This window comes from Nitrosomonas aestuarii, from assembly GCF_003046585.1.
Lineage (GTDB): Bacteria > Pseudomonadota > Gammaproteobacteria > Burkholderiales > Nitrosomonadaceae > Nitrosomonas > Nitrosomonas aestuarii.
Genome location: NZ_QAAE01000004.1, coordinates 1 through 57,671 on the forward strand (window position 1 = coordinate 1; position 57,671 = coordinate 57,671).

Below are 57,671 nucleotides of genomic sequence, written 5' to 3' on the forward strand. Positions count from 1 at the left end.
TAGCTTTTTGACTCTCCCCCAAATTTTGATGTCAGTATTGTAGTAATTGCCGCCGTCAGCGTGGTCTTACCATGATCCACATGCCCAATTGTACCTACATTCACATGCGGCTTTGAACGCTCAAACTTGCTTTTTGCCATGACCTGCTCCTTCTCAGCTTACTATTTTAATCCAATATGTTTACTAACTCTGGAGCCCATGGCCAGAATTGAACTGGCGACCTCTCCCTTACCAAGGGAGTGCTCTACCACTGAGCTACATGGGCAATCATTATCATCTAAGTTAAATACCCATAACCCCAATTGGAGCGGGTGAAGGGAATCGAACCCTCATCGTAAGCTTGGAAGGCTTCTGCTCTACCATTGAGCTACACCCGCACACATTCAAAAAGGAGCTAATTCTAGCCACTAAAAATGTAAATGGCATGCAACTCCACTCTGTTCACTATCGCTTTTATCCTGCTTTTGATTCCCATTTGGTGGAGGGGGAAGGATTCGAACCTTCGAAGGCTGAGCCGTCAGATTTACAGTCTGATCCCTTTGACCGCTCGGGAACCCCTCCAAACGAAACCGGTGATTATGAATATATCCTGGCAATAAGTCAAATACTTATTGTACACATTTAGCAGATTAAGCGCCGTGGTTTTGAAAATCACTTCGATGCCTAGATTTAATACACCTGATTAACTGAGACGTATCCGAGGATCAACCAAAGTGTATGAAATATCTGTCAAGATCAAACCCACTATATAGAGCAGTGACCCCAGAAAAACCATGGCTCTGACCACTGCAAAATCCTGCGAATTTATGGCATCAATCGTATAGCTTCCCAACCCTGGTATTCCAAAAAAGGATTCGACAATCAAGCTGCCCAAAAACAATAATGGAACAATAACAACTGCTCCCGTCAGTATCGGAATCAATGCATTCTTTAGCACATGTTTGAATAACACCAGATGTTCTGGCAATCCTTTTGCTCTTGCAGTACGCACGTATTCCTTTCCCATTTCTTCGAGAAAAATTGTTCGATACCATCGAGTATTTGCGCCCGCACTGCTAATAACACCAATAATCACTGGCAAAATCAGAAATTTGGTTGCATCGAGTCCGGTAGAAAACCCAGAAATTGGGACTAAATGCCACAATTTACTTACCAGGAACTGCCCCCCAATGATATAAAAAAGACCGGATATTGACATTAAGGCAACACACAGAACCACGCCCCAAAAATCGATATAAGTTGAACGAAAGAAAACCATTATCAAGGCAAAGATAATATATGTAAATAACCCCAAAACAAAGACGGGGAGAGCGATTGCAAAGCTTGGCAGCATACGCGATCTAATTTCGTAACCTATATCACGCCCCTCATCTGAAATTCCGAAATCAAAAGCAAACATCGCAATCGATTTTTCAAAGAATATTGTATGTGTAAGTTTATCTAATCCGTCCTGCGCTTGGTCAAATAACAAAGGCTTATGATAACCGCGCTCAACTTTCCATTTTTCAATTGCTTCCGGCGTTACATACTTAATACCAAGCTGCATGCGTGCCATATCATCAGGCGTATTCACCACAAAAAATAATGTGAATGTAAGTAGATTTACGCCAACAAGAATCGGTACAGCGTAGAGAATGCGGCGAAAGATATAACTCAGCATAAATGCAACTTAACTCGACTTTGGCTGTAACTTTTTAATGCCCATACTACTTTCATGACGACGATAAACTGCAACTGCAGGTATTAAATTTATCACGATGATAACAAACGCAAGCACGAGAGGCCATAAAACCGGTTCATTCCATTCCCGTCGCTTTTGCTCTCTTAGGTCCGAGTCAATGCGGTAGTACTTTACATTATTATTTGAAATTCGATTTGGTTTTACATTTTTATACCAGGCATGATAAAGCCCATATTCCTTTGGATGATAACCCCACAACCAGGGTGCATCGAAACGCAATATTTCCACCATACGGTCAATGATCTCCTGGCGTCCGGGGCCATTATCCATATTCTTCATTTGCTCAAACAGCTGATCGTATACCGGATTGTCATAGTTAGCTGCATTATTTGCAGCATTTCCACTACTATTTCCAACTTTTCTTTGTGGCCCATACAGTAAAAATAGAAAATTTTCTGGGTCTGGATAATCCGCATGCCATCCCCATTCAAAAATCTGCGCATTCCCTTTTCGAATTTTATCCTGAAAACGATTATAGTCTGTACTTCGTACAACCAATTGAATATTTAATTTCTGGAATTGTTTGCGCATCCAGTCAAGAAATGAACGATCTTCAGCACTGCGTGCAGTTACATCAAAATACAAAACAAGTGGCACACCTGTTTCCTGGTCAATCCCGTTCGGATAACCCGCTTCAGCAAGCAAATGACGAGCAACTTGTATCGACTTACGCTGCGGACCATTGTTGATCCAATCGTAGACAACCGGATTTATCCCTTCCCGACCATGGCGAAAACCCGGCATTCCCGGCGCTATTGGGCCATGTGCCGGCAACCCCCGTCCATTGGCAAAAATTGATATATATTCCTCATAATCAACAGCAATGGATATCGCCTGCCTGAGTTTACGCGCAGAAACGCGTGTTTTCTCAGACGTACCCCCTACAGTTGGGTCTAACATATTGAAGCCGATATAAAAAGTAGAAACTGCCACGGTTGTCTCAAGGCGTATACCTTGCTCCGCCATAGCTTCGGTTACCGTTGCCTCACCCTGCCCTACTAATTGTACCGCCTGATCAAAGCTGTCGGAACCGATTCCGGATGCATCATAATATCCTTGTAAAAATTTGTTCCATCTAGGTATGCCTTCTCTTTCACGCGTATATACAATTTTGTCTATAAAAGGGATGGACTTGCCTGCATCTCTCAGCAACCCATTTTCATAATCAGCAGGCATGCCGTCTTCAGGATAGAATTCCCCGTGAAAATTTGGATTTTTTTCCAGTACCATGCGCAAATTTGGATTATTTTCGGTCAGCATATATGGCCCTGTCCCGACAGGATACCAATCCAATGTAATATTTTTCTCAATTAAACCTTGTTGCGAATAAAATAAATCAGCTTCCCAAGGAATGGGAGCAAAAAAAGGCATCGCCAACCAATAAATAAATTGTGGATATTTTCCATTTATTTTTATTCGATACGTATAATCATCTACTACATCCACACCTTCAAGTGGATACTTATTAAGATTTAAAAAATCCCCGCTTTCCTTAAATCCGCTCTGCACATTCCTTAGAACATTTGAATAATCGCGCAACCCTACAATATAATCTGCCATTAGTCCGTAAATTGGTGAATGCAACTTAGGATGGGCCAGTCGCTTTATCTGATACGCATAATCATGCGCTGTTAATTCACGCGTTCCGGTTTCAGGAAAATCAGATAATCGGTAAACAGCCGCAAGCGCCTCTTCGTTCAACTGGTGATATAACCATCCACTTTGCACATGTGTTGCAAATGCCGGATGCGGTTGATAAAAAATTCCCGGTTTAATAGAGATTTCATATTGCGTATAGGCAATAGCATCCGCGTCTACATCGTCCGGCAATGGGCAATCATGATGATCATAATAAGTAATCACTGGCATTTCTACGGATGTATAAGGCATCAATGTAAAGGGTCGCTTTAAATAATGATATTGTAAGGGCGGTTGGTAGATCTGCGCCGTAAACTGTATTTCGTTTGCGCTATATGATTGCACCGGATCGAGATGCTTGGGGCGTTCCGTAAAAACGTTATAAAGAATATTCTTGCCCGTATCTGAAGTTCGATATGGATTATTCCAAACCATCTGACCACAAGCAGCCAACTGAATCAAAGCAGCAGATGTCAGGCAAAAAATTACTACCTTTATTTTGTTTTTACACAACTTCATCATGATAAAACTTTTTATTAAATGGTTTTCACGAAAATCAGAGTCCAAACAAACGAGAAAGAAGCAAATCACTTTTCATCTTTCATTCAGTGTATATAGTTTTCTGAAACCGAATCAATTTAAATTTTGAAATATTAAAATTCATTCGGCTCATTCAATTGGCTGATAGCTTCGGCTATAATTTACGATTACAAAAAAATTTACAAGGAATTTTATGGGATTTCTCAATAATAAACGCGTTCTCATTACCGGATTACTGAGCAATCGCTCAATTGCATATGGCATTGCCAAAGCCATGCAACGTGAAGGCGCAACATTGGCCTTCACTTACCAAGGTGAAGAAGTTCGCGACAGAATTGAAAAATTAGCAAATGAACTTGGCAGCAATTTATTGTTTCGATGTGATGTTACCAGTGACAGCGAAATCACAAAATGTTTTGATGATTTACAGAATCATTGGGATAGTCTGGATTCCATTATCCATTCCATCGCTTTTGCACCACGGGAAGCCCTCACAGGCGATTATCTGGAAAGTGTCAATCGCGAAGCTTTTCGTATCGCACATGATGTCAGTGCATATAGCTTTTCTGCGCTTGCAAAAGCAGGGTTACCCCTTATGCAAAATCGAAATGCTTCATTGCTGACACTCAGTTACTTGGGCGCAGTACGTGTCATGCCGAATTATAATGTCATGGGATTGGCAAAAGCTAGTCTTGAAGCCAATGTACGTTTTATGGCCTCGAGTTTGGGTCCCAAAGGAATTCGTGTTAATGCAATATCGGCAGGTCCCATCAAAACACTTGCAGCAGCCGGGATTGGAAATTTTGGTAAGTTATTAGGATACACCGAAAAAGTCTCACCTTTACGACGTAATGTCACAACCGAAGAAGTCGGCAACGTCGCGGCCTTCTTATGTAGCGATCTGGCAAGCGGAATTACAGGTGAAATAACTTATGTAGACGCCGGATTTAACACCGTGGCTTTTGATCTCAGTGATTAGAAAAAAACTTCATATAATTTTGCCACGTATCTTGGAAACGATACCTGGCAAAATATTTTCAGTAACTGTCGCGTTTAATGGTTACATCATAACGCTGTCTGATGCCACCCAGATAAGAAGACATTTCTTCTTGCGTGATCATTTGTTGTAACTGGTGACTAAAATTCATACGTTTTTCTTTGTCCGTCATTTCAGGTTCAATAACATCTGTTATACGTATCAGGCTATAGCCTCCCTGTGGATTTTTACCCCCCGTATAGGTCGGTAGCATATCGACGTCTGCTTGAAAAATTGTACGTATGACTTCTTGACTCAAGCCTTGAGGTTGCATATACGACACTTGTTTGGATTCACCCCAATCAATTGCAACATCCTCTCCCGCCAGTAAGCTTTCAAGCTTTGCCTGACCTTCTTCAATCGCCATGTCTGCAGCTTTCTGTTTTTTAAGGCGACCGACAATCTCATCACGAACAATGGACAACGATTGCGCTGTTGCTTCCCGATGCTCTAAAACTCGCGCGGACACCAGAGTATCAGGCATAACTTCGATAGCTTCGGTATTACGTTTATCGAAAAGTACATCGTCAGAAAAAATTGCGCTCAACAATTTTTCATTAGCCAAAATAGCGGGCTCTGTTGAATTTTTATCGACCCAGTCACTTTGTTGTATTGTCAATTCAAATTTTTCGGCTGCAGGCTGAAGACTGTCACTTTGTTCATAGACGGTATTGCTAAAATCTTCCGAAGCCTCGCCAAAAACACTGCTGACCATCTGCATCTTCAACTTTCTCTCAATCTGTTCACGCACCTCATTCAAGTCAGCAATTTTTGCCTTCTTAATTTCATCCAGTTGGATAATATGAAAACCAAAATCAGTCTCCACCAATCCACGAATCTCGTCTGGCTGCATTTGAAAAATCTCGTCTTCAAAAGCCTTGACCATCACACCTCGCCCGAAAAAACCTAAGTCACCGCCTCGGCTTGCAGAACCTGGATCATCTGAAAAATTTTCAGCAAACTCCGAAAACTGTTCAGGACGCTGCAAAACTTGCTCCAGAATACCTTCTGCTTTCCCACGCACTGCCTGTTTTTCATCATCCGGCGCTGTTGATGCAACAGCTAATAAAATGTGACTTGCTTTTCGCTCTTCAGGCTGGCCAAATTCCGCTTGGTGTTCATCGTAATAATTCTGAATAGCATCGCCACTTACGGGTTCGTTTTCAGCCAGCGATTCAAGTGATAGTACTAAATATTCAACCCGCACACGCTCAGGTAGAAAAAATTCGGACTGGCGTGCATCATAATAGTCTTTAATGTCGCTCTCGGCAGGCTCAATCTGCGACAGAAAATCCTCTGGCATGATCTGCGCTTGACTGATTTCTCTTTGCACTTCACTCAAATACATGACCTTGCTGACAGCCGTGTCCGAAATGAAAGTGTTTTCACTATATCCATCGAGAAGCTGCTGCAAAAGTAGCTCCTGGCGCACACGTGACTCAAAGGCAACCGGGTTCAGTCCTTCATTACGTAAAAAAGCTTCATATTGCTTTTTTGAAAATTTATTATCCAACTGAAATTCCGGGATCTGACTGATTTCGTTAACCAACTGCGAATCCAAGACAGTAAAGCCATTATTCACAGCTTCACGAAACAACAAACGTTGCTGAATCAAACGTTCGAGCACTGAATCTCTGAGTTCATAACTATCCAGCATTACATTATCAAAATTACCGCCAAACATGGCGCGCAAGCGCGCCTGGTGATCCCGCAATGCCTGTTCAAACTCGCGACGTTGTATTTCCTCTCCATCGACCACAGCGACATAGCCTTCTCCGCTTTCACTGCGATAAGACTGAACACCCCAAAACATGAACGGCAATACCGCCAACAATAGAACAAACTGAACAATACGTTTTTTACGGTTTACAAAATCAAACACTGTTATAAAAATCCGATATGATGAACGAATGAAAAATTTGGCTGGATAAAGTTCTCAGATTGCCTTAGATTGAAAACAACAGATCTGGCGCTAATGCTAAAAAAACACCTCAATCAAACCTGAAACTGGTTCTATGAGGCGCATTCATATAGAAGCATTCTTGGCGGAGTGGACGGGACTCGAACCCGCGACCCCCGGCGTGACAGGCCGGTATTCTAACCAACTGAACTACCACTCCAAACATATCAACTTCTTTTTTTGTACTGGTGGGTGCTGACGGGATCGAACCGCCGACATTCGCCTTGTAAGGGCGACGCTCTACCAGCTGAGCTAAGCACCCCTCTCTTAAAGAAAGGCCGCTAGTTTACTGCATCTTTAAGTGCTTTACCAGCACTAAATTTAGGAACCTTCGCTGCCTTGATTTTGATGGCCGCACCTGTACGTGGATTTCGGCCAGTACGGGCCGCCCGCTTACCCACCTTAAAAGTTCCAAATCCGACTAAAGTAACAGTGTCATTATTTTTTAGTGCAGATGTTATTGCCGATAATGCACCATCTAATGCGCTACCAGCGGTAGCTTTTGTGATGTCAGCAGATTTCGCTATTGCTTCTACGAGTTCGGATTTGTTCATATAATTCCCCTTCTAAAGTTTATTGGTAATTAAATCACAAGCAATTACTGCACAAACGCACTTATATCAAGCCATCTGCACGAGGTCAAGAGATTACATCACTCTCACAAAAAAATAAATCCGCAGCCGTAGCCATATTGCATTGATACAGCAATCTTAGCGCCCGAAGCACTCTCAAATAAACAAGGAGATAGCACCATACGCAAATATTTTTTAATTTATGTAAAAAAAAGAGCCATTTAATATATTTCTGCCTTTGGTTCCCGATTTAACAAATTCTCTACTGCCGCTCTTGCCGGCACATTTTCGTGTAAAATGCTGCAGACTGCCTCTGTTATCGGCATTCCCACGTTTAATTTTCTGCTTAATTGCAATACGGCCCTCGCTGTATAAACACCCTCCGCAACATGGCCTAGGGTATTTAAAATATCAGACAATGGCTTTCCCTCCGCCAGCAAAAGTCCAACACGCCGATTCCTGGATAAGTCGCCAGTACATGTCAACAATAAATCACCCACACCAGCCAGTCCCATAAACGTTTCCATTTTTCCACCAAGTTCGAGCCCTAAACGTGTAATCTCCATTAAACCACGCGTAATGAGTGCAGCGCGAGCATTATGACCAAACCCCATGCCATCGGATATCCCGGCAGCAATCGTAATGACATTTTTAATAGCGCCGCCAGTTTCCACACCTACAACATCCTGGCTTGTATAAATCCGTAAGTTTGTGCTGTGCAACTGGCTTGCAATGTCACGAGCAAAACAGTCATCTTCAGATGCCAGTGTCAGTGCAGTGGGCAGGCCTTGTGCCACTTCTTTAGCAAAACTCGGGCCCGAAATGACACCGCACGAAATATTACTTGGATATACTTCTTTAACAATCTGATGCGGCAATTTGGCGGCTTCCGATTCAAAACCTTTACATCCCCAGATAACAGGTACCTTCTTTTCGATTTTTGTGATGCTTTGTAAAGTCTCGCGAAAACCGGCTATTGGGACAACAATTAACGCAAGCTCTGCGGCCTCCAAAGCTTCATGTATCGATGCAGTAAGACGCAACGTCTCCGGTAATGGAAAGTCCGGAAAAAAACTTAAATTAATACGGTGGGAAATCAGCTCTGAAAAATGATTTGAATCCTTTGTCCATAATGTAACCTGATGTCGGGCTGACAGGTTGATTGCCAGTGCTGTACCCCATGCACCGGCACCCAGAATGGCAATATTCATGCACCCCAAACCTGATTAGTTTTGATGTAACCACTTTGTCCGTCTCGATGACGCACTTTTATCCATCCGGGTATATCGGAATTAAGCCATTCCATAACGACACTTTTCTGAGCTTGAAAAACCAACTCGGAGGTCTCATCCGCCAATTGAAAAATATCGGCCACAGGAACCGTTACGATGACAAAACGCTGCTCGCTCAGCGCTTTCTTCTCCACCCAGGCTAGACCGCCGCTGCTATCACGCACCTTTGCCCAGCCTTCAACATTCACTACAGCTTCAACTGGCAAATTTGAGCTTGCAACAAATAATTTACCGGACTTTACTGAGGGCGCGTCATACATAATGGTTGCATTCTCGGCAATTGAAAGAAAATCTATACCGGCAACTGACTTATGTGGCCAAATAACCAGCATAACGATCAAAGAGATACCGAGAACAAAGTCACGAATATCAGATTCATCCATCAATCGAAGAATCCTGTCTCTTTTATTCTGCAAATATTTATGCATGTTTACTAACATCATATGGTTTTATTGCTTTGTTTCAGATGATTCTGATCCTGCCCGCTGCTCGCTTTGATAATAGATGGCTTCAAAATTGACGGGATTCAGGATCACAGGTGGAAATCCGGCACGGGTTACCGTATCTGAAACGGTTTCTCTTAAATAAGGAAACAGAATATTAGGACAACCTATACCTAAAACCGGTGCTATTTCTTTCTCAGGTACATTTCGTATTCTGAATATACCCGCTTGATGTACTTCTACCAGAAACATTACCTTATCTTTAACTTTGGCAGTGACTGTCACCATTACCTGTACTTCATAGAGACCCTCGTCTATCGTCTGATTTTTTGTATTGAGCTGAAGATTAACCTGCGGCGCTTCACGCTCAAGAAAAATACCTGGCGCATTTGGTATTTCAAGTGACAAATCACTTACATAAATTTTTTCTATATTAAAAGCCGGCTGCTGTTGTTCACTCATATGTTATTATTTTGACCATGAAATTTTAATTTAAATGATGTTTTCAAGATACCAGCAAAGGCATCAATTCCCCTTTATGATCCAATCGCGCCAGATCATCATATCCGCCAATATGTTTCTCGCCAATATAGATCTGCGGAACTGTTCTACGACCCGTTTTCGCCATCATTTTATTGCGTTGCTCCGGATCCAAATCAATCCGTATTTTTTCTATTTCTTCAACACCTTTGGCATGCAATAGATTTTCAGCCATTTTGCAATAAGGGCAGAACCCTGTTGTATACATTATTACCTTGCTCATTTTTTATCTCTTGACGATAGGTAGACTCGCGCGTTTCCAGGCATCAATACCGCCCATCAGATTATGCACTTGACCAAAACCATTTTTATATAAAACATTGCTTGCATGATTAGATCGTATACCACTCTTATAAATTACGACAATGGGTTTTTCTTTAAATTTTGTCAATTCCACCCAGCGTTCTTCAATCTTCCCAGTTGGAATATGCTTTGAATTGGGCAAGTGTCCTGCTGCAAATTCACTTTCATCTCTGACATCCAGCACTACGGCATCTTCATAATTAATCAATTCTATAGCCTTGCGCGTATCAATTTCTTTAGTCCCCCGTTTTCCCACAGCAGGCCAAATCAACATTGCAGTACTGACAATTGCAGCAATAACAAAAAAAATATTTTCTATTCTCAGTAAAAAATAATCTTGAAATATTGATGACTCTTCCATAAATACTCTTTTTCCTTGTGTTTGTATTATTACCAGATTTTAGCAGAAACCAGCACTATTAACCGTGGATGCATATTAACATCAAGAATGAGATTTGATCTCATTTTTCACTCGCAAAAAAATTCATCAAATTTTACCTATTCTTCTTTATACCCTTCATTTTTCCATATTTTCCACAGCGCGATAACTTACTTTTATTCACAGCTCCTTCTCTCTTCTGTAATTTGTTGTATTGATCACAAAACAATTTAAGTATACAAAAATTTTTCGTTCCAAAAATCAGATAGATGCTGCGTTAAACAGTAATATATATTAAAATAATGAATTACGCTTTTCAAAAAAGAACGCAAAAACAACATGAAAAAAATCGTCCTTCTTCGACATGGAGAAAGTATCTGGAATAAAGAAAATCGATTTACCGGCTGGACAGATGTTGATTTAACGCCAAAAGGGGTTGAAGAAGCCCGAAATGCAGGTAGGGTACTACGCGATAACGGATTCAATTTTGACATCGCATACACTTCAGTACTCAAACGTGCGATACGAACCCTGTGGATCTCACTCGATGAAATGGATCTGATGTGGCTTCCCATTCACAACACCTGGCGGCTAAATGAACGGCACTATGGCGCTTTACAGGGACTGAACAAAGCTGAGACAGCCGCTCAATATGGTGATGAACAGGTTTTAACCTGGCGGCGCAGTTACGATACCAGGCCTCCCGAATTATCTATTGATGACGAGCGCTATCCCGGATCAGACGTACGCTATAAACAACTTTCCCATTCAGAATTACCACGCACAGAGTGTCTTAAAGATACCGTTGCAAGATTCCTCCCCTACTGGAAAAAAATAATAGCACCGCAAGTCCAATCAGGAAAAAACATTATTATCACGGCACATGGAAATTCCTTACGTGCGCTCATAAAATATCTTGACAACATCTCGGATCAGGATATATTAAATTGCAATATCCCCACGGGCATTCCATTAATTTATGAACTTGATGATCATTTAAGTCCTGTTCGCAACTATTACCTGGGAGAGCAATCCTTGATACAGGAAGCAATGCAAAAAGTTGCTAACCAGGGCAAATCTACCGGATAATCAGCAAGCACCGCCACACATACAGACAGTAGCAATTTACCATTAGTATAAGGTCATTAAGTATTCATATATTAATACTTGAAATCAATCCAGCCCATAAACAGAATGTGTAATCAGCTTCAGAAGTTGGTTCTAGTGTCTATCACGATATTGCTCTGCTCATCAGGTGCAATTGCTGACAACCAAAAAAAGCTTGAAACGTTACGCAATCGCATAAATTCATTGCAGATGGATTTAGCAGCACATGAAAAAGTAAAGCAAAATGCCGCAGACGCGCTCCAGGACACAGAACGATCCATCAGCAACATCAACCGAAAACTCCTTGGGTTAAGAAAAAACAAACAGCAACTTGATGATGAACTGAAACAACTTCAGACGAAATATCATCGACTAAATGATGATCTTGAAAAAAACCATGATCAATTGGACGCACTGCTTTTTCAGCAGTACCTGGGAAACGAGCAAAACTATTTACGCGCGCTGCTCAATCAACAAAGTCCAAATCAAACTGCACGTGATATGTATTACTATCGGCAATTATCCAAATCACGTTTTGAAAGTATCAACAGTCTTCGTGACAACCTAAATCAGCTCCAAACGCTCGCTCAGTCCGCACGACAGAAAAAAAAACAAATACTCACCCTGCAAACTGAATATAGCAAGCAAAATAAAAAACTAGCACAAGAAAAATTAAAACATAAAACGATACTTGCGAATGTATCCAAAGAAATCACCCAGCAACAAAACGAAATCAGCAAGCTTGAGCAAGATGAAAATCGGATTGCAAAATTAGTTGAAGAAATCAATAAATTACTAAAACAGAAAAACAACAAAGACGCGCTTTACAACACACGAATTCCAGACGCTACAAATCAGAATGCCGCCTTTAATACACTTAAGGGCAAGCTTATTCTTCCTGTACGCGGGAAACTTGTGAACCGTTTTGGTGGTCAACGTTCAGGTAGACACATAAAATGGAAAGGCCTTTTTATCAGCTCACCCAGCGGCAGTGATGTAAAAGCAATCGCAAAGGGGCGTGTTGTTTTTGCTGACTGGCTGCGCGGCTTTGGAAACTTGCTCATTATTGACCATTCGCATGACTATATGAGTCTATATGGTAATAATGAAGCACTGTTGAAGCAGGTAGGCGATATCGTGCGCAGTGGCGATACCGTCGCTACGGTCGGTAATAGCGGCGGCAATCCTGACTTCGGTCTGTATTTTGAACTGCGTCATAAAGGAAAAGCATTTGACCCATTGACCTGGATAAAAATAGAATAATTCATTGAAACCAGATAAAACATACACGAATATGTTGTTTATGAAAGATAAGCGGACACTTTCTCTATGTTTTTAATGTATCATCAATAGCATGAATGTTATAAATTTATAGTTCTGTTATTGATAAATTGTAATTTTAATCACTCAAAATTCGTTAAGTGCGGAGACACAGCATCATGAGTAACATAATTAAAAAAGCAGGTTTAGTTTTTGTTGGCGCAATCACAGGTGTGATGCTCAGCTTGAATTTTTCTGCCATTGCTAAAAAAGATTCAGTAGAAGCCGTTCATCCGCTACCTATCGAAGAATTACGCACGTTTGCGCAGGTATTCGGACGCATAAAAAGTGACTATGTCGAATCAGTGGAAGACAAGCGATTGATCACTGAAGCCATCTACGGAATGCTGGTTGGCCTTGATCCACATTCATCCTATCTCGACAAGGATGAATTCAAAGAATTGCAAATCGGTACGCATGGCGAATTTGGCGGTCTGGGAATTCAAGTTACCATGGAAGATGGGCTGGTAAAAGTAATTTCTCCCATTGAGGATACGCCTGCGTTTCGAGCCGGCATCCAGACAGGCGATCTGATCGTTAAACTGGATGATACCGCAGTTAAAGGCATGACTCTGACCGAAGCCATTAAACTCATGCGCGGAAAACCTAAAACTTCGATCATCATTACGATTGTAAGGGAAGGTGAAAAAGAACCTTTGGTTTTTACGCTGGTACGCGACATCATTAAAATTCAAAGTGTCAAATCCAAGCTGATAGAGCCTGGCTTTGCTTATATCCGCATTACACAGTTTCAGGAACATACCGGGGAAAATCTAGCGCAGGCAATTAAAACGCTTTTTTCCGAGAGCAGCACACCCATGCAAGGTCTCATTCTAGATTTACGCAATGATCCGGGTGGCTTATTAAACGGTGCAGTAGCCGTTTCATCCGCTTTTCTTCCTAAAAACGCGCTGGTTGTTTACACGGAAGGACGCACTGCGGATGCAAAAATGCGATTACACGCCAATCCTGAGTATTATCTGCGCGGACATGGCAGAGATTATCTGCATGATTTACCATCCGAAGTCAAAACTGTACCCATGATTACACTGGTTAACGGTGGCTCAGCTTCAGCCTCTGAAATTGTTGCGGGTGCGCTGCAGGATCATAAACGGTCTGTCGTCATGGGCTCACAAACGTTTGGCAAGGGATCCGTACAGACTGTACTGCCATTAGGTAATGATACTGCAATAAAACTAACGACCGCTCTTTACTATACACCCAACGGACATTCCATTCAGGCGACCGGTATTACTCCTGACATTTTGGATGAATCCGAAAACGATGACGATCAGCGTGTGCGTGAAGCAGACCTAAATCGCCATATCGCGAATGGCAAAAAAGGTGAAAAAAAACCTGAGACAGAAAAGGCTGCACAAAAATCAACGAATAAGCCTAAAAAAGAAAACAGTAAAAAGAATACAGGTCCTATTGAATTCGGCTCCAGCGAGGACCAGTTACTCACTCAAGCTATGAATTACTTTAAAGGCATTACCACGTCGCCTGAGAAAAAAGGCGAGAAATCTGACGGTTAAACATCACAAAAAAGTAATTCATCGAATTACCGGAGCAGTTGTTTTTTGAATAACCAGCAGTTGCTCCGGTATAGTCGTCATATCATGCTGCCTGAAATTGACATATCAGGCCAGGAAAAACTACTTGAATCAAAAGTACTCATTATAGGCGCAGGTGGCTTGGGTTCACCCGCGGCAATCTATCTGGCCGCAAGCGGCATCGGTAAACTTACCATATGTGATGGTGACAAAGTCGATCTCACCAATCTACAACGTCAAATCATGCACTCTTCATCTTCGGTTGGTCTTTTCAAGACACATTCCGCTCAGCGCACACTTTCCAGCATCAATCCAGAAGTCAATATCGTATCCATAGCGGAATTTGTACAAGATAAAGAACTACATCAGCTTGTTGCAAAAGCCGATGCCGTGGTTGATGCCAGTGACAACTTCACAACACGTCATAGTGTCAATAAAGCGTGTGTTGTACATCAAAAGCCATTAATTTCGGGTTCAGCTGTTCGTTTTGAAGCTCAGATTTCAGTTTTCGACTTGCGCCACCCCAACAGTCCTTGTTATCACTGTCTTTATCCAGAAGATGGTGACACTGAAGATATGCCTTGCGCAGTCATGGGTGTTTTTTCTCCATTGGTGGGCATTATCGGCAGCATGCAGGCAGGTGAAACACTTAAAATTCTTTTGAATATGAATGGAACGTTAAATGGTAGATTGCAATTATTGGACGGACTCACCATGAACTGGCGAACAATCAAACTGAATAAGGACCCAGCCTGCTTGGTTTGTCAGACCACATAGACGCAAATTGATAGAGCTTGATCTCTATAATTGATTCATCAAAGAGGCTGTAAATTTAACCGTGTAACTACCTGAGTTAAACATACTCAATCAACCGATCCTCAAGTTCGGTCATAACACGATTTAAAGCAGCAATCCAGTTTTTGATCGGCATTGTCCAGTTTCTGGATGCTTCCTGCACCGCCGGGAAGATTACTTTTTTGGCGAAATCATCAGTTGGAAACAATTTACGTTTTTTGACCGCCTTCTGAATAATACTGTTGAGCAATTCGATGGCATTGGTTGTATAGATGGTTTTTCTGATATTATATTTAAAGAGTGCGCAAATGTTGTCTCAATGCGCGCGCCATGATCGATCGATCTGCGGGTATTTTTCGTCTCAGCGTGCAGAAAATTGATCCAGCGCCAACAAGGCTTCTTCCTCAGTTACAGACTGATAGATACACTTCTAGTCTGCGGTGACAGTCTTAGTCGGAAAAAAACGTGACAATGAATGGCATCAGGAAAACCCTTCAAGCCGTCAACACAGGCAACCAGAATATCTTTTGACGCCACGATCCTGAAATTCTGTCAGTACATTCAGCCAGAATTTCGCGCTTTCGTTTTCCGACAGCCACAGCCCTGATGCCAGATGGACCGCCTTTTTGATCACCCGCTTGTCCAAGCAAATCTTGAACAGGATGCAATCCAGATAAACAATCGCATAAAGCGCATCCAGCAAGGTAGAACGCATCTTGTGCTTCTTTAACAACCGGCGATTCAAAGTCTCCCGGTCTGTCACGTGGTGTGTTAGGTTAAAACGCACCATCTTCTGTTCGTAAAGTCTTGCAGGGATAACCATTGCACCGATTGTCTGAATGGGGCTGATCATACTTGTCATAGCCCGGAAAATCATCAAGCTCAGCGTTCAGTGCCGTTTCTATTACAGCTTTCGTTAATGTCTATCCTTTAAAAACTTGATGATAGACAATTACACAGTTATTGGGACAGTCTTCGATCAAAGTAAAAACGTTTATTCAAGTTGGACAGGCGCAATTAAATCTCAATCATTCGCTTCTGGTTTCTGCAGCAAAAAAATTCCCCATGCCAGATAGCCATTCTTGCCGCCTTCTATCCAGTAGCCCAAACCGGTTTTCATGCGCTCGATATAAGCTGAATCAATTTTATTGATCAACTCATCCGAATATTTTTCAGTCTCTTCGAGAACGCGCTGATAATGCCTAACCAACTGATCGGTAAAATTATCAAACTTCACCACATTAAATCCAAGATCCTCGGCAACTTGACGATAAAATTTGGGTGAGCCAAGTGAACTCAAATGAATGCGATCCAATATCGGCTGCAACACTCCCTGAGGACAATTATCCGCTTGCATAGGATCGGTAAAAACAAAATAACCTCCCGGTTTTAAAACACGAAAAGCTTCAGCCAGAACTTGCTCGCGACGACCGCTGTGCAAAATCGCATCTTGCGACCAGATAACATCAAAACCATTTTCCTGATCTCCAGTCACAAACGGCAGTGTTTCGAAACTACCGTCAATTACCTGAATTTTTTCAGACAAATGTACGGCCGAATTCAATTCGCGTGCACGCTGATTTTCCACCTCACTCAAATTTAATGCCTTTACATGTGAACCATAGGTTTTTGCCAGATAACGGGCGGCGCCGCAATAACCAGAACCCAGATCAAGCACCAAGTCCTCAGCATTTAAGGAAGGCAGGTAACTTACCATTGTTTGCACCGTTCTTTGACTTGCAACACTAATCGGCTCGTCACTCATTTCATATAAGCCGATATGAATATCCTCGCCTCCCCAAATTTTGCTGTAAAAGTAATCGGCATCCTCACTGTTGTAGTAATCGCGCGCCGTATTAACAGCAACAGATTGTGTTTTGTTCGAATTCATATTTTTACTCGTCAGTTGATTGATAGGCTTTCTCAGCAATATGAATAAAGAAATCAGGTTCACTTTCACGATAAGTTTCCTGAAAATCTCCGAAAGTTTCTATCTTCTGAAAACCGACTTCTTGCATCAATCGCGTTGTATAGCTTTTTCTGAGCGGAAACATATTCAAATAAAATTTATCATTATCGGAAAAACTGTATTCAAATCGCGCCAAGCCCTTGTCAACATGCACCGGTTTTACCGAAACATTTGTCCCACAATAATAATAGGTATGGGTACTGGAAAAACCATAATCCAGCAACGCATCATAATTGCGCTGATCCAGTATCAGAACGCCATCATGACGCAATGCCGCATAAAATTCAGCTAATGTTTTGCGGCGGTCATTCTCATTAAACAAATGCGTAAACGAGTTACCCAAACAAATAATTGCATCAAATTTTTGATGCACATCCTGGTTTAGCCAGCGCCAGTCTGCTTGAACGGTACGTAAAAGATGGCCCCGGGAACGTGCATTGGCAAATGCCTTAGAAAGCATTTCAGCACTACCGTCTGCACTGACCACTTCAAATCCTGCTTCTAGCAACCGCACGGAATGAAAACCGGTTCCGGTTGCGACATCAAGTACTTGTCGACAACCTCTTTCTTTAAGCTTATCAATAAAAAAAGAACCTTCAGATTGAATACGCGCATCCCAGTCAATCAATGAATCCCATTTCTGAACAAATGCGTGAACATACTCAGCGCGATACTGATCTGTCTCACGCACGGATACCGGGTCAGATCCATAATCTTGTTTTGTTTTACTTGATAAATTATTCATAAATTCTCCGCGAGTATGAGTGTAAATAAACTGCCGCAATGATTGCTATTACAAAAGCAGCAACACAAAACGACGTCGGAAAAAACCATAATCATAAAATGCCTATAGGGCATGATTGCATGCATTCTAGACCGACTCGGCATAATCAAGCTAAAATTATTAAATTTCAGGTAACTTCACATGCAAATCTGGCGAAGCAAATCTTCACCAAATAATAGGACGCCCATTGCACTTACTATAGGCAATTTTGATGGCGTACATTTAGGCCACCAAGCTATACTAATCCGTTTGAGAAACACCGCAAACAAACTCGGAATAGCTGCTTGTGTCATGACTTTCGAGCCGCATCCACGCGAATTTTTCGCGCCAGATCAAGCACCTACTCGATTAACCAGCTTAAGAGAAAAATTCGAACAGCTAGCCAAATCAAATATTGATTGTATACGAGTATACCGCTTCAACTACGATTTCGCAAAAATCAGTCCCGAAGAATTCATTTCGCGGCTTTTGCAAAAAGAACTATCTGTTCAATGGTTGCTGATAGGCGATGATTTTCGTTTCGGGGCACGCCGAGCGGGAGACGTTACCGTGTTAAGGGCTTTATCAAAGCAACATGGTTTTGAAGTTGAAGAAATGCCGAGCTTTTTAATAGATGGTCAACGTGTGTCAAGCAGCCGTATCAGAACAGCACTTGAAGATGGCGACTTACGAACGGCTCATCGCTTATTAGGCAGACCATACAGTATGAGCGGACGCGTTATCAACGGTAACAAATTAGGCAAAAAACTCGGCTTTCCGACCGCGAATATTCACGTCAAACATAATCGTCCACCCTTATCTGGTATTTTTGTCGTAAACGTTTACGGCACAAACAAGTCGAATCCATCTTTGGCTTTTCCAGGGGTTGCGAGTCTTGGTGTAAGACCCACCGTACATGAGAACGGCAAACCGACATTGGAAGTTCATTTGTTTGATTTTGACCGATCAATCTATGGTTATCACTTGCAGGTGGATTTTCTCCATAAACTCCGTGACGAAGAAAAATATCCCGATCTGGATACGCTCGCTCGTCAAATTCATAAAGATGTCATACAGGCAAAAAGCTTTTTTCAATCAATTGTATGATAGAAATTATTATTTTCAGTGCTTCTTGAATGCCCTTTGGGCCCGTTAAATTCATACAAAAAACAACAGTATGTCATAAAATAGCAACAGATAACGCTTATTCGTATATCATTAGAGTGCCGAAATATCTCGATTAGTGCCCATCCCAACGTTTTCAACCATTTTCATGACAGATTATAAAAATACACTTAATTTGCTTGACACCCCTTTTCCCATGCGTGGCAATCTTGCCAAACGCGAACCCACGATGCTGGCATCGTGGCAGAAAAAAAACCTGTACCAAAAAATTCGCGCTGTAAGCAAGGGTCGCCCCAAATTCACGCTACATGACGGTCCACCCTATGCAAACGGCGACATTCATATTGGTCATGCCGTCAATAAGATTCTTAAGGACATCATTATTAAGAGCAAAACACTGGCGGGATTCGATGCGCCTTATATTCCCGGCTGGGACTGTCACGGCCTGCCGATTGAACATCAAATTGAGAAAAAACATGGCAAGCAGCTATCCGCCGACAAAGTACGTGCGCTCTGTCGCGCCTTTGCCGGAGAGCAAGTAGCACGCCAAAAAGCGGATTTTATCCGCTTGGGCGTTCTGGGCGATTGGGATCAATCGTATCTCACCATGAATTTTGAGACTGAAGCGGGCATCATTCGCGCACTGGGAAAGATTTATCAAAACGGTTATCTCTATCAGGGGCAAAAACCGGTTAATTGGTGTATTGATTGTGGTTCCGCTTTGGCAGAAGCGGAAGTCGAGTATGAAAACAAAACTTCACCGGCGATTGATGTTGGTTTTGAAGTGGCACACAAAAATACAAATGCCGTCTGTGAACAACTAACAGCAATTTTTGGTATTCATCGCGATGATATTCTGGCCAATAACAGTATCATGGCGGTAATCTGGACAACCACTCCTTGGACACTACCAGCCAACCAGGCGGTTTGTGTGCATCCTGATTTTGATTATGAACTCATCCAAACTGACCAAGGATTACTGATACTGGCAACGGAACTCAAACAAGCCTGTCTGGAACGATACGCTCTGACAGGTACGACATTAGGTCATTGCAAGGGAATAGCACTGGAAAACTTATACCTACAGCATCCATTTGAAGATCGTACGGTCAAAATTATTTGCGGCAAACATGTCACTCTGGAAGCCGGTACCGGCCTGGTACATACTGCACCGGCGCATGGTCTGGATGATTATTTTATCGGCCAAAAATATAATCTTCCCAACGAAAGCCCGGTTGATAGCAATGGTAAATTTACAGCGGATAAACCGCTTGTCGGAAATTTATTTGTCTGGAAAGCGAATGATATCGTCATCGACGCGTTACAAACAGGCAACCATTTGCTTTGCCTGAACAAAATCGAACACAGCTATCCACATTGCTGGCGGCATAAAACACCGATTATTTTTCGCTCCACGCCGCAGTGGTTTATCGGTATGAACCTGCAACCAAAAACCACTGCTTCCGAACAGCACTCAACTTTGCGCGATCTTGCTATGCAGGCCGTTGACACAACTCGTTTCTATCCTGCATGGGGAAGAGCCCGCCTGGAAGCCATGATTAAAAACCGCCCTGACTGGTGTGTTTCTCGTCAGCGTAACTGGGGTGTTCCTATGGCGTTATTTGTGCACAAAGAAACGTACAAACCACATCCGCGCACCTTGGAACTTTTCGAGCAGGTCGCCCAGAAAGTCGAACAGCAAGGCATAGAAGCCTGGTTTTCACTTGACGAGACCGAACTGCTTGGAGAAGAAGCCAAAGATTATCAAAAACTTTCTGATACCCTTGATGTCTGGTTTGATTCAGGCACAACACATGACACCGTGGTCAAACCCAATGCCCTACTGGAACATCCGGCTGATTTATACCTGGAAGGCTCCGATCAACATCGTGGCTGGTTCCAATCCTCGCTGCTAACGGGCTGTGCCATTGATAGTCGTGCTCCTTACAAGGCATTACTTACGCATGGTTTTGTCGTAGACGGCCATGGCCATAAAATGAGTAAATCCAAAGGAAATGTCATTGCACCACAAAAAGTCATGGACACCTATGGTGCTGATATTCTGCGTTTATGGGTCGCGTCTACCGATTATTCAGGCGAACTCTCTATTTCCGACGAAATTCTCAAACGCGTGGTGGAAAGCTATCGTCGTATCCGTAACACCTTACGATTTTTACTCGCTAATCTGGTCGATTTCGATGCAGAAAAAGATATGCTGGCAATTGAAGACTGGCTTGAAATTGATCGTTATATGCTGGCTTATGCTCAGGCCTTCCAGCAAGATCTCACGCAAATCTATGGTCAGTATGAATTTCACCAGGTTGTACATAAACTACATAATTTCTGCTCTGAAGACCTGGGCGGATTTTATCTTGATATCATCAAAGATCGTCTTTATACAGCCGCTGCCAGCGGAAAACCGCGTCGCGCCGCACAAAGCGTGCTCTATCACATCATACATAGCCTGACGCGTTTATTTGCACCTATTCTCAGCTTTACCGCTGAAGAAGCATGGGAACACCTGGCGTTTCAATCTGAAGATAGCATCCTACTCCATACATGGCACCAATTTCCCGATCAACCAGATTCTCAGCAATTACTGGAACGCTGGTCAAAAATACGTACCTTACGTTCTCAAGTACTTAAAAAACTGGAAGACTCCAGAGCACAGGGTGAAATTGGATCGTCTCTGGCTGCTACAGTGGAAATCCGCGCAAGTGGCGATGATTTAGCATTACTCAAATCGCTTGAAGATGACTTGAGATTTGTATTGATCACATCCGAGTCCAGTCTGATACCGGTCGATAAATCACAAGCAATTGACGTACGGGTTAAACCAAGTAATCATCAAAAATGTGAACGTTGCTGGCATTATCGCAATGATGTGGGTCAACATGCCGAGCATCCCACTATATGCGGACGTTGTGTTACCAATCTCTACGGTACCGGCGAAAAAAGACAGTATGCCTAGTCATGATAGCAAGCACTTGTAACAATTTACGACTTTAAAAAATTCCTGGAAGCATATACTGAAATGAAATTACACTATTCGTTAAGTATCGCCCTGATCATTTTATCACTGGACCTGGCAACCAAATACTGGGTGGAATCAACTATGGTCTATGGACAGCAGATTCCCGTTACAGGGTTTTTTAATCTTGTTTTGACTTACAACGCCGGTGCTGCTTTCAGTTTTCTGAGTGAAGCCTCTGGCTGGCAACGCTGGTTGTTAAGCGCAATAGCCGCGGGCGCATCCATCGTCATTATTTATCTGCTGATTAAATACAAAACAGAGAAGCTATTTTGTTTATCCCTCAGTTTCATACTGGGCGGCGCTATCGGAAATCTCTGGGATCGTATAACACTTGGGCATGTAGTTGATTTTCTGGATTTTTATGTCGGTGATTATCATTGGCCCGCATTCAACATTGCCGACTCTGCCATTTTTGTTGGTGCCGCCCTACTCATTATTGAAAGCTTCAGCAGTAAAGAAAATGCACAAACAGACTCAGACAGCAAAGTAGAAAGAAAAGAAAAAATAGAAAAACTTTAAAAAGTTACTCTGTATTTTTATTTGATTTTTTTTCTTTAGTGATAGGGTTTTGGACTATGTAGCCCTTTTCCTTCATTTTATAACCGCCATACGCACCTGCGCCCGCGGCGGCAGCCATCCAGCAACCCGATAACAAGGGCAGCAAAGCGGTAAGAACCAACAAATTCAAAAATTGTTTTTTTACCACGTAAATCTCCCGTCGTTAATACAAATTACCCGGCATCTTTTTACGCATTTTCGGATGCGCTGTTTTCGAAATCTCCACATCGTGCAAAAGCCGGTAAAATTCAGTGAGTGCAAATCGTTGCTGAAATACGCTTAAAAAATGAGCTGGCGGGGTATATGAACCATTCTTTTAATTCATCGTGATGTGCACCAACCGTGTTGCCGGTTGCCATGACACCGGAATAAAGCAGCATTGTATAAGATCGCGCACGCTCTGCTTCACAATCGAATTCATAAAAAGTTTTCAAAGACCGGTATCCACCTTTTTGCTTCTCATCATAACTGGACAAAACCCATACTTTTTTGTGGTGTTCACCACTCTTGCGGACAGTTGTCGGATCAAAATAATGTGCCACGCTCTTATTTGAATCAGAGTTAATCAACACCCAATCTGCCAGCACGGGCGTACATAAACTTATAAAACCGATCAGAAGTACCGCAAAAAATTTTCTTTTCATTGTATTTTTACTAAATCTCATCACTTTTAACTGAAAAAGCCGCCGCCTATTCTAGGGCAAAAAAACAACTTCGTGAATCAGAAAAACGATAGGCATACGAGAATACGATTACCAAATCATGGTTGCCTAATTTTTACTCAATAATTCAAATACCACCAATCAATCATTCAAGGTAGTGCTTCAAAAATATTGATAACCGGCATTATTGCAGTGCCTGTTTTAAATTTACGCTACATTACGGCGTCTTTCGTGAAAGCTTACCAATTAACACGAAAAAAAGCGGCACGAAGAGAATAGCGAGAAATGTGGCCGCCAGCATACCCCCAAATACCCCCGTTCCAATTGAATGACGACTGGCAGCACCTGCGCCGGATGCTAAAACAAGCGGTAACACGCCTAAAATAAATGCCATTGATGTCATAATGATCGGCCGGAAACGCAGCTGCGCAGCTTCAAGCGCTGCTTCACTAAGTGACTTTCCGGCGGCATATCGTTGGCTGGCAAACTCAACGATTAAAATCGCATTCTTTGCCGCCAGTCCAACGAGTGTTATCAGTCCGATTTGGAAATAAATATCATTGGTTAATCCACGTGTCCAGATAGCCAGAAGTGCACCTAAGACACCAAAAGGAATCGCAAGAATAACTGCGAAAGGAATCGACCAGCTTTCATATAATGCCGCTAATACCAGAAACACCATGAGCAGTGCAAAAGCAAAAACCAGAATCGATTGTCCTCCGGCTTTCTTCTCCTGGAAAGAAATTCCGCTCCAATCAATTGCATAGCCGCGAGGAATAAGAATTTCACTCGCTATCTGCTCCAGTGCTTCTATAGCCTGCCCTGAGCTATAACCAGGTGTGGCGGCCCCCAACACGAGGGCGGTATTAAACCCGTTGAAGTGCGTCACCGGATCGGGGCTGCTGCTAAATTCGGTGGAAACGACAGAATCCAGAGGAATCATTGTCTGTTCCGCGCCATTCTGAGCGCGCACATAAAGCTTGCTGATATCTTCGGGTCTGGATCGATATTCCGGCAGAGCTTCCGTCTGCACACGGTAGACGCGGCCAAATTTTACAAAATCGTTGATATACAGATTTCCGAAATATGCCTGCATGGTATCGAAAACTTCTGAAATAGGTACACCCAGCGCTTTAGCCCGCTCTCGATCTACCTGAGCGAAAAGCCGGGGCGTACTGACGCGAAAATTGGTGCTGGCTGCAGCGATTGCCGGATGTTCTGTAGCCCTGGCCGCAAATGCCTGCGCAGCATCTGCGAATTGAGCAAAGTCACCCCCGCTTGGATCCTGCAGTTGGAGTGAGAATCCCCCAGTAGAACCCAAGCCCTGAATAGAAGGCGCATTAAACGCCAGAATCAAGGCCTCAGGAATCTCGGCAAACTTTTCAAATGCCGCTGCAATAAGTCCGGGCACCTGCTGGTCCGGGTTTCGCCGGCCATCCCAGTGATTTAATGGTACAAACATCGTTGCTTGATTCGTTCCCCGGGTATTGAATACAAAATTTTGACCAGCTAAAGCATCTGTTGAATGGACTGATGGAATTGATAGAAAGTAATTCTCTATTTCTTCTAAAACTTTTATAGTCCTGGCCTTGGATGCGCCCTCAGGCAATTGAACGATGGTAATAAAATAACCCTGATCTTCTTCTGGAAGGAAACTTCCCGGTATTGTTTTGAACAATCCCAAAATAACAACGAACAACACACCGAAAACGGCCAAAGCAATTACGGACCGTTTGAGGATAATGCCAACAGCGCCAACATACCGTTTTTGTATCCAATCAAACATGCGATTAAAAACTTTCCAGAATCCCCTCGGTCCGCTGTGACTGGGTTTGAGAACCAGCGCACAGAGCGCAGGACTCAATGTCAGCGCCACAAATCCGGAGATAGCGACAGACAGCGCAATCGTAATCGCAAATTGCTTGTATAATTCACCGGTAATACCGCCTAAAAACGTGACGGGCACAAATACAGCAGCCAGTACCAAAACGCTTGCGATCACTGCCCCGGTTACTTCACTCAGAGCTCTGATCGCGGCGTCTCTGGGCGAAAGACCACCCTGTGACATGTGCCGTTCGACATTCTCCACTACAATAATCGCGTCATCCACCACAATACCGATGGCCAGCACCATGCCAAACAAGGTCAATGTATTAATTGAAAACCCCAATGCCGCCATGCCCGCCAAAGTTCCTATCAGTGAAATAGGAACAGCAACAGCCGGTATGAGCGTTGCCCGCCAACTTTGCAAAAATAGAAAAACCACCAAAATTACTAGCAAAGTCGCTTCAGCAAGTGTTTTTACAACTTCACGAATTGAAACTTCAATAAATTGAGTGGTGTCATAGGGAATATCGTACGAGACACCTGCCGGAAAATTGTCAGCCAGGTGATTTATTTCCTGACGTATTCGTTTAACGGTGTCGAGCGCATTAGCGCCCGGAGATAGAAACGTCAACAAAAAAGTATTGGTTTTTCCATTCCACCGCCCTTCAAGGTCATAGGACTGGGCACCCAGTTCAACCTGTGCCACATCCCGCATCCGCACCATAGAGCCATCGGGATTAGCCCGGATAATCATGTCTTCGAATTCACTGACCTCGCTCATCCTGCCATGTGTTATTACAGGAATGGTCAACTCCGTGCCTTCTGGAGAAGGCTCCCGACCGATCCTTCCTGCTGGAAAATCACGATTCTGCTCACGCACGACAGCCGCAATCTCGCTAGGTGTGATATTAAGCTGCGCCATACGCATGGGGTCGAGAATCAATCGCATGGCATAATTTTGCGAACCAAAGATAATCGCATCGCCAACACCTGGGAGTCGCTTGATATTGTCGAGCACCTGAATCTGTGCATAGTTGGAAAGAAAAACAGGATCATGCCTGGGGTCGCTGGAACTTAATGCGATCACCGCCAGCAAATCGGGCGACATTTTTTTAACCGTAATGCCTTGGCGAATCACTTCATCCGGCAATTGCGGTTCGGCAAGCCGCTGCCGGTTCTGTGTCTGTACCTGAGCAATATCTATGTCGGTACCGATCTCGAATGTGAGCCGCATCGTCATATGCCCATCATTCGTACTGGTGGATTCATAGTAAAGCAGATTATCAATACCTGGCAGTTGCACCTCAATCGGACGTGCCACAGCTTCTGCGACAATTTCAGCGCTGGCCCCGGGATAATCCGCTTCAATTTGCACCATGGGCGGCGTGATTTGTGGAAATTGCGCTACCGGTAAGCTGCGCAACGACACCAAACCTACAACCACAATAAGGATAGACATCACCGATGCAAAAATAGGCCGGTTAATAAAGAAATGAGGGCTCATGGTATTTTCTGCGGAAGTTATTTGTTCGGAAGACTAGTTGAAGATACAATCCCTTCTTTTGAAGTGACAGTAACCTGTTTTCCCGGTTGAATCCGGTGAAAACCCTCCACAACTACACGTTCCCCCGAATGAAGGCCGCTTTCAATCAACCATTCATCACCATACCATGTGCTGGCCTTTACCGAACGAAATTCAACTTTATCTTCTTCATCAACCACATAAACAAATGATCCAGCAGGACTTTGCTGAACAGCACGTTGTGGAATCAGAATCGCATTGGGGCGGATAATGCCCTTAAGGCGGACTTTGACGAATTGCCCGGGGAAAAAGTACGACTGTCCAGGAGAAAGATCACCTTCTGGATTAGGAAACCTAAACCGCCCTTGTAACGTACCTGTTTCGGGACTCAACGTGACAGCTGCAAAATCCAGCATCCCCTCCTCCGGATAAACACTGCCGTCCGAAAAAGTCATCACGCCATGTAATTGAAAAATGTCAGGCCGTTGAACCGTATCTTCAGCGAGCTCGCGTCTGCGGCGAAGCAGATAACTTTCAGGCACATTCACAGTGACATACATCGGGTCCAGTTGATCTATCGTAGTTAAAAGAGTGGTTTGCGCAGAAATTAACTGTCCTTCATAGTAGCGGCTACGGCCAATGCGGCCTTTTACGGGCGCATAAATCAATGTATTGTCCAGATCAAATTTTGCCTTGACTAAATCATTCTGAGCCGCGTCCAAAGCAGCTTCTTCGCTTAAAACGTCCGCTACCGCATCATCGACATCTTTCTGGCTCACGGCTTGTTGCTCAAGCAGCGGCCGCACCCGCGCCAGATTCTGCTTGACCTGAACCAGACGCGCTTTGTGTTGCGCTACTTTCGCCTTCATGGCCTGATAAATGGCATTAAAAGGCACGGGATCGACGAGATACAGCTTGTCATCTTTCTTTACATTCCGCCCTTCTGTAAAATAAACCTCTTTAATAATCCCGGAAACCTGCGACCGGATCTCCACCGGACGAAAAGCCTCAGTTTGCCCGATAAATTCGGGTTCATCAGGCACCGTTCTTGCTGTCACTGTAGCGACTTCAACCTCCGGTGGGGGAATGGATGCATCAGTCGATTCGTCTGTAGAACAGCCATTAACCAGCATCAGGCATAACCCGACCAACGCAATCCGAATAAATGTTTTTATTCGATTGCCGCATAATTGTATTTGTAACATACCGAGGTCAATCATATTTGTTGTCCATTATTCATGCCTTGAAAAACCGAAAACAGCAAAAAAATTTCTGAGAAAAAAATTAATGTTATTCATCATCAGGGTTCCACCCGCCTCCCAGGGCTCTGTATAACTGGACAATCGACACCAGATGTAAGCGATGCGTTTCAGTGAGTGAAAATTCAGCTTCAAACAGATTGCGTTTAGCCAGCAGAACGTCTACATAACTGGTAATTCCACCCATGTATCGCAAATCCGCCACATGTAGCGCTGAACGCAATGCTTCTACCTGCACCCGTTTGGCTTCTCGCTGATCTCGAGAAGTGCGAATTGCAATCAAGGCATCTTCGACTTCCCTGAATGCCACCAGAATCGTTTGTTCATAGTTTGCCAGCGCTTGTCTGGCCTGCGCCTCAGCCGCCCGCTGCTCGAACCCCAGGCTTTGTGCATTAAACAAAGGGCCTGCCAGACCCACGCCACCCGCACCAAAATCAGTATCAGAAAGCAATAAATTCGACAATGCCGGACTGGCCACGCCCAGAAACCCGGTGATCGAGAATCTGGGAAACCGCATGGCTTTTGTCATACCGATCCGTGCAGTTGCAGCCGACAAAGTTTGTTCAGCCTGTAAAATATCGGGCCGACGCTGCAGCAGTTCAGATGGTAGTCCGGCAGGAATCTCAAGTGGCATCTGCTGTTCATCCAATGTATGATGACGTAAAATCGGTGCCGGATTTTTGCCGATCAGCACATTCAGTTCGTTTTCTTTCTGTACGATCAATCTTTCAAATTCAGCCACACGTGCAGCAGCATTAGCACGTTCGGCTTCAAACTGATCCAGATCAAGACGTGAGATAAGGCCATGTTCCAGCTGCGCACGAGATATGTCTACCGACTCTTGCCATGAAGACAAAGCGCGTAGGGCGATTTTCTGTTGCATATCAAATTGCAGCAGATCAAAATAGGACTGCGCAACCGCGCTGATCAGCATCAGGATGATTGCGCGGCGATTTTCTTCACGCGCAAGCAAATCGGCACGCGCTGCTTCGTTGGCACGCCGGACTCTGCCCCAGACATCCACCTCCCAATTCATCGTTGATTGGCCAAAGTAGTTAAAACCTGTTGGAAATCCGGGTCGTGCAAACCCACCGAGAGTGCCAAAAAAGGGCGCATTAGCGTCGCCTTCAATGTTAGGAAGAAAATCCATACGTACGGTATTTAAACGCGCCTGAAGTTCTTCAACACTGGCAGCCGCTTGTTTGAGGTCCCGATTATCTACCAAAGCCTCGATAATCAGTTTATGCAGTGTTTCGTCCTGAAGGAATTGCCACCAGGGCAAATTGGCGATTGATGCGCCTTCAGCCTGAGTCATTCGAAACTGTGTGTGCGTTTCAATTGATGGACGCCGATAGTCCGGGCCCATGGCGCAGGCTGTCAGAAATAAACTGGAGAGTATGATCGTTAAGCGCATCCAGCGTAGCTGACACTTTAACTTTATTGAAAAAAACATGGCTCTTGTGATAACAAAATTTTTTATTTTTACTGCACGGCACAAGTCACTTTACTATCACAAAATTTAAGGATCAATTATTTGATATGAAAGAAGGTTTTGTGCAGCATATTTTTGGACTCAAATAATATAAAACTTTAGTGCCTAAAATATGCACTTTCTATAACATGTTCTTAATGCGATCTTTTTAAGCTACGACGGCAACACAGACAGTTTCTCAAAAACCTGTCAGGCGGATATCCGAGAAAAGGGCGATCTGGATAGGCCGCTTAACAAACGAAAGGACATTTCAGCCTTTCGTTTGTTATTTTGATATTCGCAAGCTTTTTCAGCCTGCATGCTATTGTCAGTTTCCGATTTAATTATTTTGTATCTTCATCTTCAATAGCTTCCATCGCTTCTTCACCTGTTTCCTCTGCGCTCTCACCAAGTTCAGATACGGCGTCCGCAGTCGTATCATATGCATCAGAAGCCGATTCCTGTACCTCTTCAACAGCATCTGAAATCGTGTCAGTTGCTGATTCTGTTGCATCCTCGGCAGCATCGGCAGCGGCATCATATGTTTCGGAAGTCGATTCCTGGGTATCGTCAACAGCATCCGAGATTGCGTCGGCTGCTGATTCTGCTGTATCTGAAACAAATTCAGCAGCGTCCGAGGCTGCCTCTTTAGTAGCCTCTATTGCTTCTGAAGTGAATTCGCTCACATCATCAGCCACCTGATCTGCGGTTTCTTTGGCGTTATCGCAACCGAAAATTAAAAGTGTTGTGGTTATCAGAAGCATATAGAAAAACTTTTTCATATTATTTCCTCCAAGTGAATACATTGATTAATATTACTATTTATGAATTTGAAAAACAAATTCGTCAGACTTGCCATCATCTTCGGAACATACCGATGTAACAGTATTTTCTTTGCGTTAATGTGATTTAATCTTGCAATAAATACATTTGGCAATGATTAATAGTATAACCATATGATTTAAAACAATGTTTGTTATAGTATCACATTATAATCATATCACACTCAATGCCTATAGTTTTCTAATTGCTTACTCGCGCGCGCACGCAAGTGTTATAACTATATTGCATGCTGGTTGCCATTACCACGATCATCCAACCAGCTGCTGATAGATTTTCGGAAGTACATCAGAGAGACGGTCGGGCTGGCCCACGATAGCATAGCCACCCCTTCCAAATAAGTAGGGAAAATAATCCTGTGCCTTGCGGTCTATGGTAATCCCGAAAACCGAAAAACCTGCTCTGCGGGCCTCCAGTATGGCCTGTCGAGTATCTTCAATACCGTAACGGCCTTCATAATAATCCAGATCATTGGGTTTACCATCGCTTAACAGAAGTATCAGGCGATTCCGTTCCGGGCGCTTTTCCAAAAGTTGCCGGGTATGACGCAAAGCTGCACCCATTCGAGTGTAGTAGCCGGGACGCAGCGCAGCAATGCGTCGCAATACCTGGTTATTGAAAATATCGTTAAAATCTTTTACAGTGGCAATACGCACATAGTGCCTTTTGCGTGAAGTGAAGGTGTAAATGGCAAATGCATCCTGGCATGTGGCCAGGCCGGAGGCCAGTGTTACCAGGGCTTCTTTCTCAACATCAAGAATACGCCGGCGGTTAACCCAGCTATCGGTAGACAATGAAACATCCACCAGTATGGCTACAGCAAGGTCGCGCGCCTGATGATGCGTCTTTAAATAGACCTGATCAGAACTGTTTCCGTTAGCGATATAATCACATTGTGCACGCACCAGCGCGTCCATATCCAGTTCAATGCCATCCAGCTGATAGTGTAAAATCTCGCGTTTTGGCCGCAGTGCTTCAAACTGGCGCTGGATTTTACGAAAGCGACGTCTGGCCTGAAGGTCGGGCACCCATAGCGCTTTTTCTTCTTCGGCATTCTGGAAAATCACCCGACACTGCCGGGGAAGGTAGTCTTTACGCCGATAGTCCCATTCCGGGTATGCAAGTTCAGAAATCAATACAGCCGGATTAACATCATCCGGGGCAAGATCCAGATCAAATTTAAGTTTAGTCGCAGCACGGCGTTGATGCGGACTCAGCGCTATTTCTTCAATCGCTTCAGCGACATCTTTGGCGGCATCCTCATCGTCATCCTGCACGGCACGATTGACATTGACCATTTCAGACCAGCTGATGAGCTTTTCAAAACGATTCAATAGCAGTGGATCATTCCGCTCACTTTGTTCAAATTTTTCCCTTCGGCTCTTTTTTTTGCGTGTATCTTCGCTGTCCTGGCCGCTAAGGGTATCACCCGGTTCAGAGGCGTCTGGCTTCTCGCCTGGTGATACTTTATGCGGATGGATTTTCCCCCACAACGGAACGGGTAGAAAAGTACGGTAGTTATTGGCAGCCCGCCAGCGTTTGAAATCGGCTACGGGCAGCGTGATAGCCCGTAAAAAAACTGCACCTAAAGAAGAATCGGGGCAAGTTTTACCCAATATTGCCTGAATCACAGTTTCGACAGCCTGCTCCTGTTCAGAAAGAGCGTGTGATCGGTCTGGCCGCTGTTTGCGGAACGCTGTACAGAGTTTTTGATAATCCTGAGCAAGACCGGGGTAATCGCCGCATATTTTAATACAGTTCCAGTAAGCGTTATGTAGAAATGCAAGATCGGTTCGCAATGGATCATCTGACGGTTCTTCAGATGAATCTTCAGCTAAGGCAAAAAATGCGGCCAGCCAGAAATAAAGCCGCCGGTTTAGAATAGCTGAGGGAAAAAAAGCAATCACTGCCGGTAACAACATACGCTCGGCATTGCATTCGATAGGCGACATCGACTCCTGTTCCATACCCAACCGTTGCCATAGTCTCAGTCGGTGCCCTGATGATTGTGGTGTTCCCGCCGCCAACGCTACTCCGGCTGCACCGCCAAGGCCTCTAAAGAAAACGCCCAGAGAAGTGCGAACCGAATCCAGCGTTATAGCAGCGTCATGATAATAGGGATAGCTATCCGCCTTGCCAACAAGCCGATGCCAGTAACGGCCAATTTGCTCTTCCAGCTCGACAAATTCCCATAGACTCACTTTGATTAACCGTAAGTCGCGCGTATCAGTTCCAATAGGCCTTGCTTGACATCAACATCATCACATAGTGGTTCCACCAGTGCTGTTTCAGCTGCCTGAAAAGGATCTAACCCACTCTTCATAAGAATAGCGCAATAGACAAGCAGACGGGTTGATACGACTTCCTCCAGATCAATTTCTTTCAGTTCCCGCAGTCGTTTCGCAAGATTTACCAGAGGAATGCACTGTTTCACAGGCAAACCGCTTTCAGCTGCTATAATTTCAACTTCCGTTTCAGCTGGTGGAAAGTCAAAACTGATGGATACAAAACGCTGGCGCGTGCTGGGTTTTAGTGACTTGAGAATATTCTGATAGCCCGGATTATAAGACACCACCAGCATGAATTCGTCTGGTGCTTGCAAAATTTCTCCGGTACGTTCGAGCGGCAGAATCCGACGGTCATCCGTTAAAGGATGAAGCACCACCGTCACATCTTTGCGTGCTTCCACAACCTCATCCAGATAACAAATACCACCCTCGCGCACAGCACGCGTCAATGGGCCATCCATCCATACAGTCTCGCCACCTTTAAGTAGATAACGCCCTGTCAGGTCTGCCGCAGTCAAGTCGTCGTGGCAAGAGACGGTATGCAACGAACGCCCCAGCCGGGCTGCCATATGGGATATAAATCGGGTTTTGCCACAACCGGTTGGCCCTTTGATCAGTAAAGGAAGCCGTTGACGATAAGTCATCTCGAATAAAATACATTCATTACCAACCGGTCTATAGAATGGCATTTCCGCCAGCATGGACGACGCTGTCGATTCCTGTTGAAACTGGGACGAATTCGTTGTCAAAATTGCGACTGCTATTATGAATACTTTGAAGTCGTTGTTACCTGTTCCTTGACAGGTCCAAGCGCCGAATAAATGAACAGTATTGCACCCAATACAAAAAACACACCCGAACCCAGCCGGAACCAGTAAAACAATTCAATTTGTGACTGGATTTGCATAAAGCCCATACCGAGCACACGCTGAAGGTGTGTCTGCAAAACACCTGCAAACGCAAGTGTGAAAGTCATGAATACCATAGCACCAGTCATCAACCAGAAACTCCACATATTCAGAATTTGATTGAATGGCTGTACTCCCCGAAGTGCAGGCAGGGCATATGTGAAGAAAGCCAGATTCAGCATCACATAAGCGCCGTAAAAAGCCAGGTGGCCATGCGCAGCCGTCAACTGGGTGCCATGCGTATAGAAATTGATCGATGGAAAACTGTGCATGAGACCCAGCACCCCGGCGCCGAAGAAAGCCATTATCGGACAACCCAGACTCCAGAGCATCGCCGCTTTATTCGGATGGTCGCGCCCGCTTCGATAGACAAGATAAAAAGCCCACAAGACCATAGCGAAAAATGGAACCACTTCCAGAATCGAGAAAAAAGCGCCAATCCAGTGCCAGTATTCCGGCGTGCCAATCCAATAATAGTGATGACCGGTTCCAAGTAGCCCGCTGAAAAGTGAAAAGCCGACAATGACATAAAGCCATTTTTCGATAACTTCACGGTCAACACCAGTTAATTTAATCAGCAGAAAAGCCAGCATAGCCGCCATGATCAATTCCCAGACACCCTCCACCCAGACATGCACGACCCACCACCAGTACAGCTTGTCTAATGCCAGATTGTCAGGATTGTAAAAGGCGAACAGAAAAAAAATCAATGCACCCCATAAACCCAGCAGCAGGACAATGGAAACGACAGTTTTTCGTCCTTTGAGAACAGTCATACTGACATTGTAAATAAATACTATGAAGGCGACAGCCATCAGAACCTTGACCCAAAATGGCTGTTCCAGAAATTCACGGCCTTCATGGATGCCAAAAAGATAGCCGACCACTGCGGACAGAGCGGCGAATACAAAAATACCCAGTTGCAACCAGGCCAGTTTTGGACTGTGAATTTCGCATTCACTTTCTTCGGGAATCAGAAAGTAACTGGCGCCAAAATAACCCAGCAGGAGCCACACCAGAAGTGCATTGGTATGTATCATTCGAATGATATGAAAAGGTACGGTTTCCGATAGAAAGTTCGGAAAAACATATACGGCGCCGGCCAGCACGCCAGCCAATACCTGTACCAGGAATAAAGCAAGTGCAGCGGCGAAATAGGGATAGGCAAGCTTCTGGGTTTGATATTTCATTTATGAATCTCCGTGGGCAAACTTTTGCAAATATCTCGAGTAATTAACCGGCATCGTTAGGCGGCCACCCCAACGTATCAATACGACTTGTCCATTCAAGAAAGTCAATTAAATCATCCAGTTCTTGTTCCGTCAGATTGAATTGGGGCATTTGACGGCGACCCTGCACGCCTGTCGGCTGCGCGCGCATCCAGGCTTTTAACCCCATACGCGCGCCCGCTGCGTTGTCGCGCCCACCATAGCGAACCCACACATTTCCCAACTCAGGCGCAAAATAAGCGCCTTCACCGAGCAGCGTATGGCAATTAATGCAGGAATGCCGTTCCCAGATATGTTTTCCTCGGGCAACCGCTTCAGTCAGGGTTGACTCATCCGTAGAAACATTTTTGATATAGTAATGGCTGTGTACCGTTAAAGCCGTGAAAACCACCAGAAAGAAGATTGAACCGCCATAGAAAATATTGCGTGCAGCTGACTTGGTTAAATATTCTGCCATACCTCCTCCCTTTTATAAACGGTTAAAATATCCACATCCATTAAGCATCCATTAGATCTTTATAAACATTTAGATAAAGGTTTTTTAGAAGCTATCCAGGATTTAACGCAGGTTATCCGAGATAAAAAGCGGCGATTTTCTCGTTTTTGTTGTAAAGGCAACATCCAGTACTCCCTAGGTAGGTGTCATCCTGTTCCCCTAGCAAGGGTTTAGCTGTAAACACATTCACGGATGAACGAAAATTTATTTTACAATACGTTACAGTCTTTGCAAATTATGTTTCCGTAATCATTTTATAAAGGCAATCTTTTAATAAAAGACGTTTCTTTTTTAAATCTTCCAGGTATTCGTCGGATGTATTCTCTACACCTTCCTCTATCCGACGTACTTCCCGGTTTACATCATGATATTCCTCAAACATTCGAGAAAAATGCGCATCACTGATTTTCAATTCATGAATCCGATCATGGTACTCAGGAAATTCATGATGCAAATCATGCTTTTCGGGTATCATTTTTTCTTCTCTCTGTTGAACGCTTACGTAATAAAAGCGCATTTACGATAACAACAAAACACCTACCCACTTTGTTTGTCATACCTATATCTATAAGCAAATTTTATACCTGCTAACAAAAACCAACCTGATTTAGATCAAACTCGCGTGAAATCCACATTCAACCCTGCCCTGTCTCCCGGTTGTCGTGTTGGCGTTATGTTACGTGGATTCAACTTATTGCTCAATGCACTTTTCAAATTCCCATTGGATAATCCGCAAATCTCGGCTAAACTAGCTGTCTTGATTTTAACTCGCTAACTAGAGGTAAGCCATTGAACATTTTAGCAGCGATATTATTTCTCATTATTTTATACAGCCTGGGTTCCGCACTTTATTACATGTATAAAGACAGCGGTGATTCAACGCGCATGGTCAAGTCACTCAGTATTCGCATTGGCGTATCAATTCTGCTATTCGTTATCATGATGGCCTACAGCTGGTTCAATATGTAACGCCCGGCCAAGTTTAGATTGTTATCAATCACAATTTGACTTTGGCTGATTGCAGACATCCAGATTCAATCATAAGCTATCTGCTCTCACACGCCGGATTTAAAACTTGATAAAGAAGTCCGTCAGTCATGCAGATGTCATCATAATTGGCGCAGGGGCGGCAGGAATGATGTGCGCTATAGAGGCCGGCAAACGTGGTCGCTCTGTACTGCTGTTGGATCATTCGCCCAGGCTTGCCGAAAAAATCCGGATATCAGGCGGGGGGCGGTGTAACTTTACCAACCGGCATACCAAACCCGAGAATTTTCTGTCAAATAACCCACATTTTTGCCGATCGGCACTGGCCCGCTTTACACCGAACGATTTTATCGCATTGCTTGAAAAGTATGGTGTACGTTATCACGAGAAGAAACTCGGGCAATTATTTTGTGACAACAGTTCACAACAGATTATCGATTTGTTAAAAAAAGAATGCGATGCTGCCGGCGTTACCTGGAAAATACCATCCAAAGTATCAGCTGTGAAACAGCTCAATCATGACGATGCAGATCACATAAATAATAAGCGGTTTACTATCCAAACCGAAGGTAATACCTTAATTGCACACTCATTGGTAATCGCCACCGGGGGATTGTCAATACCGCAAATTGGCGCCAGCGATTTTGGCTACCGGATCGCTCGTCAATTTAACATTCCGGTTACAGCGCTTCGACCGGGGCTGGTAGGTATGACTTTCTCTCAAAATGATTTTTCCTGTTTCAAGGATATTTCCGGCATCGTGACTGACACCGAAGTCAACTGTCAGAGCGCTTCATTTCGTGAGAACATATTATGGACGCATCGCGGACTTAGCGGCCCAGCTATTTTGCAGATTTCATCTTACTGGAGGCCTGGTACAGCCATCCATATCAATCTGCTTCCGCAGCAAGCATTGATGGATATTTTTCATACAAAAAAACAAAGCGATCAACTGTTATCTAATCTGCTCGCCAACTACTTACCCAGACGTCTTGTACATGCCTGGTGCGATATGATGCTGACTCAGCTGTCCTTATCGCACTTGTCCAACAAACCGGTCAGACAGTTTCGTGATAGCACACTGAAGCGAATTGCCGAAAAGATACATGACTGGCAAGTCGTTCCCAGTGGCACAGTGGGTTATAAAAAAGCCGAGGTGACGGTGGGCGGCGTTGATACCCATGCATTATCTTCCAAAACGATGGAAGCCACGCAAGTACCCGGACTTTACTTTATTGGTGAAGTTGTTGATGTTACCGGACAATTGGGTGGTTTCAATTTTCAATGGGCCTGGTCATCCGGCTATGCTGCCGGCCAAGCGGTGTAGACAACATCCTGTCTGACCAGACAAAAATGAAAAAGCCGACAGATTGTCAAGTCGCAATCATTCCTTTCTCATAACACAAGGGATCAAATTCAAACACAATGGATGGATCATAAATCAGCTTTTCCTTTTGTTTGCCCTGATAATCCACATGACTTAAAAAATGTTTAATGACATTGATGCGGGTACTTTTTTTGTTATCGCAGTGCGCGATATACCACGGCGCGTATACAAAATGGGTTTTTACGAACATAATATCCCTGGCCTCTGAATACGCGTGCCACATGGTTTGCGCTTTTTTGTCGATAGGACTTATTTTCCACTGTTTGAGCGGACTTTCCCTGCGCGCTTTGAGCCGTTTCTTCTGTTCCTGTTTTGAGATATCAAGATAGTACTTAAAAAAAATGAAATCAGCCTGTGTCAGCAGATGTTCAAAATTACCAACCTCATCCATAAATTTTTGGCATTCGCGGTCGTTGCAAAAATTCATTACCCGTTCGACACCGGCACGGTTATACCAGCTGCGGTTAAAGAACACGATTTCTCCCGCAACCGGCAAAAACGGCGCGAATCGCTGAAAATACCACGCACTCTTCTCACGATCTGAAGGTATCCCCAGTGCGACGGTACGTGCTTCTCTTGGACTGAGATGTTCTCTGAAACGCTTGATGATGCCATCCTTACCGGCCGCATCCCTTCCTTCAAAAAGAAGGCAGACCTTCTTTTCCTGTTCAATCACGCTTTTGTGAAACTTCACTAGCTCTACCTGCAGCGTGTACAGCTCTTTTTTATAAGTTTTGTTATCCATCGTGCCTATCTCTATCGCATCCCGATATTTTAAATAATATCACCATCCACATAAAACCACCGCCCGTTGTCACAAACAAAACGACTAATTTCATGCAAACGATAGGCACGCCCACCCACTTTGTAACGCGCCACAAATTCAACAATTGCATCTTTGGGCGTCAATTGCTCATGACGCTTCACAGCTAGCCCCAGCCATTGATCGTGTGATTGATCAGCCAATTCAAGTGAGACTGGACGCGTACTGCAATGCCAGGTTGCCAGAAGATAATCTTCACGTTTCAATGTATACGCCGCATAACGCGAGCGCATTAAAATTTCAGCTGTTGCAGGTACTTTGGCGTTATCCAGATAGCTGCCGCAGCAATCGGAATATGCTTTGTGACCGCCGCACGGACAACCTTTTAATTTTGGTTTCACCTTCATTATTAATTCACAAAAATTGTTGCGCCAGACAAAATCATACTCACTGCCTTTGATTTATGATTTAATTTATCATAATCAATTATCCTGATCACAGATACGTCAAATAAAGTTATTATTTCGATTAGTACCCCTATGAATTCCTCCGAACAACACCCATTGCAGCAACAAGCTATTAAGCGCCGTATTGCACACCTGGACATGGATGCTTTTTATGCATCCGTTGCGCTATTGCGTTATCCTGAATTGCGTGGGCTGCCTGTTGTCATCGCTGGCTGTGACAAACAAAAACCTGTATTGCAGGCTGACGGCAATAGACATTTTTTTCGATTACGTGACTATGCAGGTCGCGGCGTTATCACAACGGCAACTTATGAAGCGCGCGCAGCTGGTGTTTTCTCCGGCATGGGTATTATGAAAGCCGCGCAACTGGCGCCAGATGCGATTCTATTACCGGTTGATTTTAGCGCTTACCGCCACTATTCCCGTCTGTTTAAGACTGCTGTGACCAGCATTGCGCCGCAGATTGAAAACATGGGTATTGATGAAATTTATATCGATCTCAGCGATCTACCTGATGACACGATCACCCTTGCACAACAAATCAAGCAAACTGTCCACAAGTCTGTCAGACTTTCCTGTTCGATCGGGATCGCCCCAAACAAGCTGTTAGCAAAAATCTGTTCAAATCTCAAAAAACCCGATGGCATTACCATTCTTGATGCAGTCGACATTCCCGACCGAATCTGGCCGCTTCCTGTAAACAAAATAAATGGAATTGGTCCTAAAGCAACTCAAAAACTAGCACGATTGGGAATTACAACCATTGCCGAACTGGCATGCGCTGAATTGAGTTTATTGCAAACCTATTTTGGACGCAGCTATGCCATCTGGTTACATGAAGCATCACGCGGCATTGATCATCGTCCGGTGATAACGCACACAGAACCAAAATCAATCAGCAGAGAAACCACGTTTGATCGCGACCTTCATCCACACCATGATCGTGCAATCTTGTCAAAATCATTCACAGCGCTATGCGTGCAGGTTGGCGAGGATTTAAAGCGCAAAGGCTATACAGGACGCACCATCAGCATTAAACTGCGATTTGAAGATTTTCATACGATAACACGGGATATAACTCTGACTACATATGTAACCGATCCCGTACAAATACGCCATGCTGCGGGAAAATGTCTGAAACGAATACCACTTTCAAGAAAAGTGCGCCTGCTTGGCGTAAAAGTCAGCACACTTTCTTCTATCCACACACTACAGGACGCCGAAGTCTCCTCAGTGCAAAGAGAATTGCCTCTTATCATGTGACTGCATGTTAATGGCCTGCTTGACAGTCATTAACATGCTGAGTGACAACTAATAGTCCGTTAAATTCTTAGTTTTCAGTCGTATCGGTTGTTTCGATTGCCGTGTCCACAACATCAACTGCTTCTTCATTTGTTACCGCTTTCATACTGAGCCTCAAGCGGCCTTTATCATCTGCTTCGAGTACTTTAACACGCACTGACTGGCCTTCACTCAAGTGGTCTGACACGTTGTTTACACGCTCATTGGCAATTTGTGAAATATGCAGCAATCCGTCTTTACCCGGCAGCACACTCACAATCGCTCCAAAATCAAGTAATTTAAGCACTGCACCATCGTAGATTCTGCCAACTTCTACTTCTGCGGTCAAATCCTCGATCCGTTTTCTGGCAAGCTCTCCATTTTCGGCATTGACGCATGCAATTGTTACCTGGCCTTCGTCCGTAATGTCGATAGTTGTACCAGTTTCTTCGGTCAAAGCTCGAATAACCGCACCGCCTTTCCCAATGACATCCCGTATTTTTTCCGGATTGATTTTAATTTTAATGATCCGTGGCGCATGAATGGAAATACTGTCACGTGTGACGGGCATCGCTTCTTTCATGATTTCCAGGATATGTAAACGTCCTTCCCGCGCCTGTAACAGTGCTGCGTGCATGATTTCTTTGGTAATACCCTGTATCTTGATATCCATTTGTAAAGCGGAAATACCGTTTTCCGTTCCTGCCACTTTAAAATCCATATCACCTAGATGATCTTCATCACCCAGAATGTCGGTGAGCACTGCAAAACGCTTTCCATCTTTAATCAGTCCCATGGCAATTCCCGCAACATGCGCTTTTAAAGGCACACCAGCATCCATCAGCGCCAAGCAGCCGCCACATACTGACGCCATTGAACTGGAACCATTCGATTCTGTAACTTCGGAAACCACGCGCAGAGAATAACCAAATTCTTCCTGGGAAGGCAGCACTGCAATCAATGCACGTTTCGCCAGTCGGCCATGACCGATCTCACGACGTTTAGGCGTACCAACACGGCCGGTTTCACCCGTCGCATATGGCGGCATATTATAATGCAGCATAAAACGCTCAGAATAATCACCCTGCAGAGAGTCAATTCTCTGTTCATCACGCGCAGTCCCTAATGTTGCAACGGCTAAGGCTTGCGTTTCGCCGCGTGTAAAGAGCGCTGAGCCATGCGTACGCGGTAACACGCCGTTGCGTATTGTAATAGGCCTTACGGTACGCGTGCCGCGACCATCGATACGAGGCTCGCCATCCAAAATCTGGTTGCGAACAATTTTAGACTCGAGTGCAAAGAATGCTTCCTCAAATGCGCGCGGCTCGGGTCCATCGTCGTTACCCACGCCAATTTCTTCTGCACTTTTTTGACGCACAGCCGCAATGGCTTCTGTACGCGCCTGTTTTTGCTTAATCTTGAAGGCCTGCCGTAAGTCTTGTTCCGCCAATTGAGCAATCTTTTCTTCCAAAGCAGTGTCTTTTTCCGGCGGCGTCCATTCCCAAGCCGCTACACCTGCTTCATCTGCCAGCTCATTAATTACATTAATAATCGCCTGCATTTGCTCATGACCATACATCACCGCGCCCAACATAGTATCCTCTGACAGTTCCATCGCTTCGGACTCGACCATCAATACTGCCTGTTGCGTCCCGGCCACGACGAGGTTCAATTGGGTATCATTCAGTTCGGTCGTCGTTGGATTCAATACATATTCGTTATTGATATAGCCGACACGTGCAGCGCCAATCGGGCCATCAAAAGGAATACCAGACAACACGAGCGCCGCCGATGTGCCGATGATTGCAGGTATATCCGCATCCACTTCTTCATTCGACGACAGCACAGTAGCCACAACCTGCACTTCATTATAAAAACCATCCGGAAAGAGCGGGCGTATAGGACGGTCAATAAGCCGGCAAGTCAATGTTTCTTTTTCTGAAGGACGCCCCTCGCGCTTAAAGAAACTGCCGGGTATTCTCCCCGCAGCATAAAACTTTTCCTGATAGTCAACTGTGAGCGGAAAAAAATCCTGTCCAGGACTCACATTTTTTGCACCAACAACAGTCACTAACACAACTGTATCGTCCATTGTCACCATAACTGCGCCATGTGCTTGCCTTGCGATCTCGCCCGTTTCCAGAGTGAGTTGATGACGCCCGTAAGTAATGCTCTTCTTGATAGGTTTCAATTAACAATCCTTTTTTCTTGAATTCATATCCGTTTAGCCAATTTAACTGCGCTGCGCTTTACAGCAGCTGTTTGATTTAACTATCCGGATATAGTATTTTGCGTTTTATTACTTGCGTAAACCGAGTCGATCAATCAACGTTCTGTAGGCATCAACATTTTGGCGTTTCAGATAATCAAGCAATTTACGGCGGCGGCCGACCATACGCAAGAGGCCACGGCGCGAATGGTGATCCTTGACATGTGTTTTAAAATGACCGATCAAATCATTAATTCGGGTCGTTAAAAGCGCCACCTGAACCTCCGGGGAACCAGTATCGCTCTCGCTTCTCTGAAAATCACGCACGACCTGTGCTTTCTGATCAGTTGTAACTGACATATATTTCTCCAATTAATACCTAATGTAATATATAAAAACGCGAAATTTTACTCTTTAATATGGTCCTTGTCCAAAACAGATCAAAGTATCTTTCAGTTTAAATTCTATTTTCTAAAAACATATCTATTGATATTAAATAGCGAAAACAAACCGAATCCAGATTAATCGATAAAATAATTAACAGGCTTAGTTTTACCTGTTGCCCCCTATCGGCACCTTATTAATAAAGCCTAACTTGATAAAACCTGTACATTTTCTCCATCATTACCGGACGGATTGGTAAATTGATCATTCAATTCCTGAATATAATCATTGGATTCATCAATAATTTCATCAATTGTTTGCTCAGTGACCTCATTCCAGCCAGCTGGTTTTTTAAAAAGCATGGATCTGTAGGCTGCCGTACTCTTGCTGAAAGCCTGTGTGTATTGCTTGCAGGTTTCATGATCACTACCCATTTCCTGCACGAGCTTTTTCTTGATCTTGTTTGCAACCCGTCTGCGAATCGTAAAATGAATAAAACCCAAACCGCCAAGCAATACCAGCAGCGCTACAAGAGAAAATGACTCACCGGGTATAAACGCGCCCAACAAATCCCATGATTCAGTGAAATGCAAAGCCGTTCCGGCAAGAATTGTCAAAGTTGAAAAGATCACGCCGTCCAGTAGAAGTACTTTGCTTCGCCATTCACCCAGCATTTCTACCAACTTGACCATCGCCTGGTTTTTAATGGCTTTTGCTGTTTGCTCGAGCTTTCCGACTATACGATACGAACGCTCAACTTCAATTTGCTGCATTCGCGCATAAATGTCCGCCATATCCTCTTCACGTTTCTTCTCAAAACGTTCCCTGACTTGAGGATCGCTTATCGGCACCGCAACGTCTGGATTATAAATACGATAGAAGCGACCAGCGATTAAACCAACTTCTGCCAGCGAGCGCTGCCAGGCAGACACCACTTCTTCGGGGTTATCTTCCTGTGCAGTAACGTCCATCTGATTGAGAATATACAAAAATTTGTTTGCGTCAGCGCGATTAACACTCGCAGAAACCAGATAAGCAAGCGTATCTTGCATGGCCTTCGGTTCGGGGTGGCGGGCATCAAAAAACACCAACACCAGATCAGAAAGATTTATAATATGCTGGGTCAAACGCAGCGTCGAAGCACGCTGACTATCGGCATCAAAACCCGGAGAATCAATCAGGATTTTACCGCGTATTTTTTCGGACGGGCAGGTTTTTAGTTGCAGATAGGCATCAATACGCTCCTGTCCAGCTTCAGAAATTTCTTCAATACTTTTGCTGATATGAAAGAAAGGAAAACGCGGATCAGCATCCAGTGCAACACCGGGCAACGTTTTGGCCTGATTATGGCGGCTGTAACAGATAACCGTAAACTTATCATCTACGGCTTGATTACCGGTTCGTTGTAATTTCAGACCCAAATGTGTGTTGATAAAAGTTGATTTACCTGCAGAAAAAGTACCTAAAACGGCAATCATCGGCCACCAGGTAACGCAGGTTGCATAAGATTCATCTCTGCTAAGCAACCCCATACTATAGCCGATATAATCCATTTTTCTGAAACTTTTGACTGCTTTTGCCAGTATAGGATTATCTGGATGTTCATCAGCCAGATGCTTTTCCAGACTATTTAGGAGTTTATTGATTTGTGTAGAACTATATGACATAAGAGCCCCTTTTCATTCCTTATAAAATGCATCCTGATAAAGATGTTATGGATAATAAATTAATTTGATTGATAAATCCTGGTGTATAAAAAAGATCCCACTCTTCAAAGTTATTTTGGTTTATGCTTACACCTGTGTATTCAGGAAAATCAATTACCGATTTAAATTTGATCTAACACAAGTTAAGTAAGTAAAATTTCAGTAAAAAATAAAGAACCCTCGCGTGGCGATTCTATCAAGAACAAATCCTGCTTACCAGCAAATGGCCGTTTTGATAATACTGTGTTGTGAAAATACCATTTTCTTTTCTTGTTAGCATTATTTTTTTGCAGCATATTTTTTCAATAATGAAAGGTCAAACCCGCCAGATAGCACTGACCAATAGCTCAAAAATCCAGAACTCCAAAAGAACAATGAACAGGAACAGTACATCGTTATGAATGACACGCGCAACAATAACATACAACAAACCGAACGTTCGGCGCATATTGGACGGTATGTGCTGATAGGCGCACTGACAATCGCACCACTCTGGGTCACCTGGCTGGTTTTTGAGTTTGTACTAAAAATGCTGGCACAAATGGGTGAACCCTTACTGAAAGGACTGGCACGCGCAGTGCGTCCACATTCGGACACCATCGCCAGTTGGCTGCTCGATTCCAGCTTCCAGCAAGGCGTTGCCGCACTGCTGACGATTGCCAGTCTGTACGGCATCGGACTATTGGCTTCATTCGTGATTGGCAAAAAAGTAATTGGTCTATACGAAGATATCCTGGCACGCCTGCCATTAGTACAAACTATATATGGCGCCACCAAACGTTTCTTGCACACCTTGAGCCAGCCACCTGTTACCGGACGCAGAGTCGTGCTTATTAGCTTTCCATCTTCCGAGATGAAGGCCATCGGCTTTATCACCAAGGTCATGCATGACACTGAAACAGGGGAGAAACTGGCAGCGGTCTATGTTCCCACCTCGCCCAATCCTACTTCAGGTTATATTGAAATTGTGCCTATTAAAGATGTCGTCATGACTAATTGGAGCACGGAAGAAGCGATGACATTTGTAGTGACCGGCGGCACCACCTCACCTGAGAACATACACTTTTCAAACCCCAGAGTACCGCAAAATATGATGCCGGAAACGAAAACGAAAACCGATTAAAATTTGTTTCAGTATATTTGATTGTTAACAGAGACACTGCAGAATCGAATTCCCGCTAAAGCTGCCTGGCATATCGATATTAGAAATTAAAATCAGGAATCACTTACGACTGTCAGAAAATGTCCTTACTCGGCCCGGAAAGTCACTCACTGAACATACTCTTGGGCTGATGGTAACGGGCATTGCATATAACATAAGGGAACTATGCTCGGAAGCCCGAATAAAAACGCCGCAGAAGATCAGGCACAGTCTGGTGTTAACCCGGGCTAATGGAAAATCCGGGTAAAAACCTGCTTCTCCGAACAAAATAACCAAGTTTATTAGGCCCTAGTATTTTTCTACGAATAGTAATGATAATAATAATCATTTGCATACATATATAATACCATGTACAATTTCACACATTCATCGAAGCCCTAACCATGATGATGTGTACCGCACCAATCAGCGCATGGCATTATCATTATGCGTAGTCGGATGATTGGAGCTGTTTAAAGTGTAAAAGTTTATATAGGCAAGTTACCCAGCACATCTCTGCTGTATATTTCCTGGATGTGCTGGGACTTTTATGATTTTCAATGCATGTCAACCCAATTTCAGTGTTCACGGACACTGTCTTGGCAAAGCGCAGGCATCCCTCCACATCACCTGATTCAAAATAAAAAATTGTCAAAAAAAAGCAGATCGATTTCACGATTACAATAGATTGTCGAAATCTTCGCAGTCGCGACTCTGTTCATCATGAAGCATGATATGCGCTTATCTACGACCCAGAAATAATATATCTATAGACAAATTTAGATCATTTTTTAGCATCTTATCACGACTTAATCTTATTAAATATTCGGTTACGCTAGTAGTATTATTTACAATTACCCCTGAATCTATAGATGCCCCAAGATATACAAGGCTTAGATGAATACATAGCTACACCTGCAACAAGATTAAGCAATCCCTTTGCAAACCCTTCATGGATGAAAATGCTTCTTGTGGCACTGGTGTATTTTGCCTGTGCATATTTCAGTAGACTGGTTAACCTCCCTGATTATTACAATTTGTTTACCGGCTTACCAGCTGGACTCGCTTTTGTAACATTTGTTATTTGGGGACCACGTTTGTGGCAATTTATCTGGATAAGTGCTTTCGCGGCTGATCTCCTTCATTATGTAAATCAAGTTCACGATGCAGAATCGATTGCCATCAATATAATCACTGCTTTTTTTACCGCAAGTGGCGCGATTACTCAGGCACTGATCGGCGCATATCTGGCAAAACCGTTCGTTAAAAACGCTAATAAGATCTTAAATATTGTGGAAACCACGGTTTTTCTTTGTAGAGCTGGTCCAATTGCATGCCTGATTTCTACCACCATTAATACGTTTGTTCTATATCAATTCCATGGATTGCAGGACAATGCAATAATCATGATAACTTGGATGTCCGGATATACGCTTGATATATTGGGCATATTATTACTCGCTCCGGTTATTTTTTATACGCAGTCATATATGCGCATTGGAAATGGCTGGCGACGTCGAATTGTCATCGTCACCACTTCATTGTTTGGTACTGCTGCGTTGCTATTAGCAGGACTGTGCTTATTCAATCATAATGAAGCGCGTAATTCGCGCATTATATTTGAAGAAAAAGCCAATGAAATCAATTTTCATGCCAGAAATGCAATCAGAATTGGCGAAGACCGCCTACGTAACATAGCTGCCTTGAGCAAGAGTAATAATAGCTTGACTTCCTCTGAATTCGTAATTTTTAATCAAACTGCTGGATTACCAGAATGCGTCATTACTTTTTCCTGGATCCCGAATGAAGCATACGGCGTAACAGCTGGGACATTTACACATCGATTAATCTATCCAGAAGATCATGAAGCTGACCTTTATGGTAAAGATATTGCCGAACAAGTCTCTGGGCCTGCCCTTCAGCGTACTATGAAAACTGGACGACTTACCCTAGCTAGTTCAGTCGATTCAAACAAACCAGTGTGGTGGTTGATTTACCCCGTGTTTGCTGACATTTCTTTAGATACCAAATCGACACCTGACAGCAAGTTGCTTGGTTTTGCAGCAGCACAAATTAATATGCAGTTGTTCTTTGAAGATTTAGTTAACACAGCGGATCATATGAACATTGCACTACGGATAAAGGGTATGGCTAGCTGGCATCCGTCAGAGACATTGTTAGAACACAGGGTGCCCGCTCAGTCTGCGCCAGACCTTAAATATTCACTGAGTAAACATTTTGCAGGCGAAGGTTTGCAAATTGAAATGTGGAGTCTTCATGTACCGGAGTTTGGTTGGGAAATAGGTTCAATAATATTTCTATTATTTGGACTCATATTCATGATTCTGATTAGCGCATATTCTTTCAATACACTGAATTATGGTTTTTATTTAGAGCATCAGATAACGAAACGTACTCGTGAAATAGAATTGCAAAATGCCAGAACCAACGCACTGGTGGAAAATTTAAAAGATGTGGCTTTTACCGTAGATGAAAATGGTATTGTGCAGTCGATCAATCCTGCAATAACGCATATTTTTGGTTACACAGTAACAGAAGTTATTGGGTCCAGTATTACTTTTTTGATTCCAGAAATGGTTTGCAGTTTAACCAACTGCTGGCTCCAAACAAAAGAAGCAAAATCGTTTGAATTAGAGAAAGAAACAGAAGCACAGCACAAAAATGGTCATTTTTTTCCAATTCGTTTAACTATCGCTGAATATAGTGTGGACGGGGAGCGTTTTTTTTCCGGGGTACTACATGACTTACGCGAACAAAAACGATTAATGTCTGATGTCGAAGCGGCACGAGATAAAGCTGAGGCAGCCAGTCATGCAAAATCAGATTTTCTGGCTGCAATGAGCCATGAAATTCGAACACCAATGAATGGCGTAATTGGCATGCTCGAAGTACTGACTCAATCCAGTTTACGACCAGATCAGGTAGAAATTGTCGAATTGGTAAGGGAGTCAGCGATTGCACTACTCGGCATTATCAATGACATTCTTGATTTTTCCAAGATTGAGGCGGGTAAGCTGCAACTTGCAGATGAACCACTATCAATTGAGAAAGAAACCGAAAAAGTGTGCGCCTTGCTTGACCGTATGGCTGAACAAAAAAATGTTGAATTACTCATGTTCGTTGACCCGGCAATTCCTGGTCGATTGCAAGGTGATGCATTACGTTTACGCCAGATTCTTTATAATTTGATTAACAATGCTATTAAATTCTCAAGCAAATTAAAAAGACAAGGATACGTGTCTGTGCATGTTAAGCTTGCTTCTCCTGAACAAGGGCAGACATGGATACAATGCGAAGTATGCGATAACGGCATTGGCATGAGTGAAGAAGTGCAATTACGGTTGTTTACTGCTTTCGAGCAAGGTGAATCTTCGACTACACGGCGTTTTGGCGGAACCGGGCTGGGACTGGCCATCAGTCGTCAGCTTGCCAATATGATGGGAGGAGAAATCACCGTTCAGAGTACAATAAATGAGGGCAGCATCTTTTTTGTACGATTGCCGTTTACACATCGGAGCGCCGATAAACAGAATGAATCTATGCCTTTAGCGGAATTGTCATGTCTTACTATCGGTTCTGAAGGTGGTTTCATCTCAAATGCTACGCGTTATTTAACACATGCAGGAGCGCAAGTACAACACGTTGAAAGTATCAACGATGTTAATGTACACGGGACAACTTCATCTGGGAAACCATGGGTTTGGTTATTGGATACCAAAGTAAATTTTTCAACGGACTTACTTCGTACAATAACCAATCAGTATGCACAACAAAATATACGTATTATTGTTATTGGCCGTGGAAGACGCAGAAAACCACGTTGTATAGGAGATAACATTTTTCTAGTTGATGCTAATGTGCTGTCTCGCCGTAATTTAATACACACAGTGGCTTTAGCTGCCGGCTTTGCTCAAGAGGAAGAACTGGCAAGCAGTAACGAATCTTACGCTACAATCACAGAAACGACCGTTTCTGAAAATAATCTATGTTTGGGTAATCCGATTCTGGTTGCAGAGGATAACGAAATTAACCAGAAGGTTATTCAACGTCAGCTAACCTTGCTTGGTATAAAGGCAGATATAGCAAATAATGGCCGTGAGGCACTCAGACTATGGATGACCAATAAATATGCATTGCTGCTGACCGATGTGCATATGCCTGACATAGATGGTTATCAACTTACCGCTGCCATACGTGCAGAAGAGACAAAAGCAAATCTAAATCGTATGCCAATTATTGCACTCACTGCGAATGTGCTAAAGGGTGAGGCTGAACACTGCAAAGCATTAGGAATGGATGATTATCTTTCGAAGCCAGTACAGTTGGCCGTTCTGAAAGAAACAATAGAAAAATGGTACAGCCTGACGGAAATCAAAGATAACGCATATCCGGAAGTAGCGCCTATGGATGTCAATATTTTAAAAAAATTAGTTGGCAATGACGAAACAGTAATAGATGAAATGTTATCCGCATTTCGTACAAGTGCTACCAGAATCGAAAGCGAGCTACAGATTGCGTGCGAAGCTTTACTTTGTGATCGAGCCAAAAAAGCCGCACACAAATTGAAATCTTCCGCGCGCAGTGTTGGCGCCCTGAGGCTGGGTGATGTATGCGAACAGATCGAGCAAGCGGGTAAAAATGGAGAAGCTGAGATATTGGGAGATTTGTTTGCCAGGTTTGAATTAGAAATGGCTTCTGTGAATAGTTATCTGGTTAAGTCTATAAAGAGTAATGAGCAGTAGCGCAGCGATGAGGAAAAAACTCAACGATAAAAAACGGATTGACAATATTTGGATACTCGATGATGAGTCCGTCATGCAAAAACTGCTGACACATATGCTCACAGAACTGGGGTATTTTTGCTCTGTTAGTTTTACGAGTGCGGCTACTGCGCTAGCTACGTATCACTCACTAAATGACTGGCCAGAGATGGATGGTCTTGAGTTTATGCGTCACTTGGCCGGGCAGCATTATACTGGTGGCCTGATTCTGGTCAGCGGTGAAAAATAACTGTACGCTTCGGGTCGCCGGAGCTGCTAGCCAGGCAATATCAGCTTTCTATACCAGGGGGACTATGTAGACTTTTTGCATTAGCAGATTTTTCTGCATTGTTTGAAAAGTATTTTTCCTTGGAAACTAAAGTACCGCAAAGTAACAGTAAAGTTTATGGGGCGGAGGCTGTACGTGATGCGATTTACAAAGGTCAACTCGTCAATTATTACCAACCAAGGGTTGCAACAAGTACGGGTAAGATAATTAGCGTGGAAGATGTCAAAGATTAGAAGTTTTTATTCGCCGCAAATTATGCTCTATTGGTACAAGGTTATTTTATTGTGCATCCTATCCTGCTGCTGATGTGTTTGATTGGATCCAAAATTAACACTCATGCTCGCATGCTAGATATATTACCAAAGGAAAACAATTGTTATGAATCGTTCTTTGACTAGTAATGCCTCCATACTTGTAGCATCGGACAACAGAAGCGATGCAGATGTCGTGCAAAGATTACTTTCCACAGATTATCCTAATACGATAACGACAATAGACCCGGATCAGGCCTCAGCAGACTTCGATCAGCATCGCCCGGAAGTACTGGTACTTGTTTTTAAAGAACTGGAGAAATCACAGCGTTATTATTTAGGATTGTATCGACAGGGTTGCGCTGTTCAGCTTCAACCCCATCGCACAATCGTTTTATGCGGCAAAGATGAAATCCATCACGCTTACAAACTGTGCCGGGAAGGAATATTCGACGATTACACACTATTCTGGCCTATGACGATTGATTCATCCCGTCTTCCAATGTCTGTTTTCCTGGCATTGCGTGAACAAGCTAGTCTCAGAGTTAGCACACCAACTGCAGCTGATTTTGCTGCTCAAGTACGACGCATTGCAACACTGGAAAAAATGCTGACAGATCAATTGGCACAGGGAGATAATCGAATTGATGCAATCGGCCAAGCTGTTACATATGCCACCAATCATGCAGCTTCAGCACTTGAAAATTTTTCACAACGGCTCATACAGGGTAATTTAGAGGATATCGTTGCGGTAAAAAGTGCTGACAAGTTACAACGCGAACTTGGGCAACTCAAGCGGGACGCTATTGAAGCACCGCTTCATACACTTACGCGGTCGGTAAACCCACTCAAACAATGGACTAATGAATTTCGCGAAGCGAATAATACTCATCTGGAGTCTTTACGTACGCTAAACTCGCTTGCTAATACCATTCAACCATCACTATTGATAGTAGATGACGATGAATTTCAGCATAAAATTATTAACTCTATTCTTAAAGAAGAAAGTTATAACTTGATGTTTGCAGCAAAAGGTAGTGACGTGTTTAATATCGTACGAAACTCACGCCCTGATCTTATCTTAATGGATATCATGTTACCCGATATCAATGGAGTAGAAATAGTAAAACAGATTAAAGCTGTTACACGCCTTGCAAAAATTCCAATTATTATGATTACAGGCGAAAGTAAAAAAAATTTTATTATGGCGAGCCTTGAAGCTGGTGCCAGGGATATAATCGTCAAACCTTTTGTGCGTGACATATTATTAGAGAAAATAAAATACTCACTGGATAATCCGTGAATACGCCATGACGTAGCTTAATAGATCCAGACGCATCAATTTGCAGATAACGGTGAAACACTCCCTTTTTTATTAATCCAACGGGCACGTTATTGATGCGCTATTTCGCATGCCGCTGTTCCATTATGGACATACACAAGATGGATAAGCAATAAAAAAGGCCATGGAAGCAAAATGATTAATATGCTCGAGTAACATTAAACTAAACGACACACAAATAACTTATAAAACATAATGTTATTTTATAATATCGCGTTTTGTGATACCACGCAATAATCGACCGAGAATATCTGCTCCCGTAATAACCCGTTTTTCATCAGACCAGATGAGAATAAGATCATCATCGACGACATCATCCACCATCGAGTTCGGATTCACCTGCAAACGGGATAATATCTTTCCGAGCAAAGTGTTTGGATCCTTGACAATAATGGGACGATGACAATAAACATAAGGATTGACCGGCCCTGACCCGAACAGTGCTTCACGTAGAAAGGCATTAGCATTCAACACCATGCGGGGCTGATCATATTCATCAATAAGAATGATCCACTTTTTGCCGGAACGGTTGATTTCGAGCAGAAACGGGTCCAGGGCACGCCGTTCAAATTGCGGAAATATCAGCCTGCCATCTTTTGATGGCAGGCTGATTATGCTATCTGGATCGACATGCTCTCCTTCCTGCGTGACTGAAATGTCATCCAACGCTAAAAAATTCAGGGCGCCGATACCTTCCAGACGTTCCACATCCGATTCTTCAGCCTCAATATGCTTGCGAATCAGGGTTCGCAAATCGCGTTCCCTGAAATACGGGATACTCTCCTTTCCTAACCACCAATCCAACATCATCGCTGAAGGTTTTGCAACCGGAAAAAGAATAACCTGATAAATGCGTATCAATGGAGCAAGCAATGCCCCCATACGCATAGCATGACGGGAAAAATAAGCCTGTGGAAATATTTCACCAGCAAATGTAATCAGTATTGTTGAGAAGAAAAAAGCAGCCACCCCAGCCATGACAGAATTGGATAACAGCGTTAGCAGAACATTAATCCCAACATTACCCCATAAAATGGTAGCAAGCAGGAAATTGAAATCTTTACGCAAGATCAAAATCTTTGCCGCATCTGTATTCCCGGCGGAAACATCTACTTCCAGATGCAGCCGGCTGATACCCAGCAATGCCAAGTTTAAACCTGAGAACATAGCGGACTGACTGATACAAAACACGATGCCAATCCAGATCAAGGTGTCAATCGGCAAAACGCTCATATTTTAAATGATAGTAGGATTGCGGTTTTATAATCATAACCAATATTCACATAATATACCGGGTACCAGGACATTTCTCTGAATAAATAAAGCGGTTACCAAAGAATGGTTTCAAAACGATCGTTGTTTCAATGAAAAAATAACTGCTACACTAGTACTCCAACAACTTAGAGATGACAGGTACAGCGTTCACAGGATGTTTCGTCCCAAAGCGCAGCGCGATGACAGCGCATCCTGTGATCGCCCGGCGGGTTAGCTTTTCAGCGTTACTGGCGGGGCAAGTTTCGCCGACAAGGGGCATAATCAATATGCATTCTGGACCTGTTTTTAACGCCACAATATCAACACAGATAGTTTTTCAACAGACTGTCAGGGATTAAATAAAGCGTATGGGTCAACATTATCTGGATTATTTATTCGCACCTAACGCCATTGCCGTATTCGGCGCCAGCATGAAATCCGCATCAGTAGGAACCCGTTTATTTCAGAATATTATCGCAAGTGGTTTCGCAGGTCCTGTTTACCCCATCAACCCTAAGTACAACAACCTGGATCAACAGACATGTTACCCCTCCATACGCGCGATTGACAAATCTGTTGACCTCGCTGTAATCGCTACGCCAGTGGCAACTATACCGGAAATCATCCATGAATGCGGTGAACAGGGCGTGTGCACTGCCATCATCCTCTCCGCCGGTTTCGAGGACGCACAAGGCGAAGCCGGTATCTATCAGAAGTCTGTACTGGCAGAAGCACGCCGCAAAGGTATCCGCATCCTTGGACCGAATTGTCTCGGCTTAATTCGTCCTGTCAATAAGTTAAACGCCACCTTCAGCAAAAACAATGCGCACTCCGGCAATCTCGCTCTGGTATCACAATCGGGCGCGTTATGCACTGCGATCCTCGACTGGGCCATGGCGCGCAGCATAGGATTCTCCGCCGTGGTGTCACTGGGTAATGCGCTTGATATCGGTTTCGGCGAGGTGCTGGATTATCTCGCACTTGATCCCCATACCGAAAGTATCCTGTTATACGTTGAAGGTATTCGTGATGCGCGCGCATGAAACCGGTTATTGTGTTGAAGGTTGGCCGTCACCATGAAAGTGCACATGCCGCACTCTCTCATACCGGCGCCATGGTAGGCGCCGACGATGTATTTGATGCAGCTCTGCGGCGCGCCGGTGCGGTGCGTGTTATGACTATCGAACAATTATTTTCAGCCGCCCAGTTACTCGCCACTACGCATCGTGCGCAGGGCAACCGTCTCGCCATCGTCACCAATGGAGGTGGTCCGGGTATTATGGCCACTGACCGGGCAATTGACTTGGGCGTGGCAATAACGCAGCTTACTGAAACAAGCATACAACAACTAAACGCTGCTTTGCCGCCACATTGGTCGCACGGCAATCCGATAGATATTCTCGGTGACGCCACCCCCGCGCGTTATCGCAGCGCAGTCGAAATCTGCTTGCACGACACTCATATTGACGGAGTATTGATAATCCTTACGCCACAGGCAATGACAAAACCGCTACAAGCTGCAAAAGCGGTGATTGAAGCGTCTACGGGTACAAACAAGCCAGTGCTGGCCTGCTGGATGGGTGAACCACAGGTAAAAGCTGCGCGAAAGCTGTTTGCAAAGCATAAGATACCCTTTTTTCCAAATCCCGATGTTGCCGTTGAAGCCTTTACCTATCTTGTCAGCTACCACCGTAACCAGAGATTATTGATGCAGGTCCCGGAGCCCTTGATGCGTAGCAGCGGGTCTGATATCAACGGTGCACACATGATCATCGATGGTGCTCTTGCAGAACGGCGCACCACGCTTAACAGTCTTGAGGCAAGAGCATTGCTGACCGCATTTGGGATAACCGTGATGCCTGCAATTTCAGCACGATCGGGCAATGAGGCGTTGGTTGCAGCAGAATCCCTTGGATTCCCCATTGCAATGAAAATCAATTCACCGGATATCAGTCATAAGTCCGATGTCAATGGCGTGCAATTAAATATCGCTAACGCACACGCAGTACGCGGTACTTATAACGAATTGACCGCCACCGTCCAGGCACTATGTCCCAACGCTAAAATAGAGGGTGTCACGATAGAACGTATGCACCATCATCCTCATGGAAGAGAGCTCCTGGTCGGCGTGATTCGTGACCCTGTATTTGGCCCGATTATCAGCTTTGGTGCAGGGGGCACTATGGTTGAGTTATTACTGGATCATGCCGTAGCCATTCCACTGCTCAATGATTTTATCATCACAGACCTGATTAACCAGACCCGCATCTCGAAACTGCTGGGGCAATTTCGTAATTTTCCTGCCGTGAGTATTCCCGCCATACGAAATGTGATGCGGCGCTTATCAGAAATGGTGTGCGAATTACCACGCATTTGTGAGCTCGATATCAATCCGCTTATTGCTGATGAAAATGATGCGGTGGTATTGGATGTCCGTGTAGTCGTTGATGCACAGGCACCGATGCTGAAACCCTACGGACACATGGCCATCCACCCATACCCTGCTCACCTGCAGAGACAGTGGCAACTTGCCGATGGCACTGACATTATCATCCGACCGATACGACCAGAAGATGCTGAAATAGAACAAACCTTTGTGCATAATCTTTCACTACAATCGAAATATTTCCGTTTCATGCAATCGCTCTATGAACTCACGCCGCAAATGCTGATCCGGTTCACTCAGATTGATTATGATCGCGAACTGGCATTGATCGCCGTCATCAGTGCAAAGCATCGAGAGACTGAAATCGGTGTAGCGCGCTACGTAACAAACCCCGATATCGAAAGTTGCGAATTTGCTCTGGTAATTGCCGATCAATGGCAACAAAAAGGTATCGGATCACGACTCCTGACCTGTTTGATAGAAGCTGCGAAAGCTAAAGGATTCAAAACAATGGAAGGTGAAGTACTGGCGAACAATACCGCTATGCTCCGATTGACCAAGAATCTTGGATTTACGTCGCACATTAGTCAAGACGATCCTGCTATCATTGCGATCTCCAAAGCGCTTTAGTATCCTCATTACTGGTGTATTTCCAAAGACGTAAAGGCGCCCTCTCATTCCTGCATACCAAGCTATCTAAACCAATCAATACATTCGGCGGCGAAAAAGCCAACCGGCTGGCGACAAATTAAAAAAAGCGATCACCACCATCGGCCAGTATTGCGGTGCAAGTTGTTCGATTCCGGCGCCTTCCAGAAACACGCCGCGCACTATGATCAGAAAATAGCGCAGCGGATTGATTAGTGTCAGAGGTTGTCCCACTTCCGGCTGTTGTATCAGCGTATGGTTTTAATTCCGCAACAACAACGCAGATAGTTTTTCAACACCTGCTGAAGCAATCAATCGAACGATTGACTCAACGTTCTGATTTCCTTGTTCAGAATCCTGTCGTTATCAGCATAATCCACAGCGACTTCAATAACATGCACACCAGGTTCGATAAAGCAGTTTTTCATGAGTGGCTCCAATTCATCACTGGCTGCAATCCGGTGACCATACGCCCCGTAACTTTGCGCATATTTGACAAAATCAGGATTACCGTAATCGAGCCCAAAGTCTGCAAATCCCATTTGAGTCTGTTTCCATTTGATCATGCCATAAGCATTGTCGCGTAAAATAATAATTATGACATTTAAGCTGAGGCGTATCGCCGTTTCAAGTTCTTGCGAGTTCATCATGAAACCACCATCACCGCAGATCGCAACGATTTTTTTTTCAGGATAAATAAGACTGGCTGCCATTGCGGAAGGCAATCCTGCGCCCATAGTTGCAAGTGCGTTATCCAGCAAAATCGTGTTGGGTTGATGCGCTTTATAGTTACGCGCAAACCAGATTTTATAAATCCCGTTATCAAGCGCGATGATGCCATCATCCGGCATGACTTTTCTCATGTCGGCAACCAGTCGCTGCGGATACATTGGGAAATGTGAATCATCAGCCCTTTCCTGCAGATGTGTCTCAAGTTTCTTCTTTACAGCTAATAAATAAGAGAAATTCCAGCTTCTTTGTGGCTTTATTGTCTCAGATAAACGCTCGATACTATCGGCAACATCACCAATCACGCTCAGTTGGGGATAATAAACCGGATCAATTGGCGCAGTAACATAATTAACATGAATCACTTTGCAGTGATTCTTTTTCATAAAAAAAGGCGGTTTCTCTACAACATCATGCCCCACATTAATAATCAAGTCAGCATGATCTATGGCGCGGTGCAGAAAATCATTATCAGATAATGCCGCTGTACCCAGGA

47 protein-coding genes, 5 tRNA genes and 2 pseudogenes (1 of these 54 running past the window's edge) are annotated in these 57,671 nt (G+C 43.9%); 17 read left to right on the top strand and 37 right to left on the bottom strand.

Features of this window, described 5'->3' with window-relative positions; all coding sequences use genetic code 11:
• From C8R11_RS04610 to C8R11_RS04635, 6 genes are all read right to left on the bottom strand, one after another.
• Window positions 1-140 (bottom strand): GTP-binding protein (locus tag C8R11_RS04610; protein ID WP_244907558.1); only part of this gene is annotated, 140 nt, incomplete at its 3' end.
• 50 nt (window positions 141-190) lie between these two features.
• Window positions 191-265, bottom strand: a tRNA-Thr gene (locus C8R11_RS04615).
• A gap of 38 nt (window positions 266-303) precedes the next feature.
• Window positions 304-377: transfer RNA gene (locus tag C8R11_RS04620), tRNA-Gly, on the bottom strand.
• A 99-nt stretch (window positions 378-476) separates the two neighbouring features.
• Window positions 477-561 (bottom strand) — tRNA-Tyr (locus C8R11_RS04625).
• A 121-nt stretch (window positions 562-682) separates the two neighbouring features.
• The gene (locus C8R11_RS04630; protein WP_107794693.1) at window positions 683-1,660 is read right to left on the bottom strand and encodes an ABC transporter permease; all 978 of its coding nucleotides are present in this window, start codon (window positions 1,658-1,660) and stop codon (window positions 683-685) included.
• A 9-nt stretch (window positions 1,661-1,669) separates the two neighbouring features.
• Entirely contained in the window at window positions 1,670-3,898 is a 2,229-nt protein-coding gene (locus C8R11_RS04635) for an ABC transporter substrate-binding protein (RefSeq protein WP_107794853.1), read from the bottom strand.
• A 214-nt stretch (window positions 3,899-4,112) separates the two neighbouring features.
• On the opposite strand from C8R11_RS04635, the gene fabI reads away from it, so the two are divergent.
• Window positions 4,113-4,898 carry an enoyl-ACP reductase FabI gene (gene fabI / locus C8R11_RS04640; protein ID WP_107794694.1) on the top strand — a complete coding sequence of 262 codons (786 nt, stop codon included), beginning with the start codon at window positions 4,113-4,115 and terminating at the stop codon, window positions 4,896-4,898.
• Window positions 4,899-4,956: 58 nt separating this feature from the next.
• Here fabI and C8R11_RS04645 read toward each other — a convergent pair whose 3' ends face one another.
• From C8R11_RS04645 to C8R11_RS04685, 9 genes are all read right to left on the bottom strand, one after another.
• Window positions 4,957-6,837, bottom strand: a complete 1,881-nt coding sequence (locus C8R11_RS04645; protein WP_107794695.1) for a SurA N-terminal domain-containing protein — start codon at window positions 6,835-6,837, stop codon at window positions 4,957-4,959.
• Window positions 6,838-6,998: 161 nt separating this feature from the next.
• Window positions 6,999-7,075, bottom strand: a tRNA-Asp gene (locus C8R11_RS04650).
• Window positions 7,076-7,101: 26 nt separating this feature from the next.
• Window positions 7,102-7,177, bottom strand: a tRNA-Val gene (locus C8R11_RS04655).
• Window positions 7,178-7,196: 19 nt separating this feature from the next.
• Complete coding sequence (locus C8R11_RS04660; protein WP_090702016.1) at window positions 7,197-7,469, bottom strand: HU family DNA-binding protein; 273 nt, start codon at window positions 7,467-7,469, stop codon at window positions 7,197-7,199.
• Window positions 7,470-7,708: 239 nt separating this feature from the next.
• Window positions 7,709-8,698 (bottom strand): NAD(P)H-dependent glycerol-3-phosphate dehydrogenase, encoded by a 990-nt coding sequence (locus tag C8R11_RS04665; protein ID WP_107794696.1) that lies wholly within the window; start codon window positions 8,696-8,698, stop codon window positions 7,709-7,711.
• Complete coding sequence (locus C8R11_RS04670) at window positions 8,695-9,207, bottom strand: SH3 domain-containing protein (RefSeq protein WP_244907542.1); 513 nt, start codon at window positions 9,205-9,207, stop codon at window positions 8,695-8,697. The genes C8R11_RS04665 and C8R11_RS04670 overlap by 4 nt, the downstream gene beginning before the upstream one ends.
• 21 nt (window positions 9,208-9,228) lie before the next feature.
• Entirely contained in the window at window positions 9,229-9,684 is a 456-nt protein-coding gene (gene secB, locus C8R11_RS04675; protein ID WP_107794698.1) for a protein-export chaperone SecB, read from the bottom strand.
• Window positions 9,685-9,727: 43 nt separating this feature from the next.
• On the bottom strand, window positions 9,728-9,985 hold the full coding sequence (gene grxC, locus C8R11_RS04680) for a glutaredoxin 3 (RefSeq protein ID WP_090702023.1): 258 nt from the start codon (window positions 9,983-9,985) through the stop codon (window positions 9,728-9,730).
• 3 nt (window positions 9,986-9,988) lie between these two features.
• Entirely contained in the window at window positions 9,989-10,426 is a 438-nt protein-coding gene (locus tag C8R11_RS04685; protein WP_090702026.1) for a rhodanese-like domain-containing protein, read from the bottom strand.
• 357 nt (window positions 10,427-10,783) lie between these two features.
• On the opposite strand from C8R11_RS04685, the gene gpmA reads away from it, so the two are divergent.
• From gpmA to C8R11_RS04705, 4 genes are all read left to right on the top strand, one after another.
• On the top strand, window positions 10,784-11,533 hold the full coding sequence (gene gpmA, locus C8R11_RS04690; protein WP_107794699.1) for a 2,3-diphosphoglycerate-dependent phosphoglycerate mutase: 750 nt from the start codon (window positions 10,784-10,786) through the stop codon (window positions 11,531-11,533).
• Between the two features lie 135 nt (window positions 11,534-11,668).
• Window positions 11,669-12,814 carry a murein hydrolase activator EnvC family protein gene (locus tag C8R11_RS04695; protein ID WP_244907543.1) on the top strand — a complete coding sequence of 382 codons (1,146 nt, stop codon included), beginning with the start codon at window positions 11,669-11,671 and terminating at the stop codon, window positions 12,812-12,814.
• A 176-nt stretch (window positions 12,815-12,990) separates the two neighbouring features.
• A complete protein-coding gene (locus C8R11_RS04700) occupies window positions 12,991-14,406 on the top strand; it encodes a S41 family peptidase (protein WP_107794701.1) in 1,416 nt (471 codons plus the stop codon).
• Between the two features lie 45 nt (window positions 14,407-14,451).
• On the top strand, window positions 14,452-15,201 hold the full coding sequence (locus C8R11_RS04705; RefSeq protein WP_107794702.1) for a HesA/MoeB/ThiF family protein: 750 nt from the start codon (window positions 14,452-14,454) through the stop codon (window positions 15,199-15,201).
• A gap of 76 nt (window positions 15,202-15,277) precedes the next feature.
• On the opposite strand, the pseudogene C8R11_RS17120 reads toward C8R11_RS04705, so the two are convergent.
• The 3 genes and pseudogenes from C8R11_RS17120 to C8R11_RS04725 form a co-directional block, all read right to left on the bottom strand.
• Window positions 15,278-15,931: pseudogene (locus tag C8R11_RS17120) on the bottom strand (transposase); the annotation flags it as partial.
• A gap of 312 nt (window positions 15,932-16,243) precedes the next feature.
• Entirely contained in the window at window positions 16,244-17,110 is an 867-nt protein-coding gene (locus C8R11_RS04720) for a class I SAM-dependent methyltransferase (protein ID WP_107794705.1), read from the bottom strand.
• Between the two features lie 4 nt (window positions 17,111-17,114).
• Entirely contained in the window at window positions 17,115-17,933 is an 819-nt protein-coding gene (locus C8R11_RS04725) for a glycine/sarcosine N-methyltransferase (RefSeq protein ID WP_107794706.1), read from the bottom strand.
• 180 nt (window positions 17,934-18,113) lie between these two features.
• Here C8R11_RS04725 and C8R11_RS04730 point away from each other — a divergent pair, with 180 nt between their 5' ends.
• From C8R11_RS04730 to lspA, 3 genes are all read left to right on the top strand, one after another.
• A complete protein-coding gene (locus C8R11_RS04730) occupies window positions 18,114-19,058 on the top strand; it encodes a bifunctional riboflavin kinase/FAD synthetase (protein WP_107794707.1) in 945 nt (314 codons plus the stop codon).
• Between the two features lie 166 nt (window positions 19,059-19,224).
• Window positions 19,225-22,047: an isoleucine--tRNA ligase gene (ileS, locus tag C8R11_RS04735; RefSeq protein ID WP_107794708.1), complete on the top strand. Its 2,823-nt coding sequence runs from the start codon at window positions 19,225-19,227 to the stop codon at window positions 22,045-22,047.
• Window positions 22,048-22,110: 63 nt separating this feature from the next.
• A complete protein-coding gene (gene lspA, locus C8R11_RS04740) occupies window positions 22,111-22,629 on the top strand; it encodes a signal peptidase II (protein ID WP_107794709.1) in 519 nt (172 codons plus the stop codon).
• A gap of 4 nt (window positions 22,630-22,633) precedes the next feature.
• Here the strand turns inward: lspA and C8R11_RS04745 are convergent, their stop codons facing one another.
• From C8R11_RS04745 to C8R11_RS04795, 11 genes are all read right to left on the bottom strand, one after another.
• The gene (locus C8R11_RS04745) at window positions 22,634-22,816 is read right to left on the bottom strand and encodes a hypothetical protein (RefSeq protein ID WP_107794710.1); all 183 of its coding nucleotides are present in this window, start codon (window positions 22,814-22,816) and stop codon (window positions 22,634-22,636) included.
• Between the two features lie 100 nt (window positions 22,817-22,916).
• Complete coding sequence (locus C8R11_RS04750; RefSeq protein ID WP_107794711.1) at window positions 22,917-23,312, bottom strand: surface-adhesin E family protein; 396 nt, start codon at window positions 23,310-23,312, stop codon at window positions 22,917-22,919.
• A gap of 235 nt (window positions 23,313-23,547) precedes the next feature.
• Complete coding sequence (locus tag C8R11_RS04755; RefSeq protein ID WP_107794712.1) at window positions 23,548-26,661, bottom strand: multidrug efflux RND transporter permease subunit; 3,114 nt, start codon at window positions 26,659-26,661, stop codon at window positions 23,548-23,550.
• 17 nt (window positions 26,662-26,678) lie between these two features.
• Window positions 26,679-27,899 carry an efflux RND transporter periplasmic adaptor subunit gene (locus tag C8R11_RS04760; protein WP_107794713.1) on the bottom strand — a complete coding sequence of 407 codons (1,221 nt, stop codon included), beginning with the start codon at window positions 27,897-27,899 and terminating at the stop codon, window positions 26,679-26,681.
• A 70-nt stretch (window positions 27,900-27,969) separates the two neighbouring features.
• Window positions 27,970-29,391, bottom strand: coding sequence for an efflux transporter outer membrane subunit (locus C8R11_RS04765; RefSeq protein ID WP_219908541.1), 1,422 nt, complete (start codon window positions 29,389-29,391; stop codon window positions 27,970-27,972).
• Between the two features lie 362 nt (window positions 29,392-29,753).
• On the bottom strand, window positions 29,754-30,191 hold the full coding sequence (locus C8R11_RS04770; RefSeq protein ID WP_107794715.1) for a prolipoprotein diacylglyceryl transferase: 438 nt from the start codon (window positions 30,189-30,191) through the stop codon (window positions 29,754-29,756).
• 309 nt (window positions 30,192-30,500) lie between these two features.
• Complete coding sequence (locus C8R11_RS04775) at window positions 30,501-32,450, bottom strand: nitric oxide reductase activation protein NorD (RefSeq protein ID WP_107794716.1); 1,950 nt, start codon at window positions 32,448-32,450, stop codon at window positions 30,501-30,503.
• Between the two features lie 5 nt (window positions 32,451-32,455).
• A complete protein-coding gene (locus C8R11_RS04780; protein WP_107794717.1) occupies window positions 32,456-33,238 on the bottom strand; it encodes a CbbQ/NirQ/NorQ/GpvN family protein in 783 nt (260 codons plus the stop codon).
• A gap of 62 nt (window positions 33,239-33,300) precedes the next feature.
• Entirely contained in the window at window positions 33,301-34,635 is a 1,335-nt protein-coding gene (locus tag C8R11_RS04785) for a cbb3-type cytochrome c oxidase subunit I (RefSeq protein ID WP_107794718.1), read from the bottom strand.
• A gap of 43 nt (window positions 34,636-34,678) precedes the next feature.
• Window positions 34,679-35,131: a c-type cytochrome gene (locus C8R11_RS04790; RefSeq protein ID WP_107794719.1), complete on the bottom strand. Its 453-nt coding sequence runs from the start codon at window positions 35,129-35,131 to the stop codon at window positions 34,679-34,681.
• A gap of 274 nt (window positions 35,132-35,405) precedes the next feature.
• Window positions 35,406-35,645, bottom strand: coding sequence for an HP1242/YdcH family protein (locus C8R11_RS04795; RefSeq protein WP_107794854.1), 240 nt, complete (start codon window positions 35,643-35,645; stop codon window positions 35,406-35,408).
• A 314-nt stretch (window positions 35,646-35,959) separates the two neighbouring features.
• On the opposite strand from C8R11_RS04795, the gene C8R11_RS04800 reads away from it, so the two are divergent.
• Entirely contained in the window at window positions 35,960-36,139 is a 180-nt protein-coding gene (locus C8R11_RS04800) for a twin transmembrane helix small protein (protein WP_090702076.1), read from the top strand.
• Window positions 36,140-36,305: 166 nt separating this feature from the next.
• Window positions 36,306-37,484: a BaiN/RdsA family NAD(P)/FAD-dependent oxidoreductase gene (locus C8R11_RS04805; protein WP_107794855.1), complete on the top strand. Its 1,179-nt coding sequence runs from the start codon at window positions 36,306-36,308 to the stop codon at window positions 37,482-37,484.
• Between the two features lie 46 nt (window positions 37,485-37,530).
• On the opposite strand, the gene ppk2 is transcribed toward C8R11_RS04805, so the two are convergent.
• Complete coding sequence (gene ppk2 / locus C8R11_RS04810) at window positions 37,531-38,289, bottom strand: polyphosphate kinase 2 (protein WP_107794720.1); 759 nt, start codon at window positions 38,287-38,289, stop codon at window positions 37,531-37,533.
• A gap of 29 nt (window positions 38,290-38,318) precedes the next feature.
• Complete coding sequence (locus C8R11_RS04815; RefSeq protein ID WP_107794721.1) at window positions 38,319-38,714, bottom strand: YchJ family protein; 396 nt, start codon at window positions 38,712-38,714, stop codon at window positions 38,319-38,321.
• A gap of 132 nt (window positions 38,715-38,846) precedes the next feature.
• Between C8R11_RS04815 and dinB the strand changes: the two genes are divergently transcribed.
• Window positions 38,847-40,037 (top strand): DNA polymerase IV, encoded by a 1,191-nt coding sequence (gene dinB / locus C8R11_RS04820; protein ID WP_107794722.1) that lies wholly within the window; start codon window positions 38,847-38,849, stop codon window positions 40,035-40,037.
• A 67-nt stretch (window positions 40,038-40,104) separates the two neighbouring features.
• Here dinB and pnp read toward each other — a convergent pair whose 3' ends face one another.
• The 3 genes from pnp to C8R11_RS04835 all read right to left on the bottom strand — a co-directional run bounded on the left by pnp (window position 40,105) and on the right by C8R11_RS04835 (window position 44,315).
• Window positions 40,105-42,246: a polyribonucleotide nucleotidyltransferase gene (pnp, locus tag C8R11_RS04825; protein ID WP_107794723.1), complete on the bottom strand. Its 2,142-nt coding sequence runs from the start codon at window positions 42,244-42,246 to the stop codon at window positions 40,105-40,107.
• Window positions 42,247-42,354: 108 nt separating this feature from the next.
• Complete coding sequence (gene rpsO / locus C8R11_RS04830) at window positions 42,355-42,624, bottom strand: 30S ribosomal protein S15 (protein ID WP_090702087.1); 270 nt, start codon at window positions 42,622-42,624, stop codon at window positions 42,355-42,357.
• A 230-nt stretch (window positions 42,625-42,854) separates the two neighbouring features.
• Complete coding sequence (locus tag C8R11_RS04835) at window positions 42,855-44,315, bottom strand: dynamin family protein (protein ID WP_107794724.1); 1,461 nt, start codon at window positions 44,313-44,315, stop codon at window positions 42,855-42,857.
• A gap of 436 nt (window positions 44,316-44,751) precedes the next feature.
• Between C8R11_RS04835 and C8R11_RS04840 the strand changes: the two genes are divergently transcribed.
• The 4 genes from C8R11_RS04840 to C8R11_RS04855 all read left to right on the top strand — a co-directional run bounded on the left by C8R11_RS04840 (window position 44,752) and on the right by C8R11_RS04855 (window position 52,119).
• On the top strand, window positions 44,752-45,477 hold the full coding sequence (locus tag C8R11_RS04840) for a DUF502 domain-containing protein (protein WP_107794725.1): 726 nt from the start codon (window positions 44,752-44,754) through the stop codon (window positions 45,475-45,477).
• 890 nt (window positions 45,478-46,367) lie between these two features.
• On the top strand, window positions 46,368-50,258 hold the full coding sequence (locus C8R11_RS04845; RefSeq protein WP_107794726.1) for an ATP-binding protein: 3,891 nt from the start codon (window positions 46,368-46,370) through the stop codon (window positions 50,256-50,258).
• Window positions 50,248-50,526 carry a response regulator gene (locus C8R11_RS04850; protein WP_146159072.1) on the top strand — a complete coding sequence of 93 codons (279 nt, stop codon included), beginning with the start codon at window positions 50,248-50,250 and terminating at the stop codon, window positions 50,524-50,526. Before C8R11_RS04845 ends, C8R11_RS04850 begins: the two co-directional genes overlap by 11 nt.
• A 417-nt stretch (window positions 50,527-50,943) precedes the next feature.
• Window positions 50,944-52,119 carry a response regulator gene (locus C8R11_RS04855; protein WP_107794728.1) on the top strand — a complete coding sequence of 392 codons (1,176 nt, stop codon included), beginning with the start codon at window positions 50,944-50,946 and terminating at the stop codon, window positions 52,117-52,119.
• 237 nt (window positions 52,120-52,356) lie between these two features.
• Here C8R11_RS04855 and C8R11_RS04860 read toward each other — a convergent pair whose 3' ends face one another.
• A complete protein-coding gene (locus C8R11_RS04860) occupies window positions 52,357-53,391 on the bottom strand; it encodes a DUF21 domain-containing protein (RefSeq protein ID WP_219908542.1) in 1,035 nt (344 codons plus the stop codon).
• Window positions 53,392-53,843: 452 nt separating this feature from the next.
• Here C8R11_RS04860 and C8R11_RS17050 point away from each other — a divergent pair.
• Both C8R11_RS17050 and C8R11_RS04865 read left to right on the top strand, forming a co-directional pair.
• Window positions 53,844-54,565 (top strand): annotated as a pseudogene (locus tag C8R11_RS17050) (CoA-binding protein); the annotation flags it as partial.
• Window positions 54,566-54,586: 21 nt separating this feature from the next.
• A complete protein-coding gene (locus C8R11_RS04865) occupies window positions 54,587-56,428 on the top strand; it encodes a bifunctional acetate--CoA ligase family protein/GNAT family N-acetyltransferase (protein ID WP_342352456.1) in 1,842 nt (613 codons plus the stop codon).
• A 75-nt stretch (window positions 56,429-56,503) separates the two neighbouring features.
• Here the strand turns inward: C8R11_RS04865 and C8R11_RS16065 are convergent, their stop codons facing one another.
• Complete coding sequence (locus tag C8R11_RS16065; protein ID WP_181258158.1) at window positions 56,504-56,680, bottom strand: P-loop NTPase family protein; 177 nt, start codon at window positions 56,678-56,680, stop codon at window positions 56,504-56,506.
• Window positions 56,681-56,757: 77 nt separating this feature from the next.
• Window positions 56,758-57,671: the 3' portion of an acetolactate synthase large subunit gene (locus C8R11_RS04870; RefSeq protein WP_107794729.1), read on the bottom strand. 730 nt of this gene lie beyond the right edge of the window; only the last 914 of its 1,644 coding nucleotides appear in the window; its start codon lies beyond the right edge, outside the window; it ends in the stop codon at window positions 56,758-56,760.

Excerpts from the sequence above, each read along its gene's own strand:
- C8R11_RS04730 (WP_107794707.1), top strand. The coding sequence starts at position 18,114 with ATGCAAATCTGGCGAAGCAAATCTTCACCAAATAATAGGACGCCCATT.
- dinB (WP_107794722.1), top strand. The coding sequence starts at position 38,847 with ATGAATTCCTCCGAACAACACCCATTGCAGCAACAAGCTATTAAGCGC.
- C8R11_RS04720 (WP_107794705.1), bottom strand. The coding sequence starts at position 17,110 with ATGAATTCGAACAAAACACAATCTGTTGCTGTTAATACGGCGCGCGAT.
- C8R11_RS04780 (WP_107794717.1), bottom strand. The coding sequence starts at position 33,238 with ATGCTGGCGGAAATGCCATTCTATAGACCGGTTGGTAATGAATGTATT.
- C8R11_RS04765 (WP_219908541.1), bottom strand. The coding sequence starts at position 29,391 with ATGTTTTTTTCAATAAAGTTAAAGTGTCAGCTACGCTGGATGCGCTTA.
- C8R11_RS04750 (WP_107794711.1), bottom strand. The coding sequence starts at position 23,312 with ATGAAAAGAAAATTTTTTGCGGTACTTCTGATCGGTTTTATAAGTTTA.
- C8R11_RS04725 (WP_107794706.1), bottom strand. The coding sequence starts at position 17,933 with ATGAATAATTTATCAAGTAAAACAAAACAAGATTATGGATCTGACCCG.
- C8R11_RS04815 (WP_107794721.1), bottom strand. The coding sequence starts at position 38,714 with ATGAAGGTGAAACCAAAATTAAAAGGTTGTCCGTGCGGCGGTCACAAA.
- rpsO (WP_090702087.1), bottom strand. The coding sequence starts at position 42,624 with ATGTCAGTTACAACTGATCAGAAAGCACAGGTCGTGCGTGATTTTCAG.
- ppk2 (WP_107794720.1), bottom strand. The coding sequence starts at position 38,289 with ATGGATAACAAAACTTATAAAAAAGAGCTGTACACGCTGCAGGTAGAG.
- C8R11_RS04845 (WP_107794726.1), top strand. The coding sequence starts at position 46,368 with ATGCCCCAAGATATACAAGGCTTAGATGAATACATAGCTACACCTGCA.
- C8R11_RS04860 (WP_219908542.1), bottom strand. The coding sequence starts at position 53,391 with ATGAGCGTTTTGCCGATTGACACCTTGATCTGGATTGGCATCGTGTTT.
- C8R11_RS04785 (WP_107794718.1), bottom strand. The coding sequence starts at position 34,635 with ATGAAATATCAAACCCAGAAGCTTGCCTATCCCTATTTCGCCGCTGCA.
- C8R11_RS04660 (WP_090702016.1), bottom strand. The coding sequence starts at position 7,469 with ATGAACAAATCCGAACTCGTAGAAGCAATAGCGAAATCTGCTGACATC.
- C8R11_RS04855 (WP_107794728.1), top strand. The coding sequence starts at position 50,944 with ATGAATCGTTCTTTGACTAGTAATGCCTCCATACTTGTAGCATCGGAC.
- C8R11_RS04805 (WP_107794855.1), top strand. The coding sequence starts at position 36,306 with ATGATGTGCGCTATAGAGGCCGGCAAACGTGGTCGCTCTGTACTGCTG.
- C8R11_RS04835 (WP_107794724.1), bottom strand. The coding sequence starts at position 44,315 with ATGTCATATAGTTCTACACAAATCAATAAACTCCTAAATAGTCTGGAA.
- C8R11_RS04760 (WP_107794713.1), bottom strand. The coding sequence starts at position 27,899 with ATGATTGACCTCGGTATGTTACAAATACAATTATGCGGCAATCGAATA.
- C8R11_RS04840 (WP_107794725.1), top strand. The coding sequence starts at position 44,752 with ATGAATGACACGCGCAACAATAACATACAACAAACCGAACGTTCGGCG.
- C8R11_RS04630 (WP_107794693.1), bottom strand. The coding sequence starts at position 1,660 with ATGCTGAGTTATATCTTTCGCCGCATTCTCTACGCTGTACCGATTCTT.
- C8R11_RS04755 (WP_107794712.1), bottom strand. The coding sequence starts at position 26,661 with ATGAGCCCTCATTTCTTTATTAACCGGCCTATTTTTGCATCGGTGATG.
- C8R11_RS04795 (WP_107794854.1), bottom strand. The coding sequence starts at position 35,645 with ATGATACCCGAAAAGCATGATTTGCATCATGAATTTCCTGAGTACCAT.
- fabI (WP_107794694.1), top strand. The coding sequence starts at position 4,113 with ATGGGATTTCTCAATAATAAACGCGTTCTCATTACCGGATTACTGAGC.
- C8R11_RS04685 (WP_090702026.1), bottom strand. The coding sequence starts at position 10,426 with ATGGAAGAGTCATCAATATTTCAAGATTATTTTTTACTGAGAATAGAA.
- C8R11_RS04850 (WP_146159072.1), top strand. The coding sequence starts at position 50,248 with ATGAGCAGTAGCGCAGCGATGAGGAAAAAACTCAACGATAAAAAACGG.
- ileS (WP_107794708.1), top strand. The coding sequence starts at position 19,225 with ATGACAGATTATAAAAATACACTTAATTTGCTTGACACCCCTTTTCCC.
- C8R11_RS04700 (WP_107794701.1), top strand. The coding sequence starts at position 12,991 with ATGAGTAACATAATTAAAAAAGCAGGTTTAGTTTTTGTTGGCGCAATC.
- C8R11_RS04665 (WP_107794696.1), bottom strand. The coding sequence starts at position 8,698 with ATGAATATTGCCATTCTGGGTGCCGGTGCATGGGGTACAGCACTGGCA.
- C8R11_RS04865 (WP_342352456.1), top strand. The coding sequence starts at position 54,587 with ATGACTATCGAACAATTATTTTCAGCCGCCCAGTTACTCGCCACTACG.
- C8R11_RS04635 (WP_107794853.1), bottom strand. The coding sequence starts at position 3,898 with ATGAAGTTGTGTAAAAACAAAATAAAGGTAGTAATTTTTTGCCTGACA.
- grxC (WP_090702023.1), bottom strand. The coding sequence starts at position 9,985 with ATGAGCAAGGTAATAATGTATACAACAGGGTTCTGCCCTTATTGCAAA.
- C8R11_RS04770 (WP_107794715.1), bottom strand. The coding sequence starts at position 30,191 with ATGAAAAAGTTTTTCTATATGCTTCTGATAACCACAACACTTTTAATT.
- secB (WP_107794698.1), bottom strand. The coding sequence starts at position 9,684 with ATGAGTGAACAACAGCAGCCGGCTTTTAATATAGAAAAAATTTATGTA.
- C8R11_RS04670 (WP_244907542.1), bottom strand. The coding sequence starts at position 9,207 with ATGCATAAATATTTGCAGAATAAAAGAGACAGGATTCTTCGATTGATG.
- gpmA (WP_107794699.1), top strand. The coding sequence starts at position 10,784 with ATGAAAAAAATCGTCCTTCTTCGACATGGAGAAAGTATCTGGAATAAA.
- C8R11_RS04790 (WP_107794719.1), bottom strand. The coding sequence starts at position 35,131 with ATGGCAGAATATTTAACCAAGTCAGCTGCACGCAATATTTTCTATGGC.
- lspA (WP_107794709.1), top strand. The coding sequence starts at position 22,111 with ATGAAATTACACTATTCGTTAAGTATCGCCCTGATCATTTTATCACTG.